This is a genomic window from uncultured Allobosea sp. (assembly GCF_945957345.1).
In the GTDB taxonomy this organism is placed as follows: Bacteria; Pseudomonadota; Alphaproteobacteria; order Rhizobiales; family Beijerinckiaceae; genus Allobosea.
In genome coordinates this window covers 1-55392 of the sequence record NZ_CAMFKW010000038.1, presented here as the reverse complement: position 1 = coordinate 55392, position 55392 = coordinate 1, and the positions used below count along the sequence as shown (strand labels likewise).

Sequence of the window (55392 nt, the reverse complement as noted above, 5' to 3'; positions counted from 1 at the left end):
CTAGTCGATTGACCGAAACAGAAGAGTCCACGCGGGTATTCCCAGGAGCACGGGCATATGCGCCCCTGCGCGACGCGCACTGGGATCACGCTCGGCGAGGCTGACCGGCGTCTCGAAGCCTTGGTCGCCGACGGGGACACAGCACCGAAGCCCGTCTGGCGTGTCCGGATCGTATTGATGAGCGCCGATGGCATCGGAACCTCGGCGATCGCGGCGGCGGCAGATACGGCGAAGACGACCGTATGGCGGCCCGCGCGCTTCATGGAAGAGGGCGTCGACGGGGTGTTGCGGGACAAGACCAGACCGCCCGGAAGGCTGCCCACGGCCTACGACAAGACCGCGACTGTCGTGACGATGACGCTGAAGCCGCCGCCCCCATGAGGCAACACATCGGACGGCGCGCGCCATGGCCAAAGTCGCGGGGCTGGCGATCTGCACGATTCAGAAGATATGGACAGCCCACGGCTTCGCCCGCATCGTTGGCGGCAATTCAAGCTCTCCACGGATTCCGCTTTCGCCGAGAAGCTGCATGACGTCGTCGGGGCTCTGCGTCGGGACTGTCCGATAGTTTGCGTTCTGCCGCAAAACTGAAATGTGAAGGCCGAAGGCCGGAAATCGGCGCGTTAAAGGCGCAACCCGTTGCGCCTTTAACGCGCCGATTCCAGCTCGCGCGTCGCGTTTACAAGAAAAGAGGCGCAACCCCTGCGAAGACGTAGAACCTGCGATATCTATGGACGTTGAGCTTGTGCGGACCTCGAAACTGTCTGGCGGGCCAATGTCAACGAGTTCGATCCTATCCGGCACACGACCTCCTTCGGCCGCCGCCGCGGCTCACGGATCCCGGGTATTCTGGACCGCGGCAGTGATCTCCATCGAGATGATCACGATCGTCGCCTGCACCTATGCTGCCTTCCTCGCGTATTCGGCGGCCGCCTACGGCGTGGTCTTCTTTCGAAGCGATTATGTCCTGGCCTCGATCGGGGTCGGCGCGCTGTATGTCGTCCTCTGCGTCGCCGGCAACCAGTACGATCTGCTCGGCCCGGAATGGAACGAGCATCGCCGTTCGCGCGGCGGCGGCCGCGAGCTGGTGGATCCGGACGATATCGCCGAGAAGGCCCGCACGCGCTACATTCTCGACGGCGGCCTCATGGCATTCGTCATCGCCCTCTTCCACGCCCTGCTGCGAAACCCCGGGGGATTGGCTGTCCGTGACAAAGCTTTCCTCGACAGTCATGGCCGGTGGCGCGAGCTTCCGCGCGCGGCGGCTGAGCTCGTTGCGCCGCGCGTGATGGACCGCATCGGCCGGGCCCGCGCCGCAGCCGCAGTCCCCGCTTCCTGGTGCCGAGAGGCAGAACTTTGGCTCGAACCGATCCGCGCCGCGAACGGAACGGAGTGGCATCGCGCCGAGACCCGGAACAGAGCCTTGGAGCAGGAGACATGAGGATGGCTCCCCGCCCCTCCGCCGTCACGCCCGGCGCCCTGCTTTCGCCGGAGGCGGGTCGCGTCTGGCGGACCTGCTCCGTGCGGGAGGCCAATGCCGAGGCGGTTTGGCGGCTCCTGCGGGGTCTTGTCTTCGCCATCCTGCTGATCCGCGCCTCCACTGATCCGATCTTCAATCTGCTCGGAGGCGATTCCGGCGCGGCCTCCATGGGGGTGGGGGCCCTGTTCAACGTGCTCGCGATCGCGATCGCCGGGATCCTGTTTCTGCAGGCGCCGCTGAAGGCGCCGTTTCCCGTCATGGCGATCTGGGGGCCTTTCCTGCTCATCGCCTTCAGCTCGGCGTTTCAGGCGCCGGATTTCAACGCGGCGGTACGGCTGGCCTCCGTCTTACTGACCTACTGGGCCTTCTTCGCCATCCCGTTCTTCATTCTGCGTTCGTCGCGCGACATCCTCCTCTTCATCCAAGTGGTATTCGTCTCCTCGATTCCGCCTACGCTCTATGCCTTTGTGGATCTCGCGCAAGGATTGTCCGATCTGCACGATTTCCGCCTGCAATCCACCTTCACGCATCCGAACATCTATGCCTTCTACCTCGTGCTGATCCTCGGTCTCGCGCTCTATATCCGGGCCTCGGGGATCGTGCGCGCATCGCCCCGCATCCGCATGCTGGTGACGCTCTACATCCCGTTGCTCGTGGTGCTCCTGCTGCTGACCAAGACGCGCAGCGCCTGGGGTGCCTGTGCGCTGATGTTCATGGTCTATGCGGTCGGGATCGAGCGCCGCTTCCTCTTCGGTCTGCTGCTGCTGCCGGTGTTATTCATCGCCAATCCGAACCTGATGGACCGCGTGACGGACGTCACGGCCGCACCGGCGATCGACGACTTCTCGCAGCTGAATGCCGATACGCGACTGAACTCCTATGCCTGGCGGGAGGCCTTGTGGGAATCCGTGCTTCCGCGGGTACTGGAGCAGCCGCTGCTGGGCCATGGTCTCGAAACGCTGAGGCCCTCAGTTCCGCGCTTCTTCCCGCTCGTCAACCCACCGGGCATCGACGGTCACAATCTCTATCTGCAGATGAGTTTCGAACTCGGTCTGCTCGGCCTGCTTGCGCTCCTCTGGCTGTTCGGCTGCGTGGCCTGGTGCCTGGCGCGAGGATGGCGACGTGATCCACCGGGCGTGCTGATCATCGGCTGTCTGCTGTTCGGGTATATGCTCGAATCCTATTCGGACAACATGCATTTCTACCTGGCATTCAACTGGTACTTCTGGTTCGTCATGGGCACGCTCTGGGCGTGGATCCGCCACGATGGGAGCACCTCGAGGTTTTACCGCCGGAATATGTTAAGCTGGACAACGCGGGAACGCGATCAGGTTGCGGACTGATGAGATTGGGTTCGAACAAGAGGCCGATACACCGTGGACCTTCAGGCGGTGAATACCTCGGCTAGATCGCTGATCGAATAGTCGCCGGTATTATGCATCCGGCGCAACCCGGTCTGCCTCCAACTCAGCCGCCATGCCCGTCGCCAGCCAGGGCTTGCGGTCGCATCCTCTCAGGATTTGGGGCCTCCCACAAAACCGGGGCGGTTCGATCCGGTCGACGGTTGAGCGCATCATCGTCACGCCGCGCGACGGTGGCGGCGTTTCACTCGAGCCTCATGGCGACCTGGCGCGGATTCTGGCTGTGTGCTCTGCGAACGCAAAACCCCGTCTCGCAGGGAGACGGGGCTTTCGCTCTCAGTGGTTGCGGGGGCACGCAACCACCGATACCGACATTTGCTGCGGGTGACGATCTGACAGCTTATTCGAGGCCGACGGCCTTCCCCATATGAAGGGCCCGAGCCGTTCGGCCGCGCCCGGGCAAGATCGCGAACGCCTGCATATTTGGAGTACCTGTATAAGTATCTGATCTCTTGCGCCGCGACCCCCAGCCGGTCCTTTGCCCCGCTTCGTGAGCCAGCGACAGACTGGCGGTCCGCGATCGACTCGAAATGGGGCCGATCAGGCGCGGGACTTCGGTGCAGGCGAAGGCTTCGGCCAAAGCAGTGTTCTGCGGAAGTCCTTGTATCCGAAGTCTTCACGTCGAAAACCTCGGCAATGGCCTGGCCGCGCGGTTCCATGCTGCGCGGCCGCTTTTCGTCAAAGCAGAAGAAAATCCTCGCGATCCTGCAGAACGAGGCTGCCCGAGCGCTCGTCGAAGACATAGCTTCGATAAGGCCCGGCCGGGGCCTCGGCGCCTGTTCTCAGGACGATCTGCGAGTGCAGCAGCGCGCCGATCAGGTCGGAAGCACGAAGCGCCTCGTAGGAGACCCCCTGGATCGCCTCCTCGCGGTTGCGCCCTCCGATCGGGCCGAGCAGCGCACCGTTGCCGCCGCGCAGGAACGGGAGCATCGGAATCCCGACCGTCAGTTCCGGAACCTGGATGACGGCCGAACGCCCGGCGCTGTCGACGACTTGGTCGACACCCGACTGATAGGCACCGACCTTGCCGAACCCCGGATAGATGCGCTGTGTCGACAGATCGGCCCCGGTCGCAGCGTCGGTCGCGCCACCTACACGATATCCGACGGGGATACCGGTCTTGGCAGTTCGCCAGGTCTGGCCGTCTTGGAAGTTCGGCCCGCCCGGTAGCATGGCACCCTGCGGCAGGCCCGATTGCCCATCCGTTCCATAGATCCAGGAGGATTGGCCGCTTTGCCCCGCAGTCCAGGCGAACGCCCAGCCAGAGCCCGTGCGGCCACCGACTCCGAAGCCACCGGAGAAGCCCGCCCAATCGAAGCCCCAGACGCCGAAGGAACGGCCGCCGAGGAAGAACCCGTTCCAGAACCCGGACAGGTCGAACGACCAGCCATAGCCCGATCCCATGGACCAGCCATTGCCGGCGCCGCCGATAGCGACGCCGACGCGAGCGGCAAAGAGAGCCTGCTGAGCCAGTGCGCCACGCTCGCTTCCACCGATCCCGTCGAAGCCAAGCGGACGTCCGGACCAGTCGAGCACCGGGACCAGAACCGCCGTGCCGCCGAAAAGGCGCTTCGAGCCCGACCCGATCTCGATCGTATCGTTGCCGATCGAAACTGCACCCGGCCTGCGACCGAAGCTCTGGCCGTCCGGGCCCCAGTTGAACGTTGCAGCGCTGAGCAGCTGAGCGTCGCCCGGGATCGAACCGTCCGCGGCGAAGGGCGCCGTCGCGTGAGCGAACAGGCGGCCGATGACCTGAGCCCGGTCGGCGGCCAGCGCGTCAGCCCAGGCCGGCGCGCCCTGCAGGTTCCGCGCAGACGGGATCTGGATCAATGCGGTGTCGCCGATGACGACGTCGTTGCCCGCTCCGGTCCTGATGCTGTCGTTCCCGATGGCCAGGGCATAGCCCTGCCCGCCGCCCAGCGTCAGCTCGCCGGTTGCTGTTGCGACTGCATCGACCGGGTGAGCGATCGCCAGATGCGCCTGCAGGATCGCATCCTGCGCCGCGACGCGCTGCCCGATTTCGAAATCCGTCCAGCCGTCCATGAATGTCTGCGACTGGGCGATGCCCGACTTCACGATGATCAGGTTGTCGCCGACGACGAGATCGTCACCGTCACCCGCATCGATCGTGTCGTTGCCGACGACGAGCTCGTGCCTCACCGCGAACATGTCCGGGGTATAGTAGCGGCTCAACCAGAGCGAAACTCCGGACATGTTCTGCATCGTGTAGACGAGCGAATCGCGTGCATGGCCGGCGGCCGCCGTCGCATCCGCGACCGCGGTGCGCATTGCCGCCAGGAAGCCGTTGAGGGCCAGCGCCGAGTCGCGATCCGTTGCGAGACCGGATCCCCCGACCACCGTGCGCCCGGCGTCACCGACGATCACGTCGTTGCCGCTGCCACCGGTGATCGTGTCGTTGCCGAAGCGCAGTTGCACCGGCGAAGCATGGCCGTTCGCGTAGTCGATAGCGTCGACGCCGGAAGAGACCCCGTCGAGCATCGCCAGCAATTGCTGCATCCCCAGCGTCACGCTGTCGATCTGGGCGTTCAGCGAGGAATAGCGCGTCACGTCGAGGCTGAACATCTGCGAGTCGTCGCCATAGATCGTGTCGTCGCCCGCCCCGCCGTCGATCGTGTCGTTGCCGTAGAGCACCCGATGCGTATCGACGAGGTTCGGCATGACAGAGGCGTAGACCGTCAACGATGTACCGTCCTGCTTCTGCAGCGGCCCGGCGCCCGAGAGCGCGCTGATCGGCCCGGACATCACCGGATAGATGTCGATGCGCGGGGCGGTGGCGTTCAAGGCCTGTGGCAGCAGCGTGGCGGCGGGAACCACCACCGCCCCGCCGAGCGGCAGGGCGAAGCCCGCCGAGGCCGGAGCCGACATCAGCCTGACGGCGTTCACGATCGTCGGCTGGTCGGAGACGTATTCCGCCGTGTTCGAGGCACGGTCGCCATAGATCACGTCGTTGCCGTCGCCACCGCGCAGCGTGTCGTCGCCACGCTGGCCGAAGATGGTGTCGTCGCCGCCGTCGCCGTCGATCACATCGTCATAGGCCTGGCCGAGCGACACAGCGAGCAGCGCCGTCGCCTGCGAACCCGACGGCGCGTTGAGCAGGTTGCCGGCCGCGTCACGCGCACCGGTGACGAGCAGCAGGTCGGATTTCGCCAGCGCGCCGATGTCGAGCGAACCGTCGACGCTGCCGCGCGAGTCTGTCGCGATCACCCTGGTGATCGTGCCGACCTCTTCCAGCACCACGTCCTTGTGCCAGCTGCCATCGCTGTTGAGCAGGGCCGAGCCGTCCGGACGGTAGGCGCGCACGATCCGGCCGAGATCGCCGAGGATCATGTCGTTGCCCGCCCCGCCGCTGATGCGGTCGCTGCCGAGCCCGCCGACGATCTCGTCGGCGCCGTCGCCACCCTCGATCCAGTCGTCGCCGGTCTGGCCGAAGAGCCTGTCGTCGCCGGCATCGCCCATGATATGGTCGCCGCCACCGACGCCGTCGATCAGGTCGAACAACGTGACCTCGCGGCGTGCCGCCGCGAAGGGCGCCGGGTCCATCTGCCAGGTGATGTGCTTGACGTCGTCGACCAGCACCTGACGCAGGATCATGCCGTTGTCGCCGATGATCACGTCGTTGCCGTTGCCACCGGAGATCGTGTCATTGCCATCGGCAGCGCCGATGACGTTGCTGCCGCCGGTGATGTCGTCGTCGCCATCGTCGCCGAACAACTGGTCGTCGCCCTGCTGGCCGTAGATCAGGTCGTCGCCGGCGCCGCCATGGATCACGTCGTTGCCACCGCCATCGGCCGCGCGGGTATAGATCGCGACGCCGCGCTGATTGGCGGGCAACGCAAGATCGTACAACGCATGATCGCCGAACAGGATGTCGTTACCGGCGCCGCCGTCGATCACGTCGTCGCCGGTTCCGCCTGCGACGAAGTCGTTGCCGGCACCCGCCGAGATCCGGTCATTGCCGCCTGCCAGCGGATCGGTCGATTGCAGGCGGCGCAGCACGCGTGCTCCGCCGGCCGTGATGAAGTCGGCGACGCCGTTGTCGCCGAGGATCGCGTCCGCACCCGCGCCGGTCGTGATCGTATCCGCGCCGACGCCGCCGATCACGACATTGTCGCCGTCCCCGGCATCGATCGTGTCGTTGCCGCCGATCGTCGGATCGGTGCTTTCCAGATGCGAGAGGACGCCGGCCACGAAGGTCGCCAGGCCATTGTCGCCGAGGACGACATCGTCGCCCGAGCCGCTCGTGATCTGGTCGTCGCCGACGCCGCCGATCGCGACGCTGCCGCCATCACCGATGACGATCTGGTCGTTGCCGCCGATGGTGGGCACTGTGGTCGCCACGCGGGCGACGCGGCCGAGCGCGTCGAAATTCGCCGTGCCGTTGTCGCCCAGCACGACGCTATGGCCGTTGCCGATGGCGATGCGGTCGGCTCCCGAACCGCCGAGCACGACACTGCTGCCGTTACCGATGCGGATCACGTCGTCGCCGGACACCTCCGGATTGAGCGTCTCGACGAAGATCGGCAGGCCGGTTGCGGTAAGGGTCGCGTGGCCGGCGTCGCCGATCACCACATCGGCGCCATCGCCGGCCGTGATCGTGTCTGAGCCGGCACCGCCGATCACCACATTGCCGCCCTTGCCGAGCGTGATCTGGTCGTTGCCGCCGATGGAGGGCGCGATGCTGGCGATTTCCGTGACCGCTCCGTTGGTGAAATCAGCCTGGCCGCTATCGCCAAGCACGACGTTGTTGCCGTCGCCGAGGCCGATCGTGTCCGCTCCCGCGCCGCCCAGCACGACGTTGTTGCCGTTGCCCGCGGTGATGCGGTCGTCGCCGCCGATCTCCGGTGAGAGGCTGAGCGCCCGCAGGATCACGCCTGCGGCATCGAAGGTGACGACACCGTTGTCGCCGAGGATGACCGCACCCTGGTCTGCACCCTCGATCAGGTCGCCGCCCGCACCGCCCAGCACGACGTTCCGGCCGGAGCCGAAGACGATGTGATCGTCGCCGCCGATGTCGGGCGCCAGCGTCTCGACCTTGGAACGCGTCGCCTTGGCGACGCCGTTCTGCAGCGCCACGACGAAATCGGCCTGGCCGCTGTCACCGAGAATGACATGGTCGCCGGCGCCCGTCGTGATGCTGTCGGCGCCCGCGCCGCCCAGGATGACGTCGTTGCCGTCCGAGGCCTGGATAACATCGTCGCCACCGATGCCGGGATCGATCGATTCGACATGGTCGGCAAGGCCGAGCGTGAAGGTCGCCTGGCCGTTGTCGCCGAGGATGACGTGGTTGCCGCGCCCGGCCGTGATGCGGTCGGCCCCGGCGCCACCGATGATGGTGACGTCGCCGTCCTGCGCCGAGATGATGTCGTCGCCGCCGATATCGGTTGCCGTCGAGGTCACGGTCGCGATCACCCCGTCGAGGAAGGTGGCCACGCCGCTGTCGCCGAGCACGACCTGCGTGCCAGAACCCAGCGTGATCTGGTCCGCTCCGGCGCCGCCGATGATCGTCGTGTTGCCGTCCTCGGCCTTGATCACGTCATTGCCGCCGATCGCCGGATCGATAGACTCGATCCGGTCGAGAACGCCGTTCGTGAACAGCGCCTGGCCGTTATCGCCGAGGATGACGTGATTGCCGGTGCCGACCGTGATCTGGTCCGCTCCCGCTCCGCCGAGGATCGTGGCGTCGCCATCCTTGGCTTCGATCACGTCGTCACCGCCGATATCGGTCGCGACGGAGGTGATGCTCGCGATCTTGCCGCCGACGAAGGTCGCAACGCCGCTGTCGCCGAGCACGACCTGCGTGCCAGAACCCAGCGTGATCTGATCCGCTCCGGCGCCGCCGATGATGGTGGTGTTGCCGTCCTTGGCCTTGATCACGTCGTTGCCGCCGATCGCCGGGTCGATCGTCTCGATCCGCGTCAGCATGCCCAGCGTGAAGAGCGCCTGACCGTTGTCGCCCAGGATGACGTGGTTGCCGATCCCGACCGTGATCTGGTCCGCCCCCGCGCCGCCGAGGATCGTGGCGTCGCCGTCATTAGCCTCGATCACGTCGTCGCCGCCGATGTCGGTCGCGACGGAGGTGATGCTCGCGATCTTGCCGTCGGAGAAGGTGGCCGAGCCGCTGTCGCCGAGGATGACCTGCGTGCCCTTGCCGACGGTGATGCTGTCGGCGCCTGCGCCGCCGATGATCGTCGTGTCGCCATCGGCGGCGGTGATGGTGTCGGCGCCGCCGACAGCGGCTTCGCCGTCCTTGGTCTTGATGGCGAGCAGGACGCGCGCACCGTTGACGACGTCGAAGGTCGCCTCGCCCGTGTCGCCCAGGATCACCTGCGTGCCCTTGCCGACCGAGATCACATCGGAGCCTGCGCCACCGATGATCGTCGAATTGCCGTCAGCGGCCTGAATCTGGTCGTCACCGCCATTGGCGCCGTCGAGCGTCGTGACCGAGGTCAGAACGCCCGCGGTGAAGACCGCGTCGCCATTGTCGCCGAAGATGACGTGGTTGCCTGCGCCGACCGTGATCCTGTCCGCACCGGCGCCGCCGATGATGACGTTGTTTCCGGCCGTCGCCGTGATGATGTCGGCAGCGCCCTGCGTCGTGTTGGTGGAGACGACCCGGCTGACGACATGCGCGCCCTCCAGATGGAAGCCGGGCGTGGCCGCGCCGTCCTGATAGATCTGGCCATGGTCGCCGATGACGACATTGTCGCCCGCAGCCGCGTCGATCGTATCGGCACCGGCAAGGCCTGTGTCGTCGATCGTTACGAAGCGTGTCGCCACGTCGAGGTTGAAGGCGGAATCGCCGAGAATGTAGTCGGCGGCCGGGCCGCCCGTGATGCTATCGTTTCCGGCGCCGCCGGCAATGTAGTTGCGGCCTTGGCCCCCGATGATGGTATCGCGCCCGGCGCCGCCATCGATCATCACGATGCCGGTCGCGCCCGAGGCGTCGATATAGTCGTCGAGGCTGACGGGGTTGCCGTCAACGCCGGTCATGCCCTCGGTCCGGAAGGCGAAGGCCCGTCCGGTCGGGTTCTGCGGCGTCGAGTCGTAGCGGCTGTTATCGGCCGACGTGTCGCCGAACAGAGCGAGCGGGCCGGTCGAACCCGTGACGATCAGCCGGTCTGCACCGCCGCCCCCGTCGATCTCGGTCAGCGTCGCGTCGGCCGTGCTCTTGACCGTGAAGGTGTCGTTGCCTTGGCCGAGCAGCACCTGCACGACGCTCATCGACGTGTAGGTGATACCACCGCGATAGGTCTGGCTGTTGGCGCCGCCCGTGACGATGTCCTGCGAGGCCATGCCGAGGCCGCCGATATGGTCGAAGGTCAGCTCGCCGGTCACGCCGACATTGGTCGAGTCGTTGTAGACGATCAGCTTGTCCAGATCGGGTTGGCCGTTATTTGCGATGTCTCGCGTGACGACAGCATTGGCCTCGCCGGGGAGCGCGATCGCCTGCTGCAGGCCGCGGTTCTGCGGCCCGACCCCGCCGATGACGACGAGCGGTCCTTCGATCGCGCTGACGTCGTGCGGTTGACGTGAGAACGTCTTCAGGTCGCTCGTCGTCCTCGTGCCGTTGGGATCGCGCGAGACGATGATGCGGATCGGCGTGTCGTAATCGTTCGGGCCGAAGGTCACGCTCGCCGGATGGCCGTTCGAAGCGGCGGTGAAGCGCGGATCGCTGCTCGACTGGATGGTCTGCCCGTCATTGGCGATGCTGACGGTGACCGGGCCTGTCGGCTGCGTCGTGAGCACCATGTCGTAATAGGAAGGCTGCGTGTCGGTGACGACGACGCCTCCCGGCGCCGGGCGCACCAGGACGCTCGCGGTGTCGGAATCGATGACCGTGACGCGCACGATCGGCTGCTCGACGACATTGCCGAAGAAGCCGTTGGCACCGAGCGAACTCGTCACCTTGTGCGTGACGTTCACGAGCTGGCGGTTCTCGGCGATGCCGTCATGCGGGGCGGCGACAAGCACCGTCTGCGCGGTCGACCAGTTCTGGTCGGTGAACTCCAGATAGGCGTGGCCGTCCTGATCGAGCGGCAGGGCCGAGCCGTCGGCACGGGTGAGCGTGATCTGGTTGCTGTCGGGCAGCAAGGTGACGCGCACCGTCTCGCCGGCCAGCGGCTTGTTGTTCAGGACGACGGTGTAGTCGTCCTTCTGCTGCGGCTTGTTGCCTTCGATGACGGTGGTGTCGCCGTCGCTCTGGGTGACGATGATGCCGGCCTTGTCGTCGTCGAGCACCGTCACGAGCGTGGTGCGCAGCCAGGTGCCGTTGACCTCGGCATTGCTGCTGAGCACCGAGTGACCGATCGCGACCTTCTGGTCGCCTTCCGCCGCCGTGTCCGACTTGGCGCGGACATAGACCGTGCGCGCGCCCTGCCAGACATAGCCGCCATGGCCGTCCGAGACGGTCGAGTAGGCGATGGTGAGCGCATCGGCATAGGTCACGCCGTCGAGCGAAACCTCGACCGTTCCCGCGTTGCCGGCAAGCGCACGGTTCTGGGAAGAAGCCTGCGCCGCCGAGACGGTGACGACGGCGGTGTCGCTCGCCGTCAGCGCCGTCGTCGTCGGAGCCGGCGGCGCGACCGTATAGGTGCCGACGCTGCTGCCGACGGCGTTCGGCGTGGAAACCGCACTGTCCTCGCGCAGGGTCAGGCCACCGCCGTCGCTGATCGCCCCGCCATCGGCGGTCGAGACCGAGGCCGTGACGCCCGCGACGAAGAGCCCGTCGAAGCGCGGATCCGTGCTGGAGATGGTATGGTTGATGACGGCCGAATTACCCTTGGCGTCACGCGCCACGACCTCGCCGGAGACGTCGCCTGCGACATTGAAGGTGTCGCTGCCCAGGCCGCCGATCAGCGTCGTAACCACGCCCGGTGCCGTCGAGAGCACATAGAACGTATCGTCGCCCTCCAGGCCGTCGACCTCGACCGCCTGGATATTGGCGAACTTGATCGACAGGCCCGCGCCATAGACGCCGTCGCGGGTGACGACGAAGGTGTCGGCGAATTCGGTGCCGAGCGCCACGACCTTGTTGAAGCCCGAGCCGCCGTCGATATCGACCGGCGCGTTGATGTTGTACTCGATCTTGTCGTTGCCGGCGCCGGCATTGACCTTGATCTTGCCGTTATCGGCGAGCGCGAAGGCGCGGATGATGAACTGATCGTCGCCATCCTCGCCTTCGAGGCGCAGATCGGCCTTGTTCGAGTAGATCTGGAAGGTGTCGTCGCCGGTGCCGCCGTAGATCACGACCGGCACCGAATTGCCCTTCGACAGATAGCCGCCGAACGAGACCTGGACCGTATCGAAGGCGTCCTCAGCGAGCAGCCCGTTGGCGACGTCGCGCGGCGTCGCGAAGATCTGGCCCATCTGGAAGAAGTCGTTGCCCGCGCCGCCGTCGACGGTCATCAGCGCCGCGTCGTCGTCCATGTAGAAGCGGTCGTCACCGAGGCCGCCTTCCACGACGATGCGCCCGTTGAGCGAGGCATCGACATTGATCCGCTCCACCGCCGTGTTGGCCGGATAGGTGCCGTCGGCATTGGGGTGGACCAGTGCGACGAAGTTCTTGCGCATCAGGAAGGTATCGGCGGCATCGGTGCCGAGGATCGTCAGCGTGTCGACGCCGCGGTCGGCATCGCCGCTGTCATGCACGTTGATGCGATAGGTCGAGGCACCGGCGAGCTGGACCCGCACCGTGTCGGTGTCCTGGCCGCCATCGATGTTCAGCGTGTCGCGGCGGCCGTTCGCCGCCGCGCTGGTCAGATCCGGCAGGCGGTTGACGACGATCGTGTCCTGGCCGTCCTCACCATAAACATTGGTGTTGCCGGCAATCTCGAGCAGCGTCATCTCGAGCGTATCGTCGCCCGCACCGAGATGGATGTCGGTCGTGGTCGAGCGCATGCGCCCGCGCAGCGCCACCCGATCGCGCCCGCCCAGCGTGGTGATAGCCAGCGTCGAGGCCGCGACCGTGCTGCCCAGCAGGGTGATGGTGTTGTCGCCCGCACCGGCCGAGAGCGCAAACGAGCCGGTCTCGATCGTCGCGGTCTGCAAGACTGCGCCATTGGCCGAGATCGCGTCGGTAATGCTGTCCGCATCGGCGCCCGTGCTCAGCGTGAAGGCGTTGGAGACCGTGTAGTGCCCGCCGAGACTCACAACGTTTGCGCCGTCCTTCAGGTCGATCGCGATCGCGCCCGCCGTGATGTTGGCGGACGCCGTGACCGCGCCGGCCGTGACCTTTGCGTCGGTCAGCGTGTCGATACCGGCGCCGCCGTCCAGCGCGAGCAGGCCGGCGATGTTGAAGGTGCCCGTGAGCGTGAAGCTGTCGTTGCCGAGACCGTTGCCCGAGCCAGCCGAGCCGGAGACGGCAAGCGAGCCTGCCTTGATCACGCCGCCGAGGTCGAAGACGTCGGCGCCCGAACCGGATTTCACGATCATTGCGCCGGCGACATCGAAGGTGCCGGCGAGCGTGACCGTATTCGCGCCCTCGCCGGCATCGACCGTCAACGTGCCGGTCTTGAAGGTGCCGCCGAGCGTGACGACATCGTCGCCGTCCTTCGCCAGGATGGTGATCGACCCTCCGACCGTCAGCGCGCCCTCGACCGGCCTGTTGTCAGCGTCGAAGGTGATCGTGCGCGTACCCGTCTGGAAGGTGCCATTCAGGCGGATGTCGTCGTTGTTCTGGCCGCCTTCGACCGTGATCGAGGCGCCGACATAGGTGCCTCTGAGATCGATCAGCGCGCCGGTGCCGTCCGAACTGCCGGAGGCGCTGTAATCGCCGCGCAGCGTGATCGCGCCGGCCGCCTTGATGGTCGCGCCGTCCTGCACGATCAGGTTGTCACCGGCATTGAGCGTGACGTTGCCACCGGTCGAGAAGATCGTGACGCCGCTGAGCACGGTGAGATCGTCGCCGCTCGCGCCGGTCTCGCCCGCGGTCTGCGTGATGTCACCGCCGGAGATGATGTCCTTGTCGATCGTCAGCGGGCTCGATGTGCGGATGCTGAGCGTGCCCGCGGCGCGGAATCCGGGCGCGGTGTCGGCCACGACGCCACCGACGCGCAGGCCGCCGATGTTCCAGAGATAGACGCTGCCGGCCGTCGAATAGCCCTCGATGCCGCCATAGGTGTCGTGGCCCGCCCCGTTGTTCGCGCTCATGCGGGCGACGATGCGCCTGCCGTCGGCGCCGATGTCGTTCTTGGCGATGAGATAGGCCTTGCCCGAGGTCAGGTTCGAACCGGTCGCCGTGCTCGACTTGTCGGCGTCGTTATAGAGCGAAAGCCCGTTGACGATGCTGCCGTCCGCCGCCGTCAGGAAGGCGACGCCGGTATTGGCGGTGCCCACCGTGCCGAGCGCCAGGTCGCCCACGACCTCCTCGACATAGATGTTGCCGAAGACCGTCTGCGCGCTGACATTGCCCTGGCGATTGCCGGCCGCGCGGCTGTCGATGGCCAAGCCCCTCCCCGAGGTGCCGACCGTGTTGCCCGCGATCAGCGTGACGCTGTTCGCGATGACGTTGACGAGCGGATTGGCTGGGGCGCCGCCGGCATAGGTGGCAGAATCGATGTCGCCCGGATTGACGAGGAACCCGGCGTTCAGCACCGAGGCAGCTGCCTTCAGCACGACGTCGCCATTGCTCGCGACAGCCGACAGCAGGTTCATGTTGCCGCCGGTCTCTTCGAGATAGACCCCGCCCGTGCCCGACGCGCGCACCGTTCCGGAGAGCTTGACCTCGATCCGGTCGGAGACCGTGCCGATGCTGCCGCCCTTGGCCTTCAGATAGAGGTTCGCGGCGACGATCTTGTTGGTGTCGGTGTGGACCGCATCGAGGATCCCGCCATCGGCGACCAGCGTGACGCTGCCGCTCTGAGAGTAGGCGGATTCCAGGTTCAGATCGCCGTTGCGCTCGGTGACGAAGATGTCCTTCGCCGTGCGGACGGTGAGCGCGCCCTGCCCCTTCAGGTCGATGCCGATGACGTTGGCAGCGGTGCCCACGGCCTCGTCGCCGCCTTCGAGCACGATGTTGCCGCCCGTGATGTTCGTCGCGTTCGCGCCGGCTGCGTTGGTGAGGCCCCCGTTGGTCTTGATGCGAATCTCGTCGCCATTGCGCGAAGTCACCGAGCCGAGCGCAAGCGCGCCCTGCGTGCCGATGAAGATCTGCCGGTCGGCATCGACGCTGAACGTGCCGCTGGCCGAGAGGTTCATCGGCTTACGGCCCTGGATCAGCACCTGCTTGATCAGATTGCCGGGATTCGCCGGATCGAGCGCCGACTGGAAGACGATGACGTTGCGAGCGTCTTCCGCCGTCAGCACGTCGCCGCCGACCAGCGTGATCGTCGAGGCCGTGACCTGCGCGATCGTATAGTAATGCGAGGCATCGGTCTGGTTCGCGGTTTTGACGCCGAAGGCGCCGGCGACGCCGATGCGCATACCGACGGTGAAGCCATCATCGAGGAAACTGCCGCTGTCGCGGGTCAGCGTCCGGTCCGGGCCGAAGGTGATCTGCGCGGTCGCGCGCGGCGCTTCCGCGCTGGCGAGCCGCACGCCGAGACTGACCACCTTGCCGCTTTCGGCGGTCAGCACCTGATTGGTGCGAATGACGTTGCCGGAGACGCTGGCGATGGTGAAGACCGTCGGCGACTCGCCGCTGGCGTTCTGCGTCGCGCCGCCGATGTAGAGCGTCGCGCCGACCGTGAAGATCGACGGATCCCAGTTGCCGCCGAGATTCGTGATGACGCCCTGACCGCCATCGTTGCCGAAAGTGACGGTCGCCGGGACGGGGGCTGAGGTCAGCAGCACGATGTCGCTGCGCTCGGCGGCGCCGAGCGCGATGAGTTGGTCCTTGGTCAGCGCCTGATGGGCACTGACGTCGATGATGGTGACGCCGTCGACCGAACCGACATTGCCGCCGCCCTGCGCGGTGCCGCGCACCACGATGGAGACGTTGCCGCCGGTGATGATCGGGTCCTGCTTCTGGACCTGCGTGCTGGTCGTCTCCTTGAGCAGGCCCTGGCCGACAGCGTTGATCAGTTCGTCTTGGGTCCAGCGCTTGATGCCGGCATTGATCGCATCCTTCGTCGCCTGGTCGACGAAGAAATGCGGGTTCGTCTGCTTGGTCGTGCCGAGGTTAAACTGCGCGAAGAAGGCATTGAGCTTGGCGTAGTCGGCCGTGCGGGCGTTCGACAGGCTGGTCACGGCGGTCTGGACGCGAGCGTCGATCGCCGTGGTCGTCAGCGTCCCCGCCTGCAAGGCGGCCTTGCTCGCAGTCGAAGCGGCATTCTGCGCTGCCGTCAGCGCATCGCCGGCAAGCCGGGGCGCGAAGCCGGAATCGTAGACGCCGGGGTTCGCCTGCTGGCTGCGATAGCCCCAATAGGTCGCGTAATCGGTCCGGTCGGCGCTCGAAAGCGTCAGCGCATAGGTCGCGTCATAGGCGTTGCCCTGGGCTCCGAAGCGTGTGTTCAGCGCCTGGTAATCCGTCTTGAGCTGCGCTTCGGCGGCCGCCAGCCGCGTCCGGACATCAGCCGCGACGAGAGCGTCGGCGTTCGACATCGCAGCGCCGGCCTTGGCGAAGACGTCGGTATAGGTGGTGCGCTCGGCCGATGTCAGATGGACCTTGCCATCACTGTCGAGCGTGCCGCGCCAGCCCCAATAGGTGGCGTAGCTGGTCGCCAGGTTGGCGTTATAGCTGTCGCCGAAGCGATCGAAAGTCGCCTTCAGCGCGACATAGTCGGCATTGCGATCGCTGTTGAGCTGCGTGAACTGGGCCGCGACATAGCTGTCGAGATCGGCGCCCGTCTTGCCCAGTGCGGTACCTGCGTCGGAGAACTGCTTTTGATAATAGCTCTGCTGGGCAGCCGAGAGCATCGGCTTGCCGTCCTGACCCAGATTGGACCGGTAGGTCCAATAAGTTTCGTATCTCTGGCCGAAATCGGCGCTCTGGCTGGCGCCGAGCCCGCCGAAGATGCGATCGAGCGCCTGATAGTCCCGGTTGCGGTCTGCTTCGAGATTGGCGAGCTGGTCGGCGACATAAGCCGTCAGCGCGTCCCCGCTCAGGGTCGAGGCCAGGATGCCGGCGCGGATGCCATCCTTTTCCGCCTGCGAAACCGGTACGGTGAAGCCGGCCTGGTATTGTGAAGGATCGGCCTGCTGGCTGCGGTAGTTCCAGTAGCTGTCATAGGCGCCGGCGAGGTCGGCGATGTAGACGTTGCCGTACTTTCCGTACTGATTGTTCAGCGTGCGGTACTGCAGCGTGCGCGAGGTTTCGAGCGTGCTGATCGCATCAGCGACATAGCTGTCCAGCGCGGCTCCGCTCAGCCCCTTATCGGCTCCCTGCTGGCGATACATCGCCTGGTAGGTCGCAAGCTCGGACGAGCCGGCGGCGAAGCGGAACTGGAACGTCGCATCGTAGACGGCAGGGTTTGCCTGCAGATTCCGATAAGCCCAATAGGTCGCGTATTCCTGGCGGTTGACGGTCTCGTAGGCATCGAGCGTCGCGTTGAACTTCGCGTCGGCGTCGGCTGTGGTGAGTGCCAGATCCTTCCAGACGCCGTTGATCAGCTGGTCGGCGACGCGGGTGTCGAGGACCACGACGTTGTTGACGTTCAGGAGATCCCCGGAATCCACCTGCACCAGCACGTTGCCGCTGGTGTGCAGCGAGTTCAGCCGCAGGTCGCCGCTGGTTTCCTCGATGCCGACATCGCCGGACGCGGTGATGTCGACCTTGTCGCGCTGGGTGTTGCCGGTGTCGAGCTTCAGCGCAGCGGCAGCACTCGTGCCGCCGACCTTGCCGCCGGCAACGATCGTCAGGCTTCCGGCGACGATCTGGCCGGTCTTGCCGGCCGCGACCGTGATGTCGCCGCGCGCATTGAGGCGGACATCATAGCCGTTCGACGCGGCGACGCGGTCGATCGCGAAATTGCCCGTCGTCGTCAGGTTGATCGTGCCACGCGTCGTCGTCGCCAGCAGCGCGCCCGTAACATTGACGATGATCGCCTGGTCGGTCGGCGCAGTGGTCGCACCGCGCCCGATGCTGCCGCCGGCCTGGAGGGTGACATTCGTGCCGGTGATCGCGTTGTTGGCGTTCAGCATCTCGATGCTGCCGCCGGAGGTGATCGTGGTCGAGCCGCTGGCATTGGCGATGCCGCCGAGCAGCAGGACGCGCCCCGCGCCTGTCGAGTTGATGGTGACCGTGCCGGAGGTGTTGCCGGTAAAGCTCATCGCGATGCCGTAATCGGCACGGATCGAATGCGTCGCGTCGGTCTCCTGACGGACGACCGAGATGTTCTCCTGATAGTAGGTCTTCTTCCCGTACCAGGTGCTCTCGGTCCAGCTCTTGCCGACGCTCAGGACCGGGCCGAGCGAGCCGTCCGGGTTCTTGGTGTAGAATGTGACGACGTCGTCGCGGTTGTAGCCTGGCTGGCTAGGATCTGCGTCGACGTAATAATAGCCGCTGTTGGGGATCAGAGCGCCCGGCTTGGTCACGGCAGTATCGTAATTGTTCTGGTCCGGCGGGTCGGCTGCCAGAGCGTCGATGCCGAGCCAGGACGAGGAACCGGTCGTCTTGGTATAGGTCGTCGTCGTGCCGACGCCGACGCTGAAGGCGTAGCGATAGCCGCTCTTGGGATTGTAGCTCCCGAGCATCCCGCCATTGGAATGCCCACCGACCTCGGTCCCGTCTGCCTTCAGATCGGCCACATAGCTCGAGACCGATCCGTCTGCAGCCTGCTGCAGAAGGGTCTGCTTGAAAGCGACTCCGCTCGAGGCGTTGGCATAGGCCAGGTCCTTGATGTCGATGATGCCGGCGCCACGCTGCGACAGGTCGATACGCGTGATCACGACGTCGTAGTCGAGCGCGTTGTTGACCGTGACGTTGGCATAGCCGCCGAGCGCACGGAGCTGCGCTCCATCCGGGCGGGTGTTCAGCATCGTGCCGGTCAGCGAGATCTTGCCGCCGGAACTGGCGATCTCGTTGATCACGATGCGGTTGTTTACCCGGTCGAAGCTCGCCGAGAAGCCGTTGCCCGAGAGCGAACTGATGACGTTGCTGCGCCAGGGATTGGCGCGGATCTGCTCGATCTCGTCCGAAACCGCCGAATTCTTCCGGATGTCGATCGTGTAGCTGTCGCGGCCGCTCTGGATCAGGCCGTCGATGTTGATGAACTGCGCGTTGATGGTGACGATGCCGTCCGCAATGAGCGTCGGCTGCGCGGCATTCTTGAGTGCATTTACGACCGCGGCCGGATCGCCGGCATTGATGATGTTGTTCGGATTGCCGCCGCTGATCGTTCCCGCGATCTGGCCATACGGGTCGGCCATCATATAGGACGTGATGTCCTTGATCGTGACCGCGCCGCCGATCTGGGCGTTGAGACCCTTGACCCGCACGTCGGCGAACTGGTTGTAGGCGCCGCCGTTTTGGGTCGTCGGGGTGAAGGTGGCGTTCACCGCATAGATCTTGCCGACGATGTTGATCGCCGGGGCCGGGATGATGTCGGTGTTGTCGAAGTTCGGCTGAGCCCCGCGCGTGTTCGTGATGATGATGTCGCTCTTGATCGTCGAGGACACCACGCCGCCTTGCGTCAGATTGGAGAATGCGACGCCGCTGGCCTGGCTGGCGTTGTTGTTGCGCAGGTTCTCGGTGACGATCAGGCCGCGATTGACGGCGAGGTCGCTCGACGTCGTGACGTTGGTGTTGTTGAAGAAGGTTCCACCGTTCGATTCCGGCATGGTGATGCCGCCGATATTCAGCGAAGCGCTGGAATCGTTGATGATCTCGACCTTGGTGTCGGCATGGGCATCGAGGCTGCCCGTGCCGGTGAGCTCGTCGGCGACGACGGTGATGCGGCCGGCGCCAGCGGTAAAGGCGCCGATGCCCAGCGTCTGAACCTGCTTCTGCACCGCACGCACGCCGATGATATTGCCGGCCTGGTCGTAGAAGATGTCCGCGAGGCCCTGGCTGGTCAGGATCCCGGCGATGCGATTGATCTCACTCTTGTAGAACGTCTGCAGCGTGTCGTTCTGCTTGTAGGTGACGAGCTTCGCCTGCGCGTCGTAGAGCTGCCCGACGAGATCGCTCGAAGCCAGTCCGTTGCCGAAGGTCAGCGCGATCGGCAGGCGCTTCAGCACGGTCGACGCCGTGCCGGAATCGCTGACCACCAGCTCGAACGTGTTCTTGGTGATGTCGGCGGCGATGAAATTGCCGTTAGCGTCGAGCTGCTGGCCGTTCACCAGGACACGCCCGGTGATCTTGGTTCCAATGGGGACATAGCGCTGGACCGCATTGGCCCCCGTCCCGACCGTCTCATACCCCCAGGCCAGCGACATCTGGTCGATGGCGATCGAGATGTTGCGCGCGATACCGGTCTCGACCGTGCCGTCGACGATGACGCGGCCGTTCGAGCCCTGGTTCGCGGTGCCCGACATCACGGCCTGGCCGCTGCCGCCGAGTACGCTGTCGATCGCGCCGGCGAGCGCGGTGGCCCAGTTCGTGCCCTTGGCCTTGGAGTCCGTGCTGGCGACGCCGAGGCGGTTGGTCAGCAGGTTGGCGTCGCCCGCCGTGCGCAGCTGCGCGCCGCCCGCGACCGAGACGGTGTTGGTCTGCAGCAGGTTGATCAGCGAATCGATCGACTGGATCGGGATCGCGCTGCCGGCGAAGGTGTCGGTACGGGCCGAGGTGACGTAATAATCGTCGAACTGGTTGGCGTCGGTGCCGGCCGTCAGGTTGAGGTTGCCATAAGCGGTGATCGCGGCGCTCGCGCCGATGCTGACGGAATTATCCGGGCGGATGTCGACCGTGCTGTTGCCGAAGGCGACCGTGGCGGCGCCGTAGGTTTCCGAATTCGAGACGGAGCTGGCCTGGCCCGAGCCGTTGGCGCTGGCCGTGAAAGTGCCAAGCGTCAGAATATTGGCCGAGGCGCCGACCAGCACCTGCGCCTTGAAGGCATCGGCACGGATCACCGACTGGGCGCCCGCGCCCGAGATGGCCCCACCCGTGGTCAGGGTTACCTTGTCGTAGGCGTCGATCTTGTTGGAAGCGGCGAGCGTGATGCCGCCCTGTGTGTCGGCCACCCGGCCGATCGTCTGCAGCGAGGTCGGGTTCGCAGCCGTGCTGTCGACATTCACCGTCGCGGTCACGTTCAGCGTCGTCTGGCTGTCGGCGCCGGCGCCACTGGCGATGCCGCCGGTCGAGCCGACGATATTGGCCTGATCGAGCTGCGGCTTGCGGATCGTGTTCTGGGCAGAGGCCGCGATCTCGCGCGCGGTCACCGACGAGCCCGCGCCGAAGACGGCGCTGGTCGTGTGGGCGAAGCTGTCTCGCACCACCGCGCCGCTGCCGGCCAGCGCGCCATAGCTCGCGGTCAGCACCTGGCTGCGGCCGATCGCAGTGTGGTTGGCAGCCATGAAGAAGGCGCCGCTCGCCGCCGAGTTGCCTGTGAGGTCGATCGCAGCCGAAGGCGCGAGCGAAGCGGTGGTCGTGCCGCCCGAGCTGGTCGCGGCCGAGGCGGCCGTGCCCGAGACGAGTCCGCCCGAGCCGGCGATGGCCTGCGCCGCATTGTCGTCGTTGCTCGTCGCCGTCACGGTCATCGCGCCTGAGGCGAGCGGCTTCACGGTCTTGATCGTCGCCGTCGTGTCGATCGCCGAGGCGGCGGTAGTGACCGTCGCGCCCGCTGCAACGAGACCGATGCTGGCGCTGCTGGCGTTCGAGACCTGCTGCGCCGCGCTCGCCGCGGCGAGCGTCGTCGTGCCACTGAGCGCGAGGTCGCTGCCGGTATCGATCGTCGCCGCAACCGTCCCCAGCGTGCGCGCATCGGTGACCGTCGAGTTCAGGCCGATCAGGCCGCCGACGGCGCCCGTGGCCTCCGACCAGGCCGTGGGCCTGCCGGTTGGCTGGGCGAGCGTGGCGAGCACGCTGAGATCCGTGCCGGTGATCCGGCTGTTTATCGTATAGGCTGCAACCGCCGCCTGGACCTTGCTCAGAGCAGTCGAAGCGCCGATCGCCGCCGTGCCGGCATTGATGCCGGTCGCCTTGGCATGGACGCTCGGCGTCGCCACGGCGGAGACGGTGATGCCCGTGCCCTGAACCTGCGAACCGTCGATCTTGGCGGTGACGACGGGAGAGGCCTGAACGTCGGCCACGGCACCACCGGCCGCCAATGCGAGGATACCAGCCGCGACATTGATGCCGAGCACGGCGGAATCGATATTGGTCGTGTCGCTTGCCGTGACAGCGACGGTGCCCGCTGCGGTGAGCTTGCTCGATTCGATGCTGGCCGTGGTCGTGCTGCCGACGCGATCGATCGTCGTCGCGCCGCCGCCTGCGAAGGTGACGCCGACAGGGCTGAAATTCGCAGCCAGAGACGCCGTCGCCGCGCGGCTGGTCAGTTGCGCCGCCTCGACGGCGCTGACGATGACGGCGCCAGCGACGTTCACGAGGCTGTCGGCACCACGGATACGCGCCGCGATGTCGTTGGCGATCTGGTTGGTCGCGGCCGCGACCGCGACGGAGACAGCCGCACCGCCGAGCGCACCGAAGCTCGCGGCGACCGAGGCCGCGCCTGTCGTCACCGAGAGGGTAGAAGTGTCGCCGGCTGCGACGTTGACCGAGCCGGCCTGGATGCCCGTGCCATCGCCTTCGACATGCGCCGTGACGGCGACCGCCACCTGGTTGCGCGCGCCGGCACCGGCACCGGCGCCCTGCACCGAGATCGCCCCGCCGCCGAGCGCGATCGCGCCCGCCGCGGTCAGCGCCGAAATCGTCTGAGCCGAGACCGCGCTGACCTCGAGCAGCCCGCCGGCCTGGATCGTCGTGTTGCCTGCGAGAGCCTCGATGGCATTGGCCTGCTTGCGCGTCTGCGGGTTTGCCACCTCGCTGTCGGCATAGCCGTAGCCGATCAGATTCACCGCCGTGCTGACGCCGAGGCTCACCCCGACCGAGACGCCACCGACATTGGCGCCGGCCGCAAGCGCTACCGTGTGCGCGTCGATCGTGCTCGTGTTCTCGGCATGGATCGTGACCTTGCCCTGGGCCGTCAGCGAGCCGCCATTGGTCGTCGCGCGGGTCTCGCCGCCGATCAGGTTGGTGGCAATCGCGCCGCCGCCGGCGACCCCGACCGCAACGCTCCCGCCGGCGAGCGCGGCGGAAGCCGCCGCGACCGTTGCGGTAATGGTCGCGCTGGCGATAGCCTTGATCGCGATATCGCCCGTCCGCGCCGTGAGGGCGGCGGAGTCGGTCCTCGCGATGACGGAATCGCTGACGATATTGAGCGCGGTCGCAATGCCGATCGACGGCGCGACACCGGTGCCGCCGGCGAAGGCGGCGGCGACGGCGGCGGTGCCGACATCGACCTTGATCGTGGCGCTGTCCTGCGCCTGTACGGTGACCGCGCTGCCCTTGACGTTGCTGGTCGCGCCGGTGATCGCCGCGGAGGTGGCGATCGCGATCATGTTGCCGGAATAGGAGCCGGCGCCCGCGACGCCGACGCTGACGCCGCCGCTGCCGGCGAGGACCGCCGCCATGGCCGCGACCCTGGCGTTGATCGTGCTGGACGAGGTGGCGGTGACCGCAACAGCGCCCTGCGCATCGACGATCGTGTCGGCGATCAGCGCCTGGACACCCACGCTGCCATTGGAATCGAGCGAAGGCTGATTGCGCGTCGTGCTACCGGTCTGGGTCGTCCAGGAGCCGATCAGGTTCTGCGCGCCGCTCAAGCCAACGGCGACGGGGACGGAGGCCGCACCCGAGCCGCTGACCGAGGCCGTCGCGACTACGACATTGGCGTCGATGGCCGAGGTCCGGCTCGCCGAGACGCCGACGCCACCTGCGCTCGTCACGCGGTTGGTGCCCGAGCCGCTGGTGTCGATCGAAGCCAGCGTGCCGCCGGTGATGACGTTGACGGCCGAGGCCCCGCCGCCCGAAATCTGGACGGCCGCGATGCCGGAACCGCCGAGGCTGACACTCGCGGCGGAGACGGTCGCAGCAATGCTGCCGCCGGTCGTCGCGGTGACCGCAACCCCGCCCGAGGTCGTATTCAGCGTATTGCCGAGGTCGCGCAGATAGGCTTCCGTCGTGCTGGAAATCGTATTGGTGGCGACGCTCGCCGCAACCGCGATCCCGACCGAAGCCGCGCCGGAGCCGCCGGCGGTCACGCCTGCCGCAGCCGCGATTGCCGTGATGGCCGAAAGCGTCGACGCCGAGACCGAGACGCTGCCGGCCTTGAGGCCGCCCGTCGCCAGGTTCGAGATATAGGCGCGCGTCGGCACCGAGACGGTGTTGACCGCGCCGCTGACCGAGCCCGCGACCGAGACGTTGGCCGCGCCGCCACCCTGGATCGAGGCCGAGATCGCCGCGACATTGGCCTTGATCGTCTGCTGCGACAACGCCGTGACGGAAAGCGCACCGCCGGCCGTCGCGGAGGAGCGATCCATATAGGCCTGGACCTCGCTGCCGCCGGCGATCTGGTTCACCGCCGCGACGATACCGATCGCGACGCCGACGCCGGCCGCGCCACCGCCGCCGGCTGCGGCCGCAGCCGCATCCACGCTGGCGAGAATCGTGGCATCCGCCGTGGCGAGGATCGTCACCGCGCCGCTCGCATTGAGCTTGCTGCTGGTGACGGTGGCATCCGTCTTGGTCGAGATGGCGTTGCGTGCGCCCGCGCCGCCGCCGCTGACGCCGACACCCGCCGCGCCGCCACCCGCAACGGTGAGCGCGGCCGCAGCCGAGATCGCCTGGATGGTGCCGGTACTGCGCGCGGAAACGGAAAGGTCGCCCGAGGTCGTGGTCACGCCGTCATTGGCGGAATCGATCCAGGCGCGTACATCGCCGGCTATGCTGTTCAGCGCCAGCGCGAAGCCGACCGCGACCGAGACGCCGGCCGCGCCGCCGCCCGAGCCGGAGAGCGAGGCTGCCCCGGTGACCGCCGAAATCGCCGAGGTGTCGGACGCCGCGATGGAAATGCTGCCGGCGGAGATGCCGATGCCGTCGCCCTGAATATAGGCGCGCGTCGTCACGGCGATGGCGTTGGCCGTGACCGAGCCCGCCGCTGAGACCGCGACGCCGGCCGCGCCGCCGCCCTGGATCGCGGCCGAGGCCGCGATGACGACGGCCGAGACCGTCTGCTCGGAGGTCGCCGTCAGGGAGAGCGCGCCGGTGACGTTCAGCGTGCTGTTTTGGGCATAGGCTTCGACGACCATGCCTGTCCCGCTGGCGGTGTCGGCGCGGTCCTTGCCGGTACCGCTCGTCGTCCAGCCGCCGATGCGGTTTTCGGCGCCCGCGACGCCGATCGCGACGCCCACGCCCGCAGCGCCACCGCCGCCGCCCGAGGCGGCTGCAGCGGAGACGATCGCCGTGATGGTCGAGCCGACCGAGGCCGAGACGGCGAGCGCATCAGCGCTCGTGACCTTGCTGGCGTCGAGATAAGCCGAGACCGAGCCCGTGATCACGTTGGAAGCGAAGGCACCGCCGCCGCTGACGCCGACACCGGCCGCGCCGCCACCTGCGACGGTCAAGGCCGCAGCTGCCGCCGCGGCATAGATCGAGCCCTCGCGACGCGCCGTCAGCGAGATCGCGCCGCTGCGGCTCTGCACGAGGTTGTCGGCGTTCCTGATCGAGGCTTCGACCGCGCCGGTGATGCTGTTGAGCGCCAGCGTGAAGCCCACGGCCACCGCGACGCCGGCCGCGCCGCCGCCCGCGCCGCCGAGGGAGGCGGATCCGGCGAGAGCCTTGATCGTCGACTGGTCCCTGGCCGAGAGCGCGATGCTGCCGGCATCGATGCCGGTCGCGCCGTCACCGTTGATGGTGGCGCGGGTATCGACGCCGATCGCATTGGTAACGACCACGCCCGCTGCGGCCACGCCGACGCCGACCGAACCGCCGCCGCCGATCGCAGCCGCCGCAGCGACAACCTGCGCCTGGATGGTCTGCGCCGAGCGCGCCGAGACCGAGAGCGCGCCGGTGGTGACGGCGCTGGTGTCGTTCAGCGCTGCGATAACGGAGGACTGGCCGCCGATCGTGGGCGTGTCTACCCTTGTCTTGTCGGTGCCGCTGGTGGTCCAGCCGCCGATCTGGTTGGCGGCGGCAGAGGCGCCGACGCCGACACCGACGCCGGCCGCACCGCCGACGCCGGCCGACAGGCTGGCGGCGAGGACGGTAGCGCTGATCGTGGAGGTCGCTTCCGCCGTGACGGTCAGGCTCGCGCTGCCGGTAATGCGGCTTGAATCGATATGGGCGCTGGTCGCGGTGACGATGTTGTTGAAGGCGAAGGCGCCGCCGGCCGAAACCGAGACGCCGGCAGAGCCGCCCCCGCCGATGCTGACGGCGGCCGCCGTCGTGGTCGACTGGATCGTCGCATTGCTGGTCGCCTTGACCAGCACCGCGCCAGTCGTGCCGAGGCCGTCGCCGAGATGGGCGACCTTGGCCTCGACGCCGTTGACGATCGTGTTCATCGCGAGCGCAAAGCCGACCGCGACGCCAACGCCGGCCGAACCGCCGACGCCGCCCGCCACCGAGGCGGTGCCCGCAATCGCGTTGATTGTCGACGTATCGCTCGCGGTGACGCTGACAGCACCGGCCGAGATCGCATTGCTGGCGATCAGGCTGTTCGTAATACCGTTGCCCTCGATGAAGGCGTTAGCCGAGACGGCGATGGCGTTGACCACCGCCGTACCGGCGGCCGAGACGCCGACGCCGGTCGAGCCGCCGCCACCGATCGCGACGGCCGCCGCCGCGACGAGCGCGCTGATCTGGTTTTTCGACTGCGCATCGACGGTGAGCGCGCCACTGGCCGTGACCTTGGTGCGGGTCAGCGAGGCCTCGACCACGGTGCCGCCATTGGCGAGCAGGCTGTCGCGGCGGTTCTTGTCCGTGCCGCTTGTGGTCCAGCTGCCGATGCGGTTCTCGGCACCGGCCGCGCCGATGCCGACGCCGACCCCGTTCGAGCCGCCGACGCCGGCGGCGAGCGAGGCCGCGACGATGCCGGCCTTGATGAGGGCCGAAGCCTCGGCCGTAACCGATACGGCGCCCGCGCTGTCGAGCGCACTCTCGTTAGTGGTGGCGCGCGTCGAGGTGGTGATGACGTTGGAGGCGAAGGCGCCCGCGCCGGCCACGGCGACACCATTGCTGCCGCCGCCGCCGATGCTGAGCGCGGCGGAAGCCGCAACCGTCTCGATGGAGCCCGCGGACTTGGCGGCGACGACGATATCGCCGCCCGTGGTCTTAAGTCCCTGGTCGAGGTTGCCGACCTTCGCCGAGACGTCGTTGGCGATCTGGTTCAGAGCGATGCTGACGCCCATCGCGACCGAGACGCCCGTCGTCCCGCCGAGCCCGACCGCCAGGCTCGCCGAGAGCGCGGTCGCCTTGATGGCGGAGCTGTCCTGCGCGCGGATCGTCGCGCTCGCGGCACGGATTCCGGGCGCAGTTCCGCTGCCATCCCCGTCGACCAGCGCCTGCGTGGCGAGGCCGATCATGTTCTGCGCATAGGTGCCGCCGGCCGCAACGGCAACGCCGTTTTGGCTGGAGGCGGAGAGACCGGCCGCGACGGCAACGATGGTGGCGTCGATCGTGTTGGTCGAGCTCGCGGTGACGGAGAGAGCACCCGTCGCGTTGACGCGGCTGCCGCTCAGGGTCGCGGTGACGCCGGCGCGCGTGCCCTGTACCGGGGCGTTGGAGAGACGATTGTTCGCGGCGTCGTATACGGTCCAGGCGCCGATCTGGTTGTAGGCGATGGCGATTCCGAGCGCACCTGCTCCCGCGGACGCGCTGCCGGAAGCCCCGAGCGAGGCCGCCGCGGTGACGATGTCGGCGTCGATGTCGAGCGTGCTGGTCGCCCCCACAGTGACGTCGCCCGCATGGTCGAGGCTGGAGGCGGAGATCGCTGCCGCGGTCGTCGAGTCGATCAGGTTGACCGCTCCAGCTCCTGCCGCCGCGACGCCGACGCCGCTGCTGGAGGCGCTGACGCCCGCCGCCATGCTGGCGGCGGCGGCAATGGTGTGGATGCTGCCGGAGCTTTCAGCAGTGACCGAGACCGCACCGGTGCCCGCATCGAGCGAAGAAACGTTCGTGATGCCCGCCGAGACGGCACCCGTGATACGGTTGACGGCGACGGTCGCGCCGATCGAGACCGAGGCGGCTGTCTGCTCGCCGAGCGCGACGGAGAGCGTCAGCGCTCCGAGATTGGCGGTGATGTCGGAGCTGTTCGAGGCATCGACCGTGACGGAGGAGCCCGTCACGGCCGCGGCGCCGGAGATTTCGGCAACGGTCGCGACGCCGATCGTGTTGCCGGCCCCCGCGCCGCTCAGGCTGACGCTGGTCGCGCTGCCGGTGCCGCTGGCGGAGACGCCGATGGCAGCAGCGAGAACCAGGGCTTCGACGGTCCGCTGGGTCTTCGCCGTCACGGCGACCGCGCCCGAGGCATAGACCGAGCCTCTCAGCACGGAAGCGCGAACCTGATCGGCCGTGCCGACCTCGTTGGTCGAGACCGAGACGCCGATGGCGACGCCGACCGCAGTATCCTTGCTCGCGATGCCGGCCGCGAAAGCGAGGCCGCCCGTCAGCGCCTGGATCGACGAGAGATCCTGCGCCGAGACCGACACCGAGCCGACCTTGCCGGCCGAGGTGCCGAGCGGTGAATCCGTGATCTCGGCAATCGTCGAGCCGGTAATGCTGTTGAACGCAAGCGCACCGCCGCCGCTGACGGCCGCGCCCTGGCCCTGCCCGCTGATCTGCGCGCCGACCGATGCCGCGATCGTCTGCGCCTTGATGCTCGCCTCCCGCGAGGCCGAGACGGTGACGGCGCCACTGGCGGCGACGGAGGAAGTCGAGCGGATCGCTGCCGTCACATCGCTGGCGATGTCGTTCTTGGAGACGGACGCGCCAATAGCGACGCTCTGGCTGCTGCCACTCGACTTGCCGGTGAGGTTCGCCGCGACCGAGATCGCGCGCGCATGCGCCTCGATCCTCGCCTTGTCCCGCGCAGTGACGCTGACGCCCTCCGAGCCGGACGTGACGACAGCGTTGGACAGCCCGGTCTCGTCGATCAACGCGGTCAGGCCGGTGGCGATCTTGTTGCCGGCATAGAGGCCGGCGGCGGTGAAGGAGGTGTTGCCACTACCGGAACCGCCCGAGCCGCTGGAGGCACCGACCGCGACGGCCGTGGCGCCGATCTCGGCCGTGATCTCGGCATCGGATTCGGCGCCGACCGAGACGCGACGATCGGCGCGCAGGCTCGACTTGGTGACCTTGGCGCCGACATTCAGCGTCGAGGTCGTGCCCGAGCCGAAGCCGTTGCCGGTCGGCAGGCCGCTTCCGTAGAAGCCGACCATGTTGAAGGCGAGCGTGACGCCAATCGCGACCGCCGAGGCCGCGTCCTTGCCGATCGCGACGGAGACCGCCGTGGCGTCGGTCTTGGCGTCGATCACCGAAGCGTTGGCCGCCTTGATGTCGATGGCGCCGCTGCCGCCCTTGCCCTGCGCATCCTCCACAGCGGTGCCGTGCGCGCGGATGCTGCTGCCCGCGATATGCGCGTCGACGCCACCGAGGATCGTGTTGAAACCGAGCGCGCCGCCGCCGGCGAAGCTCAGATTATCGCTCTTCTCCTTGCTGATGATCAGCGAGATCGCGGAGGCGGAGGTCTCGGCCTTGATCGTCGCGCCGCTGCGGGCGTTGACCGAGACGTTGCCGCTGGCGGCGTCGAGATCGGTCACCGCATCGATGCCGGCAGCGAGTTCGCCGTCGACGATGGTATTGCGCGCGAGGCTCAAGCCCACGGTGACCGAGGTCTTGGTCTGGCTGGCGCCGCCGCTGCCGGTATTGCCCGTGCCACCGGAGCTTCCCGTCCCGGTGCCGGTCGTGCTCGGCAGCAAATAGGCGACGGCGATAACCGGCGCGCTGACATCGGCGGTGATGGCGGAACTGCTGTCGGCGGAAATGGCGACGCCGGCCGCATGGACGCTCGCCGCGTTCGACAACTCTGCCGTTGTGGCGAGCTTGATCAGGTTCAGCGCGCTGACGCCGCCGATGCTGGTCGTGGCCTCGCCGACGCTGGTCACGGAATTGGCGATCTCGGCGTCGATCGTCGCCTGCGAGGTCGCGGTGACCGATACGAGACCGGTGGCGTTGATCGGCGTGGCGTCGATCAGGGCGCGCGCTGCGAAAGGCTGCTGCCCCTGGATGATCGTCGCGAGATCGGTCCCGACCAGCGCATCGACCATGTCGAGCAGGAAGTTCTGCGAGGGCGAGCCGATCTTGTTGGCGGCGAGCGTGATGCCGACCGACGTGCCGCTCGACTCGACCGTGCTGTCGACGGTGGCGTTGATCCTGGCCGTGTTCGTCGCACTGACCGAGACGTTGCCGACCGTGGTCGGCGTCGCGGCCGCGGCATCGCCGAGCTTGGAGCCGGTGACGTTCGCGGTCGCCCCACCAAGCACCGTGTTGCCGGCGATGACGGCGCCGAGCGCCAGCGAGGTGCTGCCGGCTTCCTTGCCGGGTGGCAGCTTGGATTCGACCTTGCTGGTGATCGTCGAGCTGATCGTGCCGGTTTGCGCCGCCGCGACGGTGACGTCGCCGGCACTGGTCACGATCACCTTCGTCAGGTCGGCTTCGGCGAAGCTGCGGACGTTGTTCTGGACGAGGATGCCGCTGACCGCCGTCGCATAGGGCTTGGCGGCGGTGGACGAGGAGCCGGTGGTGCCGGTGCCGCCCGTATTCCCACCCGTACCCGTATTCGTCGATGGGACGGACGTCGAGGAGCTCGACGTATCGGCGTTCTGGCCGAGGTTCAGGATGCCCGGCGGCAGGAACTTGACGAATTCCTGCAGATTGTTCTCGCGCCAGGAATGCGCGGCATCGAAGGTCTCGGCCCCGAGATCGGCTGTCTTCGTCGCGCCGTAATAGACGTAGAGCTTCTCGACGCCATTGACCCTGGTGTAGACGACATCGCCGAACTTGACGCTCTGCGACCCGGACGCCGTGGTGAAGCTGTAATTGCCGAGGATCTTCTTGGAGAAATCCTCGAGTAGGCTCGGCTTGGCGAGGCTCGACAGCGAAGAGAGCGTGTTCTCGGCCGTAATCGTGCCCGCGCTCGTGGCGCTGACGGTCAGCGCGCCGCTGGTGGAAATCGTCTTGCTCGGCGACGTCGTCTGGTCGATCGCGGCGAAGGCGCGCGCATTGACCATGTTGCTCGACAGCGCAAGGCCGACCGCATAGGTGCTGGCGTCCTTCAAGACCGCGTTCGAGGCGCTGGCCTTGTTGGTCAGCGACGCCGAGATCGAGGCGTTAGAAGTCGCCTGGACCGTCAGCGCGTTGCCCGCAACCACCGAACTCGCGACGATCGTGGCACTCGCACCCGACGGCGTGTCGTCTAGGTTCTGGCCCTGCGCCACGACCGGATCGCCGGTGATGGTGTCGACCGCGCGGAAGAGCACGTTCTGCTCGCGCCAGCCCACCGTGTTGAAGGCGAGCGTGATGGCGACCGCGCCGTTGTCGCTGGAAGTCGCGGTCTTGGTCGAGGACACGATGCTCGACGTATCGGTCGCGACGACGGAGACGGAGCCCCCGCTGGTCAGCGCGCTGCCGGAAACGGTCGCCGTCGCGTTGCCGAGCACGGCATTGGTGGCGATGATGCCGCCGATGGCGATACTGCGGGTCTGCGTGGTGTTGGAGGCCGCCTGTCCGCCGGTCGGCTTGTAGGAGCTCGCCGATTTCACCTTGGCGGAGCTGTCGGCCGTCGCAGTGATCGTCGCCTCGTCCGTCGCCGAAACGCGGATGTCGCCCGTCGTGACGATGCGCGCGCCGGTGACGGTTGCGCTCGCGTCGCCATGGACGGAGTTCAGGACGACGAGGCCGCCGATCGCAAGCGCATTCGCGCTTTGCGGGCGCGTGGTTGCGGCCGGGTTGTTCGCCGAGGGATCGCCCGTCGGAGCCGTCGTCGCTTCGCTGGCGGGAGTTGCGGCGGCGGGCGCGGACGGGGTCGTGCTGCTGCTCGAACCGGATCCCGTGCCCGTGCTCGGCAACTTGAAATCGTCCGGCAGGAAGGAGGAATCGAGCGAGCGCTTCCACAGAAGCTTGTCGGTGAAGTCGGTCGCCGCGAGATCGAGCGAGGCGGTCGAGCCGCCCATATAGACGTAGATGTCGCCCGCCTTGTAGTCGCTCGCGCTGTTGGCGATCTTGACCCAGTCGGCCGTGCCGCCCGTCGTCGTGGTCAGGTCGATGCCGCCGAGCAGCACGTCTTTCAGGCCAGCCGATCCGACATATTTGTAGACCTGGCCGCCGGCGGTCGCGAGCGTGTCGCCGGTCTTGATCGACACCGTCGAGGCGCTCGCGGCGCCGGCCAGGTCATAGGTCGGCTTGGCATAGCCGTCCGCGATGCGCACCCGCGTGCCGAAGCCGACATCCTGGACGTTCGCGGTCTTCTTGTCGGCAGCCGTCGCACCGAGATCGGTGCCGAAATCGGACAGGCTGAGGCCGAATTTGCCGAGGAAGGCGTCGAGATCGGCGGCAATGCCGTCGATGCGCTCCTGCGCCGCCTTCTTGAGCCCTTCGACGCTGAGTTCCTGACCGAGCAGGTTGCCGAGCGCCTGCTGTGCGGCGGTGCCGGCTCGCAGCGCTTCATCCTTCAGCAGCCCGAGCTGCGAGGCCTCGATCAGACCGGAGACCGCGTCCGCACGCGCCTTCTGGGCATCGTCCGTAGTGGCGGCACTGGCCAGCTTGCCTTTCGCGAGCGTCAGCGCGGCCTTCAGCGTCTGGTTTTCGGTGCCGGCTCCGATCTTGGCCGCAATCGCATCGATCGCAGCCGAAATCGCGCCGTCGAGCGCCCCGAGCGCCGTGGCATCGAGATTGGCCAGCTTGTCAATGAGCGACTTGGCCTGCGCCTCCAGCTTGTCGAGCTGCTCGAACGCACCGGCGGCCAGTTCCTTCGCCTTGGCGATCTGGGCGTTGAGCTTGTCCTCGAGCGCCGTCACCTCCGCCGGGAGCAGGTCCTTGCGGTTGCGGACGAGATTACCCTGGATGGTGCGGGACTGGACCTCGTTGGGATCGGTCGAGAAGTCCGAAGGCAGGAACTTGTTGATTTTGCTCTGATCGGTCAGCGCCCCGCCATCGGTCTTGGTGACGGTCGAACTGGTGACGATCTGCACGTTCGAAGTGATCGAGGCGGCATTGTCGGCGCTGACCGACAGCGCCCCGCCGGCGCGCAGGACATCACTGCCGTTCACCGTATCGACGCTAAGACCGCTGTTGTCGATCGTCGCGACGGCGCTACCGCTGACCTTGTTGGAAGCCAGTACGACGCCGAAACCGCTGCCGCCCGAGCCCTTCAGCGCGTCGGTCGCGCTCTGCGCGGCGTTGCTGACGGTGGCGTTGATCTTCGTCGCCGCCTTGGCGACGACGAGGAGGTCGAGTCCGGCCGAAACCTTCGAGGAGACGATGCTGGCCTTGGCGCCAGAGCCGACCTCGCCGCCGAAGGCGTTGGCGAGCTCGGGAGAGCCGATCAGCGCGTCGATGGTGTTGAACAGCAGGTTCTGCGTCGCATAGCCGACCGAGTTGAAGGCAAGCGTCACCGCGCCGGAGACACCGCCGCCGTCGCCGCCGGTCGTGGTCGAGGAGGCGCGGATACGGGCATCGACACCGGCCTCGTTCTGGGCACTGACGGTGAGCGAGCCGCTCGCCGCAGTCGCGGTCGAGCGCAGAATGGAGGCTTCCGCCCCGCCGCGCACGACGTTTGTCGCGGCGATGCCGTTGGCGGCGATCAACGTCGAGGAATTGCGGGCCGGCTGACCGGCGGAAGGCGTGGCGGAGTTCTGGAAAGCCTGGCCGCCCGACGAGGCGACGGTGCTGACGACATTGGCCGCGATGTCGCTCTTGTCCGATGACAGAACGGAGAGATCGCCTTGTGCCGTCACGACGGCATCGGTGATGCGCGCCAGCGCCCCACCCGTCACCTCGTTCATCACGATCAGGCCGCCGAAGGCCTTGGACGCCGGAGGCGGCGTCGGCGCCGTGCTCGCGGGAACACCGACCTCGGTGGTGGACGGCGTGACGCCGGAATCGGTCTTGGTCGCGTCGGTGGTGCTCGCCGGAGCGGGCGCGACCTTGTCGAGCTGCGGCGCGGCCGCGATCGCGAGCTCACTGACCCAGTCGCTCGTGGTGTAGTCGTTGCCCTTCAGCGTGACCTTCGCATTGTCGGGCCCGCGATAGACATAGACTGCGCCCTTGATGCCGGTCGAGACGTTGTCGTTGACCGAGAAGCGCACCTTCTCGCCGACCCGCATGTATTGATAGCCGTCGAGCGAGGAATAGCGCGGGCGGCTGACCGTGACGGTCGTCGTTGTCCCGGCCGTCGCGTCCTTGCTGACGGTCGTGGTCTCATCGGCGGCCTGCGTGGTGCCGGCTGTGTCCGTCGCCTTGCTGGGGACGGTCGTGACGGTGACGCCCTCGGCGAGGCTCAGCCACTTCGTCCGGTCGGTATAGTCGGCCGTGCCGAGGTCGACAGCAGTCGTCGTCTTGGCGCCGACATAGACATAGACCTGCCCGTTGACGCCCTTGACGTTGCCGGTGCTGTAGTCGCTCGCGAGCCGGACGCGATCGCCGGTCAGAAGCTGCTGCGAGCCTGATTTCGTCGTGTAGTCGTAGGAGTTGAGAGCACGCGTCTCCGCGATCTTGGCGATGGCCGCGACCGTGCCGTCGACCGCCGAGGCGCTGATCAGCGTGCTGGTGGCGGTAACGCCGGCCTGGTTGGTGGCGCTGACCGCGATGCTGCCGCCATCGGACCTCACCGTCGCCTGGGTGGCAACCGGAGTCGCGGTCGGGTCCGGATTGCCGATATAGGCCTCGGCGCGCCCGGAGACCTTGTTGGAGGCCAGCAGCGCGCCGGCCGAGATGCCGCGCGCGCCGGTCTGGGCGCTGTGCTCGTAATCCTCCGCCGTCTCCTGCTTGACCTCGTTGCCGAGCGTCGAGGTGATCTGCACGGCGTTCTCGGCCGAGACGGAGACGTCGCCGAAGGCGCGCACGGTCGAGCCGGTGATGAAGGCGGTGGCGTTCGCCGGCTGCTCGCCGCTCATCGCGGTCGAGATCAGCGGATCGCCGACGATGGCGTCGATGGCGTTGAACAGCGGGTTCTGCGGCACATAGCCGACGCTGTTGAAGGCCATGACGACGCCGATCGCGGCCGTTTCGCCGGCGACCGAGCCGATGGCGCTCGCTTCGATCTCGCCGTTGTTCAGGGCCTGGACCGAGACGATCCCGCCGGTCGGCGTCGTGGCGTCGCCGCCATCGACGGCGCTCCCCGAGATCGAGGCCCGGGCCCCGTTCAGCACCGAATTGGTGACGACGATACCGCCGAAGCCCTTGCCGCCTTCGATGGTGCTGGCGTCGGTCGCGGCGATCTTGGCGCCGGACTCCGCCTTGACGACGACGTCCGAACCGGTCGCCACGATATGAACGTTGCGGACGAGCGCCTGCGCCTGACCCTGCACGTTATTGCGCGCGAAGATCGCGCCGAGGCCGGTGGAATCGATCTTGCCGGCCTTCGGCTGCGAGCCCGTCGTCCCGCCAGGCACGATGTTGGTCGCGTCCAGCTTCTTCCACAGCGAGAAGTCGCCGAAATTGCGGGTGGTATCGCCGAGAACGGCGCCGGTGATCGGCGTACCGCCCATATACTGATAGACGGCGCCCTTCTCGCCCGCGCCGGCCCCCGTCGGCGTCCAGCTGTCGCTGAGGCGGATTTTCTGGCCGAAGGCGACGTCGCGCGTGCCCGAGGCCGTCGTGTAGTCGTATTCGCTGAGCAGTTGGTCTGCGGTCTTGACCGCACCCGTCACCGAGCCGGTCTTCACCGCCTTGGCGCTGGCACCGACCGTGGTGCTGGCGTCGATCGAGACGCTGTCCTTGGCCGAGACCGAAAGCCCGCTGCCCTGAACCGTCGTGCCGTTCACGCCGCCATCGACCACGGCCGCAGCTGCGCCGCTGACGCGGTTCATCGCGACGAGGCCGGAGACAGCGAGGGCGGAGGCGCTGGCGCCTTGGGCCGTCGCCGAGACCTCGTTGCCGAGTTCGGCCGAGATCGCGCCCGAGGATTCGGCAGAAACCGAAACGAGGCCCGTCGCGGTGACGGCCGAATTGATGATGGAGGCGCTCGCCTGCGCCGGACTGCCGCTGCCCAGATTGGTGCCGATGACCGCGTTCAGCGTATCGAAGGCGAGATTGCTGCTCTGGTAGCCGATCGCGTTGAAGGCGAGCTGGATGCCGGCCGCGCGCGCCGTCGTCTGCGGCGGGTTGATGGTGCCGGAGCTGCCGCCCGTGCCGGACCCCGTCGGCCCGGTCGCGGCAGCGTCGATCTGCGCCGCGATCGTCGCCGAGATCGAGCCGGCCGTCGTCGCCTTGACGCTGACGGCGCCGTCGTCGCCCGTGGTGGTGACGCTGCTGGAGTCGATCGTCGCCGTCGCCACGGCATTGACCGTGTTCGAGGCGATGACCGCATTGATCGCCAGCGCGGTGGCGTTCGAGGTTTGCGCCTTGTCGAAGGCGGAGGTCGTGCCGGGCGTGCTTTCCGTGGTGTCGCCGGCGTCAGCTTTGTCCTTCAGCGTCGCGACGGCCGTGACGGTCGCCTCGGCATTGGCGGTGATTGTCGCGCTCCGATTGGCCGCGACGTCGACACTGCCGGATGTAAGGCTGCTGGCCGCGACGATCTGCGCCGTCGCGCCACCGGCGATCTCGTTGCGCACCACCATGCCGCCGACGGAGGTCGCACCCGAGCCGGTTGCCTTCTTCTGAACTGTCTCCGCGTCATTGACGGGGCGCCAGAGATCGCGATCGGCATAATTCGCGGTCTTGAGATCGACCTTGGTCGCCGGATCGGCGGTGCTGTCAGTGCCCATATAGGCGAAGAGCGCGCCCTTCTGGCCGATCTTCGCCCATGTTGTCGTGTCGGTGTAATCGGTCGTGGCGAGGTTCAGCGGCGCCGAAGCGGCCGTGCCGAGATAGCGGTAATAGGCGCCGGCCTCGCCCTTCGTGGCCGGATAGCCGGCCTGCAGAAGCACGACGTTGCCGGGCTGGACAACGCGCGTCAGCGTCGGCGCGGGCGGCGTTGCCGGAGGGGCCGCGGGATCGGCGGGATCGACGGCCGCGTCGGCGCCGGGCTTCACCGGATCGGGCGAGCTCAGGATCGCGCCGGGGAAATCGAGCAGCACGCGCTGGCCGAGCTTGATGGCGACGGCACCGGCAGTGATCTTGAAATCGGAAGACTTGTTCGACGAGGCCTGAGGCAGGCCGCCATCGCTGACCGCCTCGCTGGAAGCGACGAGCTTCACATTGGCGTTGATGGTGGCCACGTCGTCCGCATGGACGGAAAGGGCACCACCGTTGACGATCGTCGAGGCTGAGATTTCGGCGAGGGCCGTGCGGCCCATGCGGTTGGCGGAGAGCACGCCGCCGATGCTGCGGCTGGAAGCGCTCGCCGTACCGCCGCTGCCGGCGGACGGATCCTTGCGCTGGGCCAATCCCGCAGCCTGCAGGCCGGTATTGAGGATGCCGCGCTTGAGATCGGCCTTGGCCTTGTCCTCAGCCGATTTCTCGGGGCTCGAGGTCGTGACCGCACTGGAAACGGTGGCGTTTACCGTGCCGGCGCTGGAGGCGACGACGCTGACCGCGCCATCGGCCCTGGCATTGGAGCCGATCACCCGCGCGACGATCTGCTGCGCGGCGGAGACGGCGAAGAAGCTGGTGCCGAGGAAGGCGTCGAGCGCGCTGCCGACGAGCTTTTCGGCCAATGCGCCGGTCACCGTGTTGTCGGCCTTGTAGCCGATCACGTTGAAGGCGGCCGCGCCGCCGATGGCTGTCGCGCCCTTGTCCGAAGCGCCGCTGGCGGAGGCGCGGGCGCGGGCGTCGATGGCGGACAGGTCGATGACGGTGACCGAGATATCGCCCGCACGGCCGGCGGTCAGCGTCGTGCCGCCGCCCTGGGTGGCGCTCAGCGTCGAGCCATCCACCACCGCGGTGGTGCTGCCGAGAACGATGTTGGCGACAAGCGAACCGGCGACGCCGACCTTGGTGGCGACCGCCGAAGCCTCTGCCGAAGCCGTCAGCGTCAGCGAATTCTGGGCGAGGACCGAGACGCCGCCGTCACCCGCGACGGTCGCGTTGCGGATGCCGGCCGAGATGTTGCGCTCCGCCGTATTGATCGCCGCGGCGCGGCCGACGCCGAGTTGCCCGGTGCTGCCGGAATCGACGCCCTCGACATAGGAATCGGTGTCGAGCGGCAGCCCGGTCGCCGAGGCCGCCGTCGCGTCGACGGCGACGAAGGCGATCGTTCCGGCGGCGGTGATGCGGGCGGTGTCGGCGAGAGCCGAAGTGCTGCCGGTGAGCAGGTTACGCGCATCGATCGCCGCGCCGTCGACCTCGGTGGTGTTGGCGGCACTGGCCGCGACAGAGGCAGCCGCGAGCGCGACGCCACGGATCTGCACCGTAGCGGTATCTGCGACCGTGTTGGTAACGGCACCGGCCTTGAGCGGCGTGGCCATCGAGCCGTTGCTCTCGCCATCGCCCGCGACGGCCGTCGTCGTACCATTCGCGGTGACGGTGCCGGGCGTCGAGGCGCCGACGATGGTCGAGATCGTGCCGCTGTTGCGCGCGCTCAGGCTCAGCGCGCCATCGGAGACGACGACCTTCGGGTCGGTTGCCGCCGGGGCGTTGGCAGGCAGCGTGCCCGCGACCGGCACGCCGACGACAACTGCCGTGGTGCGCGTGACATTGGTCTTGCCGGTCAGGGCAAAGAAGTTCAGCAGGTCGCTGAGGACGGGAATGTTGCTGTCGTCGGTCGCGATCAGGCGGGTGGCGACGCTGGTGGCATCCTTCGCCGAGAGCTCGACCGAGGCGCCCGTCGGAGCCGCGGCTCCGTTCGGCAGAGCCTGAACGATGCGTGCAGAGGGGTCGACATCGACGCGGGTGACGTTGGTCACGGTCGTCGCGGTCGTCTTGAAGGCGCCCGTCACCGCCTGGATCGTCGGCGTGATCACGTCGTAAAGCGAAGCCTCGCCCTTCGCGACGGCCTTGACCTGATCGGCGGTGGAGCTGCCGGCATTGGTCAGCGTGCCGACGCCGGGAAGCACGAGGCCGAGCTCCTTGACGGACACGTCGACGGCGGTGTCGGCGGCGAGCTTCACCGTGCCGCCGTTGATCCGGCCGGTGGACGCGACCGTGATCGTCGAGGTGTTCGTCAGCGTCGTCGTGACGGATTTGAGCTGCGGCGACTTGTCGGAGAGCAGGCTCACCGTCTCGCCGACATGCGTCGTGATGTCGGCCGCGCCACTGGTCGCCGTGACGATGCCTGCGAGCGAGGCGGTCGCGACCCCGTTGGCCGTGACCGCGACGGTCGAGGCCAGGGCCGGGACCGTATCCGTCGCGCCGGCGTTGACGCCGATCGTGCTGCTGATCGCGATGTTGACGGACGTGCCGCTGATCACCGCTCCCTGAGCCAGGCTGAAGGCCATGCGCGCATCGACGCTGCTCGACAGAGCATGGCTCTGATCGACAAGGTCCGTGTCGACCCCGGCATCGGCCGCGATCCGCAGGCTTCCCGAAGCGGTAACGCCCGCAACGCCCGCATCGACCGTGTTCACGCCGGCCCCGCCGGCGAAGGAGACATCGACATTGCCGGCGACAGGACCGGTGGTGCCGAAGATCAGACTGTCGTCGCCGTCCCCGCCCGAAACCGAAAGCGCGACGGAGGGCGGCAAGCTCGCGAGGCGGAAGGTGTCCGCCCCGGCACCCAGCACGACGCCCAGATTGGCGCTCGGCGCTGTGAAGCTGACGAAGCCGTTGCCGCTCCCGCCCGTGGTGCCGACCTTGTAGACGGAGCCAATCTGGCTCAGCGTCGTGTCGGAGGACGAGCCTAGCGCCGCCGAGAGATCCAGCGTCAGGCCGCCGATGGCGCCGCCGAAGCTGCCGCTCAGGCTCGCATTCGCGCCGAAGCTGACCGTGTTCGCGCTGCCGCTCGCGCCCTTGAGCGTCTCCATGCCGCTGAAGCTGGCGGCGAACTTGCCAGCGCTCAACGTACCCTGATCGGTTCCGCTCAGCGCCCATTTGGCGGATGCGCCGGTATCGAGCGCCAGCGTGTCGCTGCCGCCCGCGCCTGTGAAGGAGAAGCTGGGCAGAGACGCCCCGGAGGCGTATTTCTGGAAATTGTCGAACGAGGCGGTATCGACCCGGATGACGTCCTTGTCGCTCGAGCCGGCAATGGTGACGGAATTGATCTCGCCGATGTCCCCGAAAGCCAGGACCTTGCCGGGGTCGCCGTTGGTGCCCGCCTGGTTCAGGTCGAGGATCTGGATTCGCTCGACGCTGACGGACTGGTTCGAGACGGTCTTGACCGTATCGATCACGCGCACCAGCAGCTGATGTTCGCCGGCGATCGCCGTCGTATCGCTGCCGATGTTGATCGTGATGTCGGAGTTGAGCAGGACGCGCGGCTCGAGCGGGTCAAAGATCAGCCTGTCGCGGTTGAAGGCGCGCTCCGCCTTCGCCTTCAGTTTGGCGACAAGCTCGCGCTTGGAGGGTCGCGCCGCACGCGGGCGGGCTGCGGCGACGCCTTCGCGCCGACGCTCGCTGCGCCGGAACAACGCCCCGAAGAAACCCTTGGATTCGAAGGGAAACGCCATCGCCCATCTCCTAGCGACCCAGGGGCGGGCTCTGCGGCCGCGCCCCTGCCTTTCAGCTCGTCAGGCCTCCGCATGGAAGGCGTGGCGAGGTCGTCCTCGTGCAGCCGGGGCCTGGAAGCCCCGCCCGCTCAGGCGCTCTTGGCGGCCTTGGCCTTCGGAGCGGGCGGCGCCGTATCAGCCTCCGCCGGCACGCTCGCCGGGGCACCGATACGCTCGGCGATCGGCGTGAGGTTCGAGAGCGAGCCGAGATGCTGGTAGATCAGCTCCAGCTCGTCGGCCTGCATCAGCTCGGCCAGCTGCTCGCCGCTCAGGGCCTTCAGCTTGTCGCGATTGACGACGCTGAAACCCGAAAGCGTCGCGCGCTGGCCGCTGCGCAGCGTGAACTGCGCCTGCATCGGCTCGAGCAGGCCCATGGCCTCGAGCCGCGCGACGAAGAGTTTCGTACGCTGGAACTGGACCTGGTAGGCCTGGAGGAAGCCGAGCACGTTCTGCAGATACTGCGTGCGCTCGCCATCGGCATCGAACAGCCGCTCGCCCTTGCCCTCGTCGTTGCAGCCGGCGAACTCCTCGTCGACGCAGAGCGTGAACACCGCGTCGGCCTCGTTCGGATTGTCGCTGGAAAAGACGAACGGATAGCGGCGCAGAAAAGCCGGCACGTATTTGCCGGTCCATCCACCCTGCTCGTCGACATGGAGGTTCTCGGCGTCGCGGATGCCGAGCAGCGCGACCGGGATGATCTCGCCGGCATTGCCGCCAAAGACAATTGTGTATTCCGGCGCGGCGCTGGCGAACTCGGCCACCATCAGCGGCACCGAGTTCACATCGCGTGCAAAATCATAGCTGGACCCGGCCTTGATCGACCACGATCCGTGCCTTTGGCGCGTCACCGGGACCGCGCGTTCGTAAATCAGAAGCTGCTTCGCCATCGCTCTGCCCTCGCGCTCCGGCTGAGGGCGGCCGAATTCGCATCGGTGTCCGATAGCAGGGTCTGAAAGATTTGATGAGGAATCAGCGATTCAATTGTCTTGATTGAGCGTCTCAACCCGGTAACCGAACGAAAGATTGGGGGTTAAGCGAGGCTCTGCACTCATCGCTTCTGCCTTGACCCGCTGCCGCGTCGCCACGGCTCGGCGCCGAGATCGATCGCGTCCTTTGCGGGGGCAGGACCGATGCGCACGGTTCTTTTACTTCTCGACCGCTACGTAAGCGCCTGGATTGCTCGGATCAGCGGGAACAATCCGGCTCAGCAGGACTTCGTCTGCTGGCGATTTTTCGATCGCCGAGGCTCAGGACCGATCCGCGACCTGAGCGACCGATGCTTTGGGAACCGGGCCTCGCCGCCGTGACTGCACTGCCTCGCCTGCATTATGTGACGTCCGGCCTGCAGCCCGCCGAGGCCTTCCCGCTCTGGAGCGAAGTCTTGTCACCGCTCTTCGAACCGCGTCCGAACGGTTCGAACAAGACGCCGGTCGGCTCGGCCGCCGGCATCATTCTAGGCGGTACCCTGATCGCGCGCGTGACGTTCAACAGCCAGGATTTCGTCCGCGATGCGGGGCGCTGCGCGGCCACGCCACATCATCTGATGTTCCATCTTTATCTGAGCGGCGGCTTCACCGGAAGCATCACCGGCCAGCAGACGACGATCTGGCCGGGACAGGTCGCCTTGATCGATCTCGCAGAGGCTGTCGAGACCCGCGCCTCCACCTCCGACACCATCGCGCTGATCGTTCCACGGCGTCTGCTGAACGGCCACGTCGTGAATTCGCTCCGGCCCAAGCTGGACAGCATCCGCAACCGGCTTCTCGCGGCGCATCTGTCGTCCTTGCGCGCGAACAGCCTGGTGCTGACCCGCGACGAGGCGGCTCGCGCGGAGAAGGACATGCTGCAGACGCTGAACCGCCTGCTTGACCTCTCCGCCCCCATTCCTGCCGAGGTCGAGCGATTGTCCGATGCCAGCCTGATGAAGCTCGCCGAAGCGGCGGTCCAGAATCAGATCACCTCACCGGACCTCTCGCCGGACAGCCTTGCCGCCGAGCTCAAGGTTTCGCGCGCGACGCTCTACCGCCTCTTTACGTCGCATGGCGGAATCATGCGTTACGTCCAGGAACGGCGCCTGTTCGCGATGCAGTCGGCCTTGTCCGACCCGCTGGAGCATCGCACGCTGGCGCGGCTGGCAGCCGATCTCGGCTTTCGCAGCGACGCCCATTTCAGCCGCAGTTTCAAAGCTCAGTTCGGTATGACGGCGAGCGCGTACCGCGCGCAGCAGAGAGAGATGACGGCACGCTCGGAGCTGACGAGCACCGACATCGTCAAAGAATGGTGGAGCCGCTCGGTGGCGAGCTGACGCGGTTGAGAGGAGAAAGAGTCTCGGCCTCGTCGCCGAACTTGGCGAGATAGGCCGAGTTCAGGCCGAGGCATTCCGTCGATGCGCAGGCGTCGCGGTGGACGCATTGATAAAAGCCGTTGCGCGCGAACTCTGTCCAGAAATCCTCGTCGATATGCAGCTCGGGCTGGGCATTGACCAGCGCGTCGCCCAACTCGCCGAGCAGGCATTGCGGGAAATTCTTGACCTCGACTTTGCGGCCGAGCGCTCTGGCATCCGCGATCGCGGCGCGAAGATGGGGCAGCACGTCGCCATGGCGCGCGACAAGGTCCTTCTCGTCACGCTCCGCCATGGGAAAATAGACCCAGAACTCCATCTGCGCGAGCCGCTTGAGTTCGGAGAGGGCCGCGACGATACCCGGCAGCAGCGGATAGCTCAGCCGCGTCACGACCGTATTGGTGATGCTGAGAACCCCCGGCAGCGTGTCGAGGAATGCGAGGCCCCTGAGCGCTCGCTCAAAAGAGCCCTTCACCAGAGTGATGCCGTCATGGCTGGCGGCATCGGCACCGGCAATGCTGACGAAGAACTCGTTGACGCCAGCCTCGACCAACCGCCGTGCATAGCTCGGCTGGCCGAGATGCATCCCATGGGTCTGGATCCGCACGCGCTCGAAGCCGCAGGCCCTGGCCCGCCCCACCAACTGCGGCAAATCCTTCCGCAAGGTGATCTCGGAGCCGGTCAGGATCAGCCCGCGCCAGCGGCGCTCCCTTCGATTGAGCCGCAGCACCTCCTCGAAATGCCCGTCGCTCTCCGGACGCAGCCGATCCATCGTGCCCTCGATCATGCAGTGCACGCATCTGAGGTTGCAGCGGAACTCCATCGTCAGGGAGACGTAGTCCGCATGCCCGAGAGGCTGGAGAACGGGCGCTTCGCTCATCGGCGTCACAACAGGCCGTAATAGGCGCTTTTGGCGACGGTGAGCCGCCCATCGACCATCTGATAATCGATCCCGACATCAAACAGCAAATGGTCGAGCCTACTCCGGTTGTCGCGGATGAACCTGATGACATCGTTCGGATAGGCGAGGCGCTCCATGAACAGCAGCAACTTATCGACACCGATCCGCGAGAAGTAGATTCCGTCGCAACGCCGCTTGTTGGCGACGACGATGACGGCGCAGTCCATCAGCTCGGGCCAGAGAATGTCATCGATCGCGACGCTCGGATCGAGATAGGTCGAGCAGGCGATCTTCTCGCGGATTGCGTCGCGCTCGCGACGGGCATCGAAGAAGGCGTAGAGATTGTCGAAGAGCAGGCCCTCGGGGGTTAGCGCATAGGACAGGCCGGAGGACACCGCGCTACCGGGGTTCCCGATATAGAGGCTGGCCGCATCGATACCGCGCCGGCCTGCGCCGAGAGCCGTGTCGAGATCGAGCGACAGCATGAAATAGGGGGTCTGGGCCGGGTCTCTCAACGAGCACGAGACGAGCGGCGAGAGGATGGCGGCGATGCGGCCCAGAGAGACGGTGCGGCTGAGCCGCGCGTAATCGTAGAAGTAGAGTTCCCAGCTGACCGTACCGCCCGCATGTTTGGCGCCCCAGACCGTTTGCCCTGCGCCCAACCCTGCGCGCAGCGTGTCGCAGATCGCAACGAGGCCATCCGGTGCATGGGCGGCCGCCAGGGAATGCCAAAGCAGCGTCGAGGGCCGCAGGCGGCCTGTCGTGGGGCCAAGCGGCTCATAATCCCACAGGCAGTAATCGGCGTAGCGGTCGCCAGGCGCCGCCCATTCCATCCGCTCCGCAGGCAGCTCGATCATGCCTCGCGCGCCCCGAAGTAAACCGTGACGAAGGGCTCGCCGCGCCGCCCCAGCCCGCCTGCGACATGTCCCAGCGTCTCCTGGCGATGGAGATCGACAAAGCGCCGAGTCTCCGAAAGCGGGACGGCCAGATGAGTGAAGGCGGTTTCGATGACGGGCGCGAATGCGCCGACGCTGAGCCCCGTCGCGTAGAGATTGAGGTCGAAGGAGACCCGCGGACTACCGTCCTCACGAACTTCGAGATAGTGGGCATAGCCGGTGCCGTCCCGCTCCACGACATCGAGCACGGCTTCGGCGAGACCGACGGTGAAGGCGCCCCCAGCATCGGCACCGAGCGCAGGCAGCCGCGAGCGGATATCCCCCGCACTGCGCACATGCGGCCATCGGTAGAGCGTCGTCACCACGCGGTCGGGCTTTGCAGGGTCCCATTTATAGGCGCGGTGCACGAGAACAGGCTCCGGACGTGGATCTGCCTCCGGATGATGCCAGATGCGGTCCGCGCGCGTCGACCACTCGACATAGAGCTTGTAGAGAGGGCCGTTGGCGCCGTCCTCATACCCCAGATGCAGGATGTCGGCGCTCGGGATCGCGCGCATTGCCTCGGACCGATAAGGCTCGGCCAAGCCCAAGGCCGCACCGAAATGCCCGACGACGGCGCCGGCGTCATCGCCCAGCGCAGAGCGGTGAAGACTGGTCAGGAAACGCTCGCGCTGCAGCCGGCCAGCTTCCGCCTTGACCGATCGCTCGATCCCGAACGGCTTGTCCAGCGAGGTGACGAGGTCGAAGAGCGTGCGTCCACCCGCCGTTGCGCGCATCTCCATGACCGCATTCGGCAGAGCGATCTGTTCTGGCGCCACGGCAGAGCCTTCCGGCGACCCCGTGCGAGCGCCGTGGATCGCATCCATCGTCCGGGCATGGGACAGCATACCGCGCAGCATTTGCTCGTTCTGCTCCCGAACCCCGGTGAGCAGCCCTGCGACCTGCCGCGGATCGACCAGATCAACGGGGGCGAAAACGCGCCTCGGCAGAAGCTGCGCGGCGACCAGCGTGTGGTAATAGGCGCTTTCGTCGAAGACGTTGGCGCTCATCGGTTCGATCCGCCCGGCTGTTTCATAAAGATCCAACCGGCGCTGTAGAGCAGGCGATAACGCATCGGCGCGGCGGGCGCTCCAGAACGGCTCGATGCGGCGCCCAAGCCCCAGGTGAAGGCGCACGACCTCTTCCGCCGCCGCAACGTCGCGGCCGATTTCGTGATTGAAGGCCTCGCACAATCCAGGTTCGCCAATGCCGCGCGGCAACCATTCCAGAAAACGCTCGAGACTGCGCAGCAGGAGCAGGCCGTCGAGCCCCAGCAGAGGCGGCAGCCCGCCGGCGGCACGCCCAAGCGCAACCACATTGCCGGCCCAGATGTCTTTTCGGAAGCCGGCCTGGAGATGCGCGCGGTCTGCGTCTGCGGCCATGCCTGTCTCGGCCGTCGTTTCGATCGCGATGTCGGCTAAGGGAATCGTTTCGCTGTAACCGGTCGGCAACGCGCGATATCGCGTCACAGGGCGCGGATCGGTAGCCCCATCGATCGGGCGCCGCCGGATCGCGAAGGCCGCTTCGGCTCCAGGCTCGCGCCCCTGCCCCAGCGCTTCACCGATCAGGACAGCCGCCGTCCCCGTCGCGTCGATGAAGTGATCGCCCTCGACTTCGTCGCCGTCTCGCAATCGGAGGCACCGGACGGTCCCGGCGGAAATCTCGGCGCCGCTGACGCGGGCCTCGATCCAGCGCACGCCTTCGACGAGCGCGATGTCGCGCAGCATATCGAGCAGAGGGGCCGCTGCGAGATGGAAGCCGTAGTCGCCCTCTTCCTGAACCGGCGAACGGCCACGCTCGCCGAGAGGCCCGAAACCATGCTCGGCGAGCTGCGCAACCAGCGAATGCGCGCCGTAATCGAGGCCGTCTGCCCCGGCAATACGGTCCTTCAGCCAATAATGAAACAGGTCATGCCCGCCCGGACGCGGGCCGCAGGGGCCGAAGGGCAGGAGATGAGAGCGGCCAGGCGCGAACCAGTCCGTGAAACGGCTCGCCAGGCGATAAGTACCCTGGCAACGGCGCAGCACCGTTTCCTCGTCGATGCCGAGTCCGTGCAGCAGGCGCGTGAAGTCCGGGCCCGTCGCGACCGCGAGATCGCTATCGGACCGGCGACGCGGCGCGACGACGGTAACGCTCCACCCCGCCCGGCGCAGGACACGCTGCAGGAAGGCCGCCGCCAGCCAGCCGGCGAGCCCCCCGCCCGCCACCACCAGCCGTTGCCGCGCACGGCGCTGCAAGGGCAGCCTCTCGGTCATGCCGGGCCGCCCGGCTTGCGCGCGGTGATCAGATGAAACGGTGTCTCGATCTCGACCGTCTCGGCCGTGATCTCCCTGAGCCCGAGCGCACCGAGCGCCTCGATGTAGAAGCCGGCATCGCGAAAAAAGGGGGCAAAGACGAGATTGGCAGCCGCGGCATAGCTCATCGCCATATCCTCGATCGGGATGCGCGCGCGCTCGTAGATCAGGAGCTGCCCTCCCGCCGGCAACGCCGCACAGGCGCGCGCCATCAGCTTGAAGGCCTCGTCGGCAGGCCAGTCGTGCAGCACGGATTTGAAGCTGATCAGATCATGCCCGGCGGGCAGCGCGTCGAAGCGCATGTCGAGCGGCAGATAGGACACGCGCGGCAGTTCGGGCCGGCCCGCCAGCATCTCGCGCCCGATCGCACAGACGACAGGGAGATCGGCGACCGTGGCCGTCAGCTGCGGTGCCTTTGCGCAGGCCCGCGCCGCGAACTCGCCGCTGTTGCCGCCGAGATCGAGCAGCCGGCGCGCACCATCGAGATCGATGCGGTCCCAGCAGGGTCCGGCCTCGTAGCGGGTGAGGCACGATGTGTAGGAGACCCAGCGGCGCGTCGCGGCCAGGTTTTCGGGCGTCAGCTCGAAACAGCGGTCATAGCGGAAAAGCTCGAAGGTCCGCGATTGCGCGATGAACCGGTCCGGCGCATCGATGAAGGCGGCGAAATATTCATCGAGGTCGGCGGATGCCAAAGCGAGGAATCCGAGCTTGGCCTCGAGAAGATCCCGAAACGGCAGGATGCGGCGGAAACTCTCGGACAAGGCGAGGCCGCCGGCCTTCCGGCACAACACGTCGGCCGAGACCAGAAGAGAGACGAGCAGCGCGATGCGCTCCGGCGCGGAACCGAGTTCGGCAGCAAGCTCGGCTTCCTCCAGAAGACGCCGCTCGCCGAGGCGGTCGATAACCCCGCCTTTCAGCGCGTGGTCGATGGCGCGCGCGGCGATGCCATGAGCCAGCAGCGCATCGACGGCCCGGACCGCGGCCACGGTATCGGGTTGGTCGACCACATGACGCGACGGCGGCTCACAGGGCTGAGATGCTGGATCAAGACAAACGCTCATCGCCCCTCTTGCGCCCCACCGCGAAAGCTGTCGCTGACAACTAGAGTGCCGACGAAGACATGGTTCGCGGCGCGAGAGACTTGCAATGGATACAAGAAGCGATCAAGAGCGCTCTTGTAAACGACATCGGCCGGTACATCGCAGGCCGTCGACAGGGATGGGAACGCCGGTGAGCGACGCGGGTCACGAAGCCAAGGGCGGCGAAGCCCGTCAGATCGCCTGGCGCGAGGACGCGATGGCGACGCATTTCGCCAACGTCGTCAACGTCCAGGGTACGCGCGAGCAGGTCGACCTGTTCTTCGGCACCAACCGGACGTGGAACGTCAGCATGCCCGGTGACGTGGTCGTCGACCTCTCGAACCGCATCATCCTGACGCCTCTGGCCGCCAAGCGGCTGCACGCGGTCCTCGGCGGCGTGCTGAGCGAATACGAGAGCCGGCATGGCCGCCTGGATGTCGAGGCCTGACGCGGCTGATGCCGAGGGCCTGACAGGCTCGGGCGGGTCATGAGCGGCGCCGTTGGCACCGGCCGCGCGGAAGAGGCGCGCTCGGACGACCGCATTTTCCTGCTGGAGCCCGCCCTGTGGCAGCAGCTCCAGACCGCGACGACATTCGATGACGCCGCCGTGGCGTGGCTCTCTCTGCAGGCCGCGATGCTGAGCAACACAGTGGCCGGCGCGGTCTTCGCCGGCAGCGGCAGCCAGGATCTCGCAGCGGTCGCGGCCTGGCCGGCAGGTAGCAAAGCCGAGTTGATCGAGACGGCCCGCGCCGCCTGGAACGAGCAGCGCAGCGTCGTTCGCGAGCTGGCGGCCGAAGCCGGCGCGCTGATCGGCGTCCCTCTGACAGACGATGACGGCCCCTTCGCCTGCGCGGTCTTCCATCTCGCGACGCGGGATCCCGAACGCTGGCGCGCCGCCATCCGGCGCATCGGCTGGGGCGCGGCCTGGCTGACGGCAAGGCACTATGGTGAAGCGGGGCGCCGGGATGCCAGGCAGCTCGAACGGGCGCGTGCAGCGCTCGATCTGCTTGCCGGCGCTCTGGAGCAGACCGGCTTCACGGCCGCCGGCGTCGCCGCCGCGACCGATCTCGCCATCCGCTTCGACTGCGCACGGGCCTCGATCGGCTTCTCGCAGGGCGGTCGAACCCGCATCGCGGCGATTTCGCATACGGCTCAGTTCGGCCACGAGATGAACCTCGTCCGTAGCCTGGCCGCCTGCATGGACGAAGCACTCGACCAGCGCAGCCTGGTGCTGTTTCCCGGCCTGGGGGACGAGGCCGTCATCACCACGGCCCATGCCGAGCTGGCGCGCCAGCGCCATGACGGCCGGGTCCTCACTGTGCCGTTCCTGGCAGGCGACCGCTTCGCCGGCGCCTTCACACTGGAGCGCGCGGGTGACCAGCCCTTCGACCCGGAGACCGTCGAGATCATCCGGGCCGCCTGTGCCGCGGTAGGCCCGGTATTGGAAGAAAAGCGGCTGAACGACCGATGGCTGCCACGCAAGATGCTCGACAGCGGGCTGGACGGCGTGAGGCGCCTCGTCGGCCCCGGCCATGCTGCGGCCAAGCTCGCGCTGCTGGTGCTCGCCGGCCTCGTCGTCCTGTTCTCGCTGCTGAAGACGGATTACCGCGTCACCTCCGATGCCCGCATCGAAGGCCTGGTCCGGCGCGCGGTGGTCGCCCCTTATGACGGCTATCTGAAGACCGCCGAGAAGCGTGCGGGCGACACCGTCAGGCAAGGAGAGCTCCTGGCCGCTCTGGAGGATCGCGACCTCGTCCTGGAACGCTTGCGCTGGGTCACCGAGCGCCAGCAACGCATCTTCGAATACGACAAGGCGCTGGCGTCCCGCCAGCCCGCAACCATCAACATCGTACGCAGCCAGATCGATCAGGCGGAGGCTCAGATCAAGCTGGTGGACGAGCAGTTGGCCCGGCTCAAGTTCTACGCTCCCTTCGACGGACTGATCGTCTCCGGCGATCTCAGCCAGTCCATCGGAGGCGCGGTGAGCCGCGGACAGGTGCTGTTCGAGGTCGCGCCCCTGGACGATTACCGCGTGATCCTCAATGTCGACGAACGCGTGATCGCGGACGTCCACCCCGGCCAGAAGGGCGAAGTGCTGGCGAGCGCCCTGCCCGATGAGCCCTACCCCTTCGTCGTCCAGCTGATTACGCCGGTCGCGGAGAGCAAGAACGGCCGCAATGCCTTCCGCGTGGAGGGCAAGCTCGCACAGGCCTCGACGCGGCTTCGCCCCGGCATGGAGGGCATCGGCAAGGTCGATGTCGACCGGCGGCTGCTGATCTCGGTCTGGACGCGTCCGATCGCCGACTGGCTGCGCCTGTCGTTCTGGCACCTTCTTCCCTGACGATGGCCTCGCTCTTCAGTCAATCATGGTATCGGGTGAGCGGCCTCAAGCCTCGGCTGCGCGGCCACGCCCAGATCCACCGGCAGCGCTTCCGCGGCGCCGTCTGGTACGTGCTGCAGGACCATCAGACCGGACGCTTCCACCGCCTGTCGCCCGCGGCGAACCTGTTCCTTTGCCTCATGGACGGGCAGCGCAGCGTGCAGGAGATCTGGGAGATGGTCTGCGCGCGTGGCGACGACGATCCGCCGACGCAAGACGAGACGATCCGGCTGCTCTCGCTGCTGCACGGCGCCGATCTGCTGCAGGGCGCGTTTCCGCCGGATTTCGCCGAGTTGTCCGAGCGTGCCGCCTCGACGGCCCGCCGCACGATGATGGCGCGGGTTCGCAATCCGCTGGCGCTGCGCCTGCCGCTCTTCGACCCCGATCGGCTGCTGGAAGCGCTGCGCCCGCTCTACCAGCCGCTCTTCTCCGTCACCGGACTGGTCTGCTGGCTTCTTCTCGTGCTGACGGGCATCACCATCGCCACGCTGCACTGGCATGAGCTGATCGGCGACGCGGCGAACCAGATGCTCACCGCGCAGAATCTCGCCTTGATGATGGTGACCTACATCGTCGTGAAGGGTCTGCACGAACTCGGCCATGCCTGCGCGACCAAGGCTTGGGGCGGAGAGGTACACGAGGTCGGCGCGATGCTGCTGGTCCTCATTCCCGCGCCCTATGTCGAGGCTTCGGCGGCGGCCGCCTTCGCCAGCAAATGGCAGCGCATGGTCGTCTCGGCCGCCGGCATCATCGTCGAGCTCGCGCTCGCGGCCATCGCCGCGATCGTCTGGGCGCTCGCCGAGCCGGGCCTGGCCAGGGCCGTGGCCTTCAACGTCATGGTGATCGGCGGCGTTTCGACGCTGCTGTTCAACGGCAATCCGCTGCTGCGCTTCGACGGCTACTACATCCTCGCTGACTGGGTGGAGATCCCCAATCTCGGCGCGCGCAGCAACCGCTACGTCTTCTATTGGCTCCAGAAGCATGTCTTCGGCATCCACGATGCCGAAAGTCCCGTGACCGCAAAGGGAGAAAGGGGCTGGCTCGCAGGCTATGCCGTCGCCTCCTTCCTGTACCGGATGATGGTCTCGCTCGCGATCGCCGCCGTCATCGCGACGCAGTTCTTCATCTTCGGCGTGGCGCTCGCGATCGTCGCCATTGCCGGCATCCTCGTGGTGCCACTGGTGAAAGGTGTCCGTTTCCTGCTGCTCGACCCGAAGCTCCGGGGCCGCCGCCGGCGAGCTCTGACGCTGACCGGCGCAGCGGCAGGAGCGCTCCTCCTTCTGGTCTTCGCCATGCCGCTCCCATACGCGACGATCGCCCAAGGAGTCGTCTGGGTCCCCGATCGCTCCGAGCTGCGCGCCCGCGTCGATGGCGTCCTCGCCCGCGTGGCAGCCAGGCCGGGCGAGGCCGTAGCCCGCGGAGAAACGCTTCTGCAGCTCGAGGACCCGGTGCTGAGCGCCCGTGTCGCCGTGCTCGCCGCCCAGTTGGAAGAGCTGCGCCAGCGTTACGACGCCGTGAGGCTGACGGACCGCGTTCAGGCCGAAATCCTGAACGAACAAATCGGCAGCACCAGCCAGACCCTCGATTCGTTTCGCTCCAGAACCGCAGACCTGACCCTGACTGCAGGACAGGAGGGCCGCTTCATCCTGCCGGAAGCGACCGATCTCGTCGGGCGCTACGTGCATCGCGGCGATCGCATCGGCTATGTGCTGGAGGCGGAGGACCCGGTCATCCGGGTGGTGGTGCCGCAGGCGGATATCGACCTCGTCCGCTCCCGGCCCGGGCCGGTCGCGGTGCGCCTTGCCGACCGCGTCGAGGAGGTCCGGCCGGGCGCGATCCTGCGCGAAGTCCCCGGCGCGCAGTCCGAAGTCCCGAGCCCCGCCCTCACGGCACCCGGCGGCGGCCCCATTCCGATCGACATGAGCAACCCGCAAAAGCCGCGCGCGCTGCAGAGCATCTTCATCTTCGACGTTCAGGTCGCCGGCGGCATCCCGCTCGATGTGCTGGGCGAGCGCGCCTATGTCCGTTTCGACCATGGCCGCGAAGCGATCGGCTGGCGGGTGCTTCGCAGCCTGCGGCAGGTCTTCCTGAGCCAGTTCCGTGTCTGACGGCGCCGGAACACTTCCCAGGCTCCAAAAGCAGCGGCCGCTCCCGCCCGCCCGCGCCTGGGCCGAACGAACGGTACCGCCGGAGGGCAAGCTCGACCGGGCGCTGAACTGGGCCGTCGGGATCGCGAGGGCACGCCTTGCCGCCTTTTACGGCCTCCGCTATCGCGCCATCGCCGAGCATGCGGCGGCGCTGGCGCCCGAGCTGGCGGGTCTTTCCGTCGAAGCATTGCACGCTCGGCTGCCGGCCGTGACGAGCGCCCTGCGGCGCAGTGAGTCGCCCCCGCCGGAAGCGCTCGCGGCGGCCTTCGCTCTGGTACGCGAATGGTCTGGCCGTCTGCTCGGCCAGCCGCATTACCCAGTCCAGATCATGGGCGCGGCCGCACTCCTCGACGGGCGCATCGCCCAGATGGCGACCGGCGAAGGCAAGACCTTGACCGCAGCGCTCGCCGCCTCGACCGCTGCGCTTGCCGGTATCCCGGTCCATGTCGTCACCGTGAACGCCTATCTCGCCGAGCGCGACGCAGAAACCATGGGTCCGCTCTACCGGGCACTCGGTCTCAGCGTCGGGATCATCCGCGAGAAGCAGGAGCTGCCGGAGAGGGCGGCCGCCTATGCCTGCGACATCACCTACTGCACCAACAAAGACCTCACCTTCGATTACCTGCGCGACCGCATCACGCTGGGCCAAAGGGCCAGCGACGTCCGCCTCAAGCTCAACGAGCTGCTCCGGCCGTCGGGGCCGGAGCCGCGGCTGAGGCTTCGCGGGCTGCATTTCGCGATCGTCGACGAAGCCGACAGCGTGCTGGTCGACGAGGCGCGCACGCCGCTGATCATCTCGGCCGAGGTGCCCTCCCAGTTCGCGCCGGAGATGCTGACCCGTGCCCTGTCGGTCTCGCAGTCGCTCACCCAGCCGCGGGACTATGGCATCGTGCCTGGCGAGCGGCGCATCCTGCTTCATCCCGCCGGCCTGGAGGCGATCGAGGCGGCGACGTCGGCGGACGGGCCGGGATGGCGCGCAAGGGTCACGCGCGAGGAGCTGGTGCGGCAGGCACTGACGGCACTCCACCTCTTTCACCGCGACGAGCACTACATCCTGCGGGACGGCAAGGTGGTGATCGTCGACGAGTATACCGGCCGCGTCATGCCTGACCGGGCTTGGAGCGACGGTCTCCATCAGATGATCGAGCACAAGGAAGGCTGCGCGCTCTCCGCCGGGCGCAGCACGCTTGCCCGCATCACCTATCAGCGCTTCTTCCGCCGCTATCGCCGCCTCGCAGGGATGACCGGCACCGCGGGCGGGATAGAGGCAGAGCTCTGGGCGATCTTCCGCCTCTCCGTCGCGCGCATCCCGACCCATCGGCCGATCCGAAGGCGGCATCTGCCCGATCTCGTCTTCCCCGACACGACCGCGAAATGGCAGCATGTGACGGCGCGCGTCGCTGCGCTCCACGCCGGTGGCATCCCGGTCCTGATCGGCACGCGTTCCGTCGCCGCCGCCGAGGAGGCGAGCGGGCATCTGGGCGATGCGGGCCTGAACCATACGCTGCTCAGCGCCGCGCAGGACAAGGCGGAGGCAGAGATCGTCGCGCTGGCCGGCGGACAAGGCCGGATCACGGTGGCGACCAACATGGCCGGCCGCGGCACCGACATCAAACTCGCGCCGGGCGTCGCCGAGCGCGGCGGCCTGCACGTCATCATGATCGAGCGGCACGATGCCAGGCGCATCGACGACCAACTCGCCGGCCGCAGCGGCCGCCAGGGCGAGCCCGGCTGCTTCCAGGCGATCCTTTCGCTCGACGATCCGCTGCTGGACGGGCGGCCACTGAGCCGGCTGCTCGGCCGCGCGGTGCTCGCCACGCTGCCGGCCTCGCTCGCTCAGCCGATGGCGCGTCGCCTCCTGCGCTTCGCTCAGGCCCGTGCGGAACGCCTCCATGCGCGGATGCGCCGCGAGTTGATGAATTCGGACCAGAGCCAGGAGCGGATGCTGGCCTTCTCCGGCCATTCCGAATGAGGACCGTCCCATGACCTGCCTTCGCTTTTCGCTTCTGGCGCTGACCGGCACCTGGCTTGCGATCCTGAACCCTATGGCCCGTGCCCATGCACAGATCGGGCCGTTGGATTGCGTCATCGAGCCGGCCCAGCGCGTGAAGATCGGCAGCGCCACACTCGGCATCCTGAAGAGCGTGGCGGTCAATCGCGGCGATGTCGTCGAGGCGGGCCAGATCATCGCCCGTCTCGACACCAGCGTCGAGGAAGCCAATCTCGCCCTCGCCGAGGCCCAGGCGAAGAACGACGCCCCGGCCGAGGCGCAGCGGGCCCGCGTCGAGCTCTATCGCCGCCGCCTCGAGCGCCAGAACCAGCTGTCGAAGGGCGTTACCACCCAGGACAAGGTCGATCAGGTCGAGGCCGATTACGAGATCGGCAAACGCGACTTGCAGACCGAGATCCTCAAGCACGAACTGGCGATCCTCGACGTCGAGCGGGCCCGCGCGCAGCTCGACCTCAGGATCATCCGCAGCCCGTTCAACGGGCTGGTCTTCGAACGGCTGATGTCGGGAGGCGAATTCGTGCGGCAGGACAGCGCGATCTTCACCCTGGTCCAGCTCAATCCGCTCTATGTCGAGGCTTATGTCGGCGTCGGCGAATGGAACAGGCTCAGGATTGGAGCGAGCGCCACGGTATCGCTGGATGCGCCGATCGGCGGCAGCTATCCGGCGAAGGTCACGGTCATCGACCATGTCTTCGATGCCGCGAGCGGCACGTT

Annotated in this window: 15 protein-coding genes; 9 read left to right on the top strand and 6 right to left on the bottom strand. The window is 67.4% G+C overall.

Annotated elements, in window-relative coordinates:
* Positions 1–177: 177 nt before the first annotated feature.
* The 3 genes from Q0Q36_RS18020 (at position 178) to Q0Q36_RS18010 (ending at position 2823) form a co-directional block, all read left to right on the top strand.
* The gene (locus Q0Q36_RS18020; protein WP_293800009.1) at positions 178–381 is read left to right on the top strand and encodes a hypothetical protein; all 204 of its coding nucleotides are present in this window, start codon (positions 178–180) and stop codon (positions 379–381) included.
* Between the two features lie 481 nt (positions 382–862).
* Positions 863–1441 carry a hypothetical protein gene (locus Q0Q36_RS18015; RefSeq protein ID WP_293800007.1) on the top strand — a complete coding sequence of 193 codons (579 nt, stop codon included), beginning with the start codon at positions 863–865 and terminating at the stop codon, positions 1439–1441.
* Between the two features lie 2 nt (positions 1442–1443).
* Positions 1444–2823 (top strand): O-antigen ligase, encoded by a 1380-nt coding sequence (locus Q0Q36_RS18010; RefSeq protein ID WP_293800005.1) that lies wholly within the window; start codon positions 1444–1446, stop codon positions 2821–2823.
* A 756-nt stretch (positions 2824–3579) separates the two neighbouring features.
* Here the strand turns inward: Q0Q36_RS18010 and Q0Q36_RS18005 are convergent.
* Both Q0Q36_RS18005 and Q0Q36_RS18000 read right to left on the bottom strand, forming a co-directional pair.
* Positions 3580–40551, bottom strand: a complete 36972-nt coding sequence (locus tag Q0Q36_RS18005; protein ID WP_293800004.1) for an S-layer family protein — start codon at positions 40549–40551, stop codon at positions 3580–3582.
* Between the two features lie 128 nt (positions 40552–40679).
* A complete protein-coding gene (locus Q0Q36_RS18000) occupies positions 40680–41477 on the bottom strand; it encodes a SapC family protein (protein WP_293800002.1) in 798 nt (265 codons plus the stop codon).
* Positions 41478–41866: 389 nt separating this feature from the next.
* Here Q0Q36_RS18000 and Q0Q36_RS17995 point away from each other — a divergent pair, with 389 nt between their 5' ends.
* Entirely contained in the window at positions 41867–42895 is a 1029-nt protein-coding gene (locus Q0Q36_RS17995; RefSeq protein ID WP_293800000.1) for a helix-turn-helix domain-containing protein, read from the top strand.
* Here Q0Q36_RS17995 and Q0Q36_RS17990 read toward each other — a convergent pair.
* The 4 genes from Q0Q36_RS17990 to Q0Q36_RS17975 are packed head-to-tail and all read right to left on the bottom strand — an operon-like array spanning position 42861 to position 48068.
* A complete protein-coding gene (locus tag Q0Q36_RS17990; RefSeq protein ID WP_293799998.1) occupies positions 42861–43811 on the bottom strand; it encodes a radical SAM protein in 951 nt (316 codons plus the stop codon). The genes Q0Q36_RS17995 and Q0Q36_RS17990 overlap by 35 nt on opposite strands.
* A 5-nt stretch (positions 43812–43816) precedes the next feature.
* On the bottom strand, positions 43817–44689 hold the full coding sequence (locus Q0Q36_RS17985) for a hypothetical protein (RefSeq protein WP_293799996.1): 873 nt from the start codon (positions 44687–44689) through the stop codon (positions 43817–43819).
* Positions 44686–47022 carry a tryptophan 7-halogenase gene (locus Q0Q36_RS17980; RefSeq protein ID WP_293799995.1) on the bottom strand — a complete coding sequence of 779 codons (2337 nt, stop codon included), beginning with the start codon at positions 47020–47022 and terminating at the stop codon, positions 44686–44688. The genes Q0Q36_RS17985 and Q0Q36_RS17980 overlap by 4 nt, the downstream gene beginning before the upstream one ends.
* Positions 47019–48068 (bottom strand): methyltransferase, encoded by a 1050-nt coding sequence (locus Q0Q36_RS17975; RefSeq protein ID WP_293799994.1) that lies wholly within the window; start codon positions 48066–48068, stop codon positions 47019–47021. The genes Q0Q36_RS17980 and Q0Q36_RS17975 overlap by 4 nt, the downstream gene beginning before the upstream one ends.
* Positions 48069–48291: 223 nt before the next feature.
* Between Q0Q36_RS17975 and Q0Q36_RS17970 the strand changes: the two genes are divergently transcribed.
* The 5 genes from Q0Q36_RS17970 to Q0Q36_RS17950 all read left to right on the top strand — a co-directional run.
* The gene (locus Q0Q36_RS17970; protein ID WP_293799993.1) at positions 48292–48588 is read left to right on the top strand and encodes a DUF3467 domain-containing protein; all 297 of its coding nucleotides are present in this window, start codon (positions 48292–48294) and stop codon (positions 48586–48588) included.
* Positions 48589–48627: 39 nt separating this feature from the next.
* The gene (locus Q0Q36_RS17965) at positions 48628–50481 is read left to right on the top strand and encodes an HlyD family efflux transporter periplasmic adaptor subunit (protein WP_293799991.1); all 1854 of its coding nucleotides are present in this window, start codon (positions 48628–48630) and stop codon (positions 50479–50481) included.
* Positions 50482–50516: 35 nt separating this feature from the next.
* Positions 50517–52628, top strand: a complete 2112-nt coding sequence (locus Q0Q36_RS17960; protein WP_293799989.1) for an HlyD family efflux transporter periplasmic adaptor subunit — start codon at positions 50517–50519, stop codon at positions 52626–52628.
* Entirely contained in the window at positions 52621–54639 is a 2019-nt protein-coding gene (locus tag Q0Q36_RS17955) for a preprotein translocase subunit SecA (protein ID WP_293799987.1), read from the top strand. The genes Q0Q36_RS17960 and Q0Q36_RS17955 overlap by 8 nt, the downstream gene beginning before the upstream one ends.
* A gap of 10 nt (positions 54640–54649) precedes the next feature.
* Positions 54650–55392 (top strand): efflux RND transporter periplasmic adaptor subunit (locus Q0Q36_RS17950; RefSeq protein WP_293799985.1); only part of this gene is annotated, 743 nt, incomplete at its 3' end.

Coding starts and splice junctions, on each gene's coding strand:
- Q0Q36_RS18020 (WP_293800009.1), top strand. CDS start 178: ATGAGCGCCGATGGCATCGGAACCTCGGCGATCGCGGCGGCGGCAGAT.
- Q0Q36_RS18010 (WP_293800005.1), top strand. CDS start 1,444: ATGGCTCCCCGCCCCTCCGCCGTCACGCCCGGCGCCCTGCTTTCGCCG.
- Q0Q36_RS18005 (WP_293800004.1), bottom strand. CDS start 40,551: ATGGCGTTTCCCTTCGAATCCAAGGGTTTCTTCGGGGCGTTGTTCCGG.
- Q0Q36_RS18000 (WP_293800002.1), bottom strand. CDS start 41,477: ATGGCGAAGCAGCTTCTGATTTACGAACGCGCGGTCCCGGTGACGCGC.
- Q0Q36_RS17995 (WP_293800000.1), top strand. CDS start 41,867: ATGCTTTGGGAACCGGGCCTCGCCGCCGTGACTGCACTGCCTCGCCTG.
- Q0Q36_RS17990 (WP_293799998.1), bottom strand. CDS start 43,811: ATGAGCGAAGCGCCCGTTCTCCAGCCTCTCGGGCATGCGGACTACGTC.
- Q0Q36_RS17985 (WP_293799996.1), bottom strand. CDS start 44,689: ATGATCGAGCTGCCTGCGGAGCGGATGGAATGGGCGGCGCCTGGCGAC.
- Q0Q36_RS17980 (WP_293799995.1), bottom strand. CDS start 47,022: ATGACCGAGAGGCTGCCCTTGCAGCGCCGTGCGCGGCAACGGCTGGTG.
- Q0Q36_RS17965 (WP_293799991.1), top strand. CDS start 48,628: ATGAGCGGCGCCGTTGGCACCGGCCGCGCGGAAGAGGCGCGCTCGGAC.